General features: G+C 74.0%; 37 protein-coding genes and 3 tRNA genes (1 of these 40 only partly in view). 19 read left to right on the top strand and 21 right to left on the bottom strand.

All coding sequences use genetic code 11. From position 1 onward, the window contains the following. The coding region (locus tag ACWGSR_RS12820; protein ID WP_453566008.1) for a glycoside hydrolase family 3 protein at positions 1-1,122 on the bottom strand (1,122 nt) is incomplete at its 3' end. Between the two features lie 141 nt (positions 1,123-1,263). Between ACWGSR_RS12820 and ACWGSR_RS12815 the strand changes: the two genes are divergently transcribed. Beyond that, positions 1,264-1,839, top strand: a complete 576-nt coding sequence (locus ACWGSR_RS12815; protein WP_376232685.1) for a TetR/AcrR family transcriptional regulator — start codon at positions 1,264-1,266, stop codon at positions 1,837-1,839. A 53-nt stretch (positions 1,840-1,892) separates the two neighbouring features. Further along, on the top strand, positions 1,893-2,624 hold the full coding sequence (locus tag ACWGSR_RS12810) for a carbon-nitrogen hydrolase family protein (RefSeq protein ID WP_453566005.1): 732 nt from the start codon (positions 1,893-1,895) through the stop codon (positions 2,622-2,624). A 199-nt stretch (positions 2,625-2,823) separates the two neighbouring features. Here ACWGSR_RS12810 and ACWGSR_RS12805 read toward each other — a convergent pair whose 3' ends face one another. Further along, positions 2,824-5,034: a M4 family metallopeptidase gene (locus ACWGSR_RS12805; RefSeq protein WP_453566003.1), complete on the bottom strand. Its 2,211-nt coding sequence runs from the start codon at positions 5,032-5,034 to the stop codon at positions 2,824-2,826. 291 nt (positions 5,035-5,325) lie between these two features. Here ACWGSR_RS12805 and ACWGSR_RS12800 point away from each other — a divergent pair, with 291 nt between their 5' ends. Next, positions 5,326-6,309, top strand: coding sequence for a LysR family transcriptional regulator (locus tag ACWGSR_RS12800; RefSeq protein ID WP_453566000.1), 984 nt, complete (start codon positions 5,326-5,328; stop codon positions 6,307-6,309). Between the two features lie 103 nt (positions 6,310-6,412). Here ACWGSR_RS12800 and ACWGSR_RS12795 read toward each other — a convergent pair whose 3' ends face one another. The 4 genes from ACWGSR_RS12795 to ACWGSR_RS12780 all read right to left on the bottom strand — a co-directional run bounded on the left by ACWGSR_RS12795 (position 6,413) and on the right by ACWGSR_RS12780 (position 9,796). Further along, positions 6,413-7,225, bottom strand: coding sequence for a pectate lyase (locus ACWGSR_RS12795; RefSeq protein ID WP_453565998.1), 813 nt, complete (start codon positions 7,223-7,225; stop codon positions 6,413-6,415). A gap of 12 nt (positions 7,226-7,237) precedes the next feature. Next, positions 7,238-8,077, bottom strand: a complete 840-nt coding sequence (locus tag ACWGSR_RS12790; RefSeq protein ID WP_376232675.1) for an EI24 domain-containing protein — start codon at positions 8,075-8,077, stop codon at positions 7,238-7,240. A 210-nt stretch (positions 8,078-8,287) separates the two neighbouring features. Then, positions 8,288-8,710 carry an organic hydroperoxide resistance protein gene (locus ACWGSR_RS12785; protein WP_125665179.1) on the bottom strand — a complete coding sequence of 141 codons (423 nt, stop codon included), beginning with the start codon at positions 8,708-8,710 and terminating at the stop codon, positions 8,288-8,290. Between the two features lie 72 nt (positions 8,711-8,782). Continuing rightward, positions 8,783-9,796, bottom strand: a complete 1,014-nt coding sequence (locus ACWGSR_RS12780; protein WP_376232673.1) for an NADP-dependent oxidoreductase — start codon at positions 9,794-9,796, stop codon at positions 8,783-8,785. A gap of 105 nt (positions 9,797-9,901) precedes the next feature. On the opposite strand from ACWGSR_RS12780, the gene ACWGSR_RS12775 reads away from it, so the two are divergent. Next, the gene (locus tag ACWGSR_RS12775; RefSeq protein WP_366375760.1) at positions 9,902-10,336 is read left to right on the top strand and encodes a MarR family winged helix-turn-helix transcriptional regulator; all 435 of its coding nucleotides are present in this window, start codon (positions 9,902-9,904) and stop codon (positions 10,334-10,336) included. Between the two features lie 29 nt (positions 10,337-10,365). Here ACWGSR_RS12775 and ACWGSR_RS12770 read toward each other — a convergent pair whose 3' ends face one another. After that, positions 10,366-11,304, bottom strand: a complete 939-nt coding sequence (locus tag ACWGSR_RS12770) for an SCO2400 family protein (RefSeq protein WP_453565993.1) — start codon at positions 11,302-11,304, stop codon at positions 10,366-10,368. Positions 11,305-11,795: 491 nt separating this feature from the next. On the opposite strand from ACWGSR_RS12770, the gene mreB reads away from it, so the two are divergent. The 4 genes from mreB (at position 11,796) to ACWGSR_RS12750 (ending at position 17,631) form a co-directional block, all read left to right on the top strand. Beyond that, positions 11,796-12,872 (top strand): rod shape-determining protein, encoded by a 1,077-nt coding sequence (mreB, locus tag ACWGSR_RS12765; protein WP_366375764.1) that lies wholly within the window; start codon positions 11,796-11,798, stop codon positions 12,870-12,872. Between the two features lie 54 nt (positions 12,873-12,926). Then, positions 12,927-14,528, top strand: a complete 1,602-nt coding sequence (locus ACWGSR_RS12760) for a GAF domain-containing sensor histidine kinase (protein ID WP_453565990.1) — start codon at positions 12,927-12,929, stop codon at positions 14,526-14,528. Positions 14,529-14,703: 175 nt separating this feature from the next. Further along, complete coding sequence (locus ACWGSR_RS12755; RefSeq protein WP_376232727.1) at positions 14,704-15,888, top strand: MFS transporter; 1,185 nt, start codon at positions 14,704-14,706, stop codon at positions 15,886-15,888. 288 nt (positions 15,889-16,176) lie between these two features. Beyond that, the gene (locus ACWGSR_RS12750; RefSeq protein WP_376232666.1) at positions 16,177-17,631 is read left to right on the top strand and encodes an acyl-CoA synthetase; all 1,455 of its coding nucleotides are present in this window, start codon (positions 16,177-16,179) and stop codon (positions 17,629-17,631) included. Between the two features lie 112 nt (positions 17,632-17,743). On the opposite strand, the gene ACWGSR_RS12745 is transcribed toward ACWGSR_RS12750, so the two are convergent. From ACWGSR_RS12745 to ACWGSR_RS12735, 3 genes are all read right to left on the bottom strand, one after another. Further along, positions 17,744-21,418: a S8 family serine peptidase gene (locus ACWGSR_RS12745; RefSeq protein ID WP_453565987.1), complete on the bottom strand. Its 3,675-nt coding sequence runs from the start codon at positions 21,416-21,418 to the stop codon at positions 17,744-17,746. 254 nt (positions 21,419-21,672) lie between these two features. Continuing rightward, complete coding sequence (locus ACWGSR_RS12740; RefSeq protein WP_376232663.1) at positions 21,673-22,935, bottom strand: MFS transporter; 1,263 nt, start codon at positions 22,933-22,935, stop codon at positions 21,673-21,675. Next, positions 22,932-23,390 (bottom strand): GNAT family N-acetyltransferase, encoded by a 459-nt coding sequence (locus tag ACWGSR_RS12735; protein WP_453565984.1) that lies wholly within the window; start codon positions 23,388-23,390, stop codon positions 22,932-22,934. Before ACWGSR_RS12735 ends, ACWGSR_RS12740 begins: the two co-directional genes overlap by 4 nt. A 358-nt stretch (positions 23,391-23,748) precedes the next feature. On the opposite strand from ACWGSR_RS12735, the gene ACWGSR_RS12730 reads away from it, so the two are divergent. Beyond that, positions 23,749-24,309 (top strand): NUDIX domain-containing protein, encoded by a 561-nt coding sequence (locus tag ACWGSR_RS12730; protein ID WP_453565981.1) that lies wholly within the window; start codon positions 23,749-23,751, stop codon positions 24,307-24,309. A 135-nt stretch (positions 24,310-24,444) separates the two neighbouring features. Further along, positions 24,445-26,079, top strand: coding sequence for a prenyltransferase/squalene oxidase repeat-containing protein (locus ACWGSR_RS12725; protein ID WP_453565978.1), 1,635 nt, complete (start codon positions 24,445-24,447; stop codon positions 26,077-26,079). A gap of 5 nt (positions 26,080-26,084) precedes the next feature. Here the strand turns inward: ACWGSR_RS12725 and ACWGSR_RS12720 are convergent, their stop codons facing one another. Next, a complete protein-coding gene (locus tag ACWGSR_RS12720) occupies positions 26,085-26,672 on the bottom strand; it encodes a MarR family winged helix-turn-helix transcriptional regulator (protein WP_453565975.1) in 588 nt (195 codons plus the stop codon). A gap of 110 nt (positions 26,673-26,782) precedes the next feature. Between ACWGSR_RS12720 and ACWGSR_RS12715 the strand changes: the two genes are divergently transcribed. Both ACWGSR_RS12715 and ACWGSR_RS12710 read left to right on the top strand, forming a co-directional pair. Further along, positions 26,783-27,199 carry an organic hydroperoxide resistance protein gene (locus ACWGSR_RS12715; RefSeq protein ID WP_125668527.1) on the top strand — a complete coding sequence of 139 codons (417 nt, stop codon included), beginning with the start codon at positions 26,783-26,785 and terminating at the stop codon, positions 27,197-27,199. A gap of 233 nt (positions 27,200-27,432) precedes the next feature. Then, on the top strand, positions 27,433-29,487 hold the full coding sequence (locus ACWGSR_RS12710) for a phosphocholine-specific phospholipase C (protein WP_453565972.1): 2,055 nt from the start codon (positions 27,433-27,435) through the stop codon (positions 29,485-29,487). Positions 29,488-29,582: 95 nt separating this feature from the next. Here ACWGSR_RS12710 and ACWGSR_RS12705 read toward each other — a convergent pair whose 3' ends face one another. The 4 genes from ACWGSR_RS12705 to ACWGSR_RS12690 form a co-directional block, all read right to left on the bottom strand. Next, entirely contained in the window at positions 29,583-30,743 is a 1,161-nt protein-coding gene (locus ACWGSR_RS12705; RefSeq protein ID WP_453565969.1) for a hypothetical protein, read from the bottom strand. 191 nt (positions 30,744-30,934) lie between these two features. Beyond that, positions 30,935-31,011: transfer RNA gene (locus ACWGSR_RS12700), tRNA-Ile, on the bottom strand. A 166-nt stretch (positions 31,012-31,177) separates the two neighbouring features. Beyond that, positions 31,178-31,250: transfer RNA gene (locus ACWGSR_RS12695), tRNA-Asn, on the bottom strand. Between the two features lie 5 nt (positions 31,251-31,255). Continuing rightward, positions 31,256-31,328: transfer RNA gene (locus tag ACWGSR_RS12690), tRNA-Asn, on the bottom strand. Between the two features lie 170 nt (positions 31,329-31,498). On the opposite strand from ACWGSR_RS12690, the gene ACWGSR_RS12685 reads away from it, so the two are divergent. The 4 genes from ACWGSR_RS12685 (at position 31,499) to ACWGSR_RS12670 (ending at position 37,059) form a co-directional block, all read left to right on the top strand. After that, on the top strand, positions 31,499-31,810 hold the full coding sequence (locus tag ACWGSR_RS12685) for a YtxH domain-containing protein (RefSeq protein ID WP_376232651.1): 312 nt from the start codon (positions 31,499-31,501) through the stop codon (positions 31,808-31,810). 27 nt (positions 31,811-31,837) lie between these two features. After that, complete coding sequence (locus ACWGSR_RS12680; RefSeq protein ID WP_376232650.1) at positions 31,838-33,277, top strand: FGGY family carbohydrate kinase; 1,440 nt, start codon at positions 31,838-31,840, stop codon at positions 33,275-33,277. Between the two features lie 120 nt (positions 33,278-33,397). Next, positions 33,398-35,131 carry an ABC transporter ATP-binding protein gene (locus ACWGSR_RS12675; RefSeq protein ID WP_453565965.1) on the top strand — a complete coding sequence of 578 codons (1,734 nt, stop codon included), beginning with the start codon at positions 33,398-33,400 and terminating at the stop codon, positions 35,129-35,131. Next, the gene (locus tag ACWGSR_RS12670; protein ID WP_453565962.1) at positions 35,131-37,059 is read left to right on the top strand and encodes an ABC transporter ATP-binding protein; all 1,929 of its coding nucleotides are present in this window, start codon (positions 35,131-35,133) and stop codon (positions 37,057-37,059) included. Before ACWGSR_RS12675 ends, ACWGSR_RS12670 begins: the two co-directional genes overlap by 1 nt. Before the next feature lie 52 nt (positions 37,060-37,111). Here the strand turns inward: ACWGSR_RS12670 and ACWGSR_RS12665 are convergent, their stop codons facing one another. From ACWGSR_RS12665 to ACWGSR_RS12640, 6 genes are all read right to left on the bottom strand, one after another. Beyond that, complete coding sequence (locus ACWGSR_RS12665) at positions 37,112-38,278, bottom strand: RNA polymerase sigma factor (RefSeq protein ID WP_453565959.1); 1,167 nt, start codon at positions 38,276-38,278, stop codon at positions 37,112-37,114. A gap of 74 nt (positions 38,279-38,352) precedes the next feature. Continuing rightward, positions 38,353-40,242 carry a DNA primase gene (gene dnaG / locus ACWGSR_RS12660; RefSeq protein ID WP_376232644.1) on the bottom strand — a complete coding sequence of 630 codons (1,890 nt, stop codon included), beginning with the start codon at positions 40,240-40,242 and terminating at the stop codon, positions 38,353-38,355. A 29-nt stretch (positions 40,243-40,271) separates the two neighbouring features. Then, positions 40,272-41,531, bottom strand: coding sequence for an NAD(P)/FAD-dependent oxidoreductase (locus ACWGSR_RS12655; protein ID WP_376232642.1), 1,260 nt, complete (start codon positions 41,529-41,531; stop codon positions 40,272-40,274). A gap of 131 nt (positions 41,532-41,662) precedes the next feature. Further along, positions 41,663-42,973 (bottom strand): deoxyguanosinetriphosphate triphosphohydrolase, encoded by a 1,311-nt coding sequence (locus tag ACWGSR_RS12650; protein WP_453565955.1) that lies wholly within the window; start codon positions 42,971-42,973, stop codon positions 41,663-41,665. 34 nt (positions 42,974-43,007) lie between these two features. Then, entirely contained in the window at positions 43,008-43,796 is a 789-nt protein-coding gene (locus tag ACWGSR_RS12645) for a sirohydrochlorin chelatase (protein WP_453565952.1), read from the bottom strand. A gap of 334 nt (positions 43,797-44,130) precedes the next feature. Further along, positions 44,131-44,595, bottom strand: a complete 465-nt coding sequence (locus ACWGSR_RS12640) for a GNAT family N-acetyltransferase (protein ID WP_453566186.1) — start codon at positions 44,593-44,595, stop codon at positions 44,131-44,133. Positions 44,596-44,680: 85 nt separating this feature from the next. On the opposite strand from ACWGSR_RS12640, the gene ACWGSR_RS12635 reads away from it, so the two are divergent. The 3 genes from ACWGSR_RS12635 to ACWGSR_RS12625 all read left to right on the top strand — a co-directional run. Beyond that, positions 44,681-45,403 carry an aquaporin gene (locus ACWGSR_RS12635; RefSeq protein ID WP_376232638.1) on the top strand — a complete coding sequence of 241 codons (723 nt, stop codon included), beginning with the start codon at positions 44,681-44,683 and terminating at the stop codon, positions 45,401-45,403. Between the two features lie 46 nt (positions 45,404-45,449). Continuing rightward, positions 45,450-46,136 carry a SanA/YdcF family protein gene (locus ACWGSR_RS12630; protein ID WP_453565949.1) on the top strand — a complete coding sequence of 229 codons (687 nt, stop codon included), beginning with the start codon at positions 45,450-45,452 and terminating at the stop codon, positions 46,134-46,136. A 104-nt stretch (positions 46,137-46,240) separates the two neighbouring features. Next, positions 46,241-48,043, top strand: partial view of a molybdopterin oxidoreductase family protein gene (locus tag ACWGSR_RS12625; protein ID WP_376232636.1) — the 5' portion only. Its footprint extends 279 nt past the window's final position; 1,803 of the gene's 2,082 nt are visible here — the first part of the coding sequence; the start codon lies at positions 46,241-46,243; the stop codon falls past the right edge of the window.

The raw sequence follows: 48,043 nt of genomic DNA, 5'->3' as shown, positions 1-48,043 counted from the left end.
CGGTACGGCGGCCTCGTTGCGTACGGCGTCCCCGTCCCGTACGGCGGCCTCGTTGCGTACGGCGTCCCCGTCCCGTACGGCGGCCTCGTTGCGTACGGCGTCCCCGTCCCGTACGGCGGCCTCGTTGCGTACGAGGACGAAGCCGCGGTGGGCGATCTCGCGGGCCAGGGCGTCGCCGTCGATCGGGGCCGGGGGTTCGGTGACGGCCGGCGGGGCGCCTTCGAGGGCGCCGACGCGGGCGGCGAGCCGCAGGACGCGGCGGACGGCGGTGTCGACGGCGGACTCCTCCACCTCCCCGGCGCGTACGGCGGCGGCGAGGGGCTCGCCGTAGACGGTGGCCGGTCCGGGCATGGCGACGTCGAGGCCGCCCCGGAGGGCGCCGGCGGTGGAGCGGGCGGCCGTCCAGTCGGAGACGTTGAGGCCGTCGAAGCCCCATTCGCCGCGCAGGACCTCGTTCACCAGCTCGTGGTGTTCGGTCATGGTCACGCCGTTGACCTGGTTGTACGCGGTCATGATGCCCCAGGGGCGGGCGTTCTTGACGATGGCCTCGAAGGGGGCGAGGTAGAGCTCGCGGAGCGGGCGGGGCGCGACGCGGTTGTCGACGGTGAAGCGGTCGGTCTCGGCGTCGTTGGCGACGAAGTGCTTGACGGTGGTGCCGACCCCGCCGTCCTGGACGCCCAGGACGTAGCCGGTGCCGATCGCGCCGGTGAGGAGGGGGTCCTCGGAGCAGGCCTCGAAGTGGCGGCCGCCGAGGGGGCTGCGGTGCAGGTTGACGGTGGGGGCGAGCAGGACGTGGACGCCCTTGCGGCGGGCCTCCTGGGCGAGGAGCCGGCCGGCCCGGCGGGCGAGGGCGGGGTCCCAGGCGGCGGCGAGCGCGGTCGGGGAGGGCAGGGCGACGGAGGGGTCGTCGGCGGTCCAGCGGACGCCCCGGACGCCGACGGGGCCGTCGGACATGACCAGGGACGCGAGGCCGATCTCGGGCAGGGGGTGCAGGCTCCACATGTCCCGGCCGCCGAGCAGCCGGGCCTTGGCGTCCAGGTCGAGCCTGCCGAGGGCCGCCTCGACGACCGCCTCCCGGGCGGCCTCCCCCGCCGTGCCCGCGTCCGCGCCGCTCTCCGCCATGGCCGTACCTCCTCGTCGACGTGCCGATGGCCCCATCGTGCACCGGTTTCCCTGTAGGGAGGTAGGTGATGTGATGATTCTGTTACTTGTATGAAGAGGTACGGTCCTGTCCGGACGGACTTTCGGAAGGGAGCCCCGGGGATGGTGCGGGCCAGGAGCGAGGAGCGGCGCGCGGTCATCGTGCGCGCCGCCCTCGAAGTGATCGCCGAGCGCGGCTACCGGGGCGCCACGCTCGCCGCCGTCGCCGAGCGCGTCGGACTGACCCAGCAGGGACTGCTGCACTACTTCCCGACCAAGGAGGCCCTGCTCGTCGCGGTTCTGGAAGAGCGGGACCACTGGGACACGAGCGGCGGCGGGGGGCGCGAGGGATGGCGCCTCGACCTGGTCGACTCCCTCGTGGAGTACAACGCGATGCGCCCCGGGATCGTGCAGACCTTCTCCGCGCTGCTCGGCGAGAGCGTCACGGACGGACATCCGGCGCGGGAGTTCTTCACCGAGCGGTACGCCCAGGTGCGGGCGCACATGGCGGAGGTGCTGCGCCTGGAGTTCGGCGAGCGGCTGCCCGGCGGCCTCACCCCGGAGCGCGCGGCGCCGCTGCTCACGGCGGTGATGGACGGCCTCCAGTACCAGTGGCTCCTGGACCCGTCGGCGGTCGACATGCCCGGCGCCTTCCGGGACTTCGTACGGCTGCTGTACGGCGGCGGGAACCCCTCGTAGCCCGTCGCGGCCCTTCGTGACCCGTACCGGACCACGGGCGGGATGATGAGGTCATGATCGTCGCAGCCACCCAGTTCGCCCCGGTCGCCGGGGACATCGACGCCAACGTGCGCACCGTCGCCGGCCTGGTCCGGGAGGCCGGGGAGGCGGGGGCCCGCGTGGTCGTCTTCGCCGAGCTCTGTCTGAGCGGGTACGAGCCCGCGCTGATACGGGACTCCCCCGGTCTGGTCCTCGCCGAGGACGACCCCCGGCTCGCCCCCGTGCGGGAGGCGTGCCGCGCGGTGTCGGCGGCGGCCGTGGTCAACGGGCCGGTGCGGACGGCCGACGGGCGGCCCGGCATCACCTCGCTGGTGATCGGCCCGGACGGCGGGCTCCTCGCCCGCTACGACAAGCGGCACCTGTACGGCGTCGAGCGGGAGGTGTTCGCGCCGGGGACGGCGGACGGGCGGTTCGCGCTCGACGGGGTCCGGTTCGCGACGGCCACCTGCTACGACAACCGCTTCCCGGAGCTCGCCGAGCGGGCCGCGGCCGACGGCTGCGCGGTGTACCTGGCGAGTTCGGTGCTGACCGCCGGCAACGACTCGTTCACCGAGGTGTACCCGGTGCGGGCGCGGGACTTCGGCCTGTACGTGGTGCTCGGCAACGTCCTCGGGAGCAACGAGGACGGGGTGGGACAGGGCGGCGCCGGGGTCTGGGGGCCGGACGGGGAGCGGCTGGCGGACGCGGGCCCGGACCGGCCGGGCTTCGTCCTCGCCGGGGTCGGGGAGGTCCGGGAGGTCTTCTGAGGGGGCGGGGAGGTCGGGGAGGTCTTCTGAGAGGGCGGGGAGGTCCGAGAGGTCTTCTGAGAGGTCCGGGAGGTCTTCTGAGAGGTCCGGGAGGTCCGGGAGGTCGGGCAGGTCTTGTGGGTCCCGGGCGCGCGCGGACGCCGGGCGGCCGTCGGGTCGGCCGCCCGGCGCGGGACCCCGTGACGGGACCCCCGGCCCGCTACGGGGCGCTCAGACCCAGCGTGTAGGCACCGGAGCCGCTGTACGCGTGGACCACGTACCGGTAGTAGCCGGCGGTGCCGTTGTAGCTGGTGTTCTCGTCGGCGGTCGCCGTGCCGCCCACGGCCACGTCGGTCCAGCCGTACCCGTTCCACTTCTGGAGGTACAGGTCGTAGTCCTGGCCGGCCGGGCCGCGCAGGCAGCCCGTGTGGGTGCCGGACGTCGCCGCGTAGTAGTACGAGCCGTCGGGCTGGACCGCGGTCTGGCCGGACGTCAGGCTGCCCTGGTAGGTGCGCTGGGCGTTGGCGCAGCCGGTGGGCGGGGTCGTCGAGCCGACCGACAGCTGGTAGGTGACGGTGTGGGTGGCGGAGCCCGTACCGGTGACGGTGATCGGGTACGTGCCATTGGCGGTGCCCGCCGCGACCTGGACCGTCATCGTGGCGGAGTTGCCGGAGGTCACCGAGGAGGGGCTGAAGGAGACGGTGACGCCGTTCGGGGCGCCGCTCGCGGAGAGCTGGACGGTCTGCGCGTTGCCGCCGACGGTGCTGGTGTTGACCGTGGAGGTGACGGAGGCGCCGGCCTGGACCGAGCCCGAGGACGGGTTCAGAGCGAGCGAGAAGTCCGGGGTGGTGGAGCCGCCGCAGTCGGTCTCACCGGACTGGGCGGGGACGCCGACCGCGTTCCAGGCCGCCTTCACCGCGTTGCACTCGGCGCTGCCGTAGGTGTTCTTGGCGCTGGTCAGGGTCGCCCTGCGGGCGGCGAGGTGGTTCCAGGAGGAGGTCTTCATGAGCAGGGCGCCCATGAAGACCTTGCCGGCCTTCTGGATGCCGATGCCGGTCACGGAGGAGGGGCCGCCGGAACATATGGGGCTGCTGGGCTTGCCGCCGCCCGGGTTGGAGCCCTCGGCGAGCAGGTAGAACCAGTGGTTCTGCGGGCCGGCCGCCGCGTGCACCTCGGTGCCCGAGGTGAGCTGCGGGTAGCAGTTGGGGTCGTTGTTGATCAGCGACGGGTTGTACATGTTGCGGATCGGCTGGTTGTTGCCGGTGAAGTTCAGCTCCTCGCCGACCGTGTAGTCCGGGGTGTCGTTCGGGTTGTCGGCGTAGTGCTCGGTGAGCGCGCCGAAGATGTCGCCGGTGGACTCGTTGAGGCCGCCGTTCTCGTTGGAGGAGCCGGCGCTGCCCGGGGTCCGGTCGAATATCTCGTGGCCGTACTCGTGGGCCACGACGTCGATGCCGGTGAGCTGGTTGGTGCCGTTCCGGTTGCGGCCGTAGGTGGTCTTCGTGCCGTCGTAGTAGGCGTTGACCTCGCTCAGCCCGGCGCGGGCCGGGACCATGCCGCCCTGTCCGTTCTGGCCGTTGTAGCCGAACCACTCCTTGAGCATGGAGTGTTCCTTCTGCGCCGCGTACATGATGTCGACGCAGGCGGTCACCAGGTCGTTGGCGCCGTTGTTGCCCCAGGGCGGAGTGCCGGTGTAGGCGCTGCCGTTCTGGCCGCCGCACTTGAAGGAGCCGCGGGTGGTGTCGGTCATGGAGTTCGCGGCGGTGTCGATGGTGACGTTGCCGTTGTGGTAGCCGCGGCCGTCGGCGTGCAGGATCTTCTCGGTCGACCGCGCGACGGCCCCGGTGCGCGCGTCGACGTGGGTGTCGAGCGAGCTGGGGGCGCCCTTCGCGGTCCGGCCGACGACCAGGGTGTGCCAGGTCAGGACGGGCTTGCCGGCCTTGAGGAGCACGGTCAGTTCGGGGGTGCTCGCGGACTCGACGGAGGCGAGCTGCCCGCGGGCGGTGGCGAGCGCCGCGGCGGCGGGGACCTTGGCGGTGGTGGTGGCGAGCCGGATCGCGGGGGCCTTGGCGCCGGTGACCTCGCGGACCGTGCCCGTGGAGTCGGTGAGGACGACCGCGTCGCCGCCGCCGGCGACCGGGAGGCCCTTGTAGGTGCGCTCGTAGGCGGCGTAGTACAGGCCGTTCGCCCAGGGGGTGACGGAGGTGCGGACGAGCTCCTCGCCGGCGTCGTGCCGCAGTTCGTCGAGGCCGCTCTCGGCGGCGGTGTCGGCGGCGGCCAGGGCGAGGGACCGGCCGTGTCCGGGCGGTACGGGCTGGGCCTGCGGTCCGGACGGGGCCTGCGGAGCGGCGGTGGCGGGGCCGGCGAGGGCGGTCGCGAGGCTCGCCGAGAGCGCCAGGGCGGCCACGGCCGCCGTGAGTCTGAAGGGGTGCACGGGTGCTCCGTTCGGGGTGGGGGATCCGGGGTGGGGATTCCGGGCCGGTGGTCCGGTGTGTGGGGTCGGGCCGGTGGTCCGGGGTGCGGGATCCGGAGTGGGGGTCGGGGTGTGGGACCGGGGTGGGGATCCGGGGTGTGGATCCGGAGTGGGGGTCGGGGTGTGGATCCGGAGTGGGGAAGTCGGATCGTCGCGCCGAGTATGGGCGTGGACACGGCCGGTCCGGGACATCCCATGCGGCATAAGACGCGGGTTATGGTGCGGCCGCGCGGTGCTGCGTACGCTGCTGAAATGCAGCTGGAGTTGAGGCATCTGGAGGCCGTCTGCCGGATAGCGGAGGCGGGCAGTCTGGGGCGCGCGGCGGTGCGTCTCGGGGTCTCGCAGCCGGCCCTTTCGGCGCAGTTGCGGCGGATCGAGCGGGTCGCGGGCGGGGAGCTGTTCCTGCGCGGCCGCAGCGGTGTGGAGCCCACGCCGCTCGGTGAGTTCGTCCTCGCCAAGGCGCGGCTGGTCCTGGGCGAGATGGACGCGCTGGCGGCCGGTGCGCGGGCCGTCGCGCCGGACGCCCCGCTGCGGCTCGGCTGCATCCTGCTCGTCCTGGTGGACCGGCTGATGGAGCGGCTCGAAGAGGTCCTGGCGGGGCGGGAGATCGCGGTGACCGTGGAACACTCGGTGACCACGCTGACCCGGCAGCTCGGCGCGGGCCGGTACGACGCCGTGCTGTACGGCGAGGTCAACGACCACGAGGTGCCGCTGCCGGAGGGCGTGACGGCCCGGACGCTGGTCCCCAAGGAGCCGTTCTGCGTGCGCCTTTCGGCGGGGCACCCGCTGGCCGCGAAGGAGCGGATCGCGCTCGCGGAGCTGGCGGGCGAGTCCTGGATGACGCTGGTGGAGGACGACGACGGCGGTCCGGAGGCGCTGGCCGCGGCCTGTGCGCGGGCCGGGTTCGCTCCCCTGCTCCGGCACCGGGTGGCCGACCGCAAGATGCACTACGACCTGATCGCGGCGGGCCGGGCGATCTCGCTGAGCCAGCCGACGGCGCCGCCGGCCGCGGGGACGGTGCTGCGCCCGCTGGAGGGCGATCCGGTGGCCGGGCGGATCCGGCTGGCCTGGAACAGGTCGGCGGTGCCCGCCCGGCACGCGGAGCTGCTGTACCGGGCGGCGGCCGGGGCCTACGTGGCGAACGTGGGCACGAACGCCTTCCACCGGGAGTGGTGGGAGGCCCGGCCGGAGCTGCACCCGGCCCTGGAGGACCTTCCCGGGGAGGGCCGCGCGTAGGGGCGGCCCCCGGGGTCACGCGTGGCGGCTTTCGGAGTCACGCGTGGCGGGGGCCGGGGTCGTGCGCGGTGGGTCTCGGGGTCACTCGCGACGGCCCCCGGGATCACTCGTAGGAGAGGTCCCCGGGCGAGTAGCGGCAGGTGGTGCCGTACGGGCCGGTGCCGATCGCCTTGGGCTCCTTGCCGGCGTTGTTGCCGGTGAAGCGGGTGCACGGCTCGATCTTCTTCTTGGCGTCGCCGTGGATCCGTACGTTCCGCAGGGCGGCGGTGTCGCCGTAGTTGGCGTTGACTCCGACGATCGCCTTGCCGGGGGCGGTGACGTCGACGTCGTTGAGGATGATCGTGCGGGCGTACTGCTTCTCGCAGTTGCCGCAGGAGCGGACGAGCTTGCCGAAGTCGGAGACCTGGAACCTGGTCACGACCAGCTTGCCCGCGCCGTTGAACTGGAAGACCTTGTCGGAGGCACCCTTGGCGCCGCCGCCGTGGACGGTGTACACGGACGTGGCCGAGGTGCCCTTGAAGGTGGCGGCGTCCTCGCCGACGTTCTCCCACCAGACGTTCCGGAGGGTGCAACTGCCCAGGCAGTGGACGCCGTCGGCGGCGGGGGTCCCGATGATCACGTTCTTGAGGACCGCGCCGTCCTTCAGGACGAAGACCGGCTTCTGGCTCTCGTCCTGGCCGTCCGAGCCGAGGGCGCCGGTGCCGTGGAAGCGCTTGAGCCCGCCGTCGTACGTGCCCGAGACCTCGATGGTGCCGGCGACCGGCGTACTGCCCTCGGCCCGGGGCCAGGAGCCCGTCGCCGCGCCGGCAGGGGCGAGCAGGGTGCTCGTGACGACGGCGGCGCCGGTGATGCCGAGGGCGCTCAGTCCGCCGATGAGGGCGCGGCGGCGGCCGGTCTTCCGCTGGTGGGAGGTCATCGTGCTCCTTCGTCAGTGGGGGAGGTGGTGCACCCCCTGGTCGCCGCCGGACGGAGGAAGGTTGCCGTCGTGCCGCCCGTTCTCCGGGGAATCGTCGTCCCGGTCCGCGTCGCCGTCCTCGCCGCGCAGGTCGCGGGCCATCAGGGTGGCGCCGGCGACCGCGCCCGGCATCAGGAAGACGGCGACGACGGGCACGAGGAAGGCGAGGGTCAGCGGGACTCCGAAGCCCAGGACGGCGGACCGGCGTCCGCGCAGCAGCCGCAGCCGCTCCTTGAACTCGACGCCCCGGCGCTGGAGGGCGACGGAGGTCAGCTCCTCGGTGAGGAAGAAGCCGGAGACGCAGAAGCCGACGGCGGGGACGACGGTCTGGCCGACCACCGGGATGAAGCCGCAGGCGAAGAGCAGGACGCCGTAGAACGCGACCCGCAGCAGGATCCGCAGGCTGTCCCGGGCCGAGATCCACAGCTCGCGCCAGAGCGGGAGCCCGGACTCGGGCACCTCGCCGCCCTCGCTGCGGTCGACCGCCTCGGAGAGCGACTCGTAGAAGGGCTGGCCGACGAGGAGGGTGACGGCGGTGAAGGTGATGACGGCGAGGAAGAGGCCGAAGACGAAGACGAGGGCCGTGAGGGTGCCGCGCAGGACGTCGAGCCAGGGCGAGGTCCAGTCGTCGGCGAACGGGGTCGCCCAGGCGGCCAGGTCGTCGGCGCCGTAGCCGAGTCCGACGAGGGCGCCCGCGTAGAGGACGAGGGTCACGAGTCCGGGCAGCAGCCCGAATCCGAACCAGCGTCCGTGCTTGGCCACCCACTTCTGGCCCTTGACCAGGTAACCGAAACCCACCCCGAGATCACGCATGGGGGTCACCCTATCGGGGGCGTTCGGGGGCCCGTTTCCGGCCGGAGGCCGCCACCCGCCGGGATCCGGTCTCCGGCCGGGGCCTGTTGCCGGCCGGGATCCGGTCTCCGGCCGGGACCCGTTTCCGGCCGGGGTCCACCCCCCGACGCGGCGAGGACCGCACCCCGGGCCGGCCGGGGTGCGGTCCTCGTACGACGGTGCGCGTCCGGGTCAGACCGCGAGCTCCACCGTGATGTTGCCGCGGGTCGCCTTGGAGTACGGGCAGACCTGGTGGGCCTTCTCGATGAGGCTCTTGGCGGTCTCGGCGTCCACGTTCGGGATGGTCGCCGAGATCTTGACGATGATGCCGAAGCCGTCGTCGTTCTTGCCGATGCCGACCTCAGCGGTGACCGTCGAGCCGGAGACGTCGGCGTTCTCGTTGCGGGCGACGACCCCGAGGGCGCCCTGGAAGCAGGCGCTGTAGCCGGCCGCGAAGAGCTGCTCGGGGTTGGTGCCCTCGCCGGAGCCGCCCATGGCCTTGGGCGGGTTGACGACGACGTCGAGCTTGCCGTCGTCGGTGGCGACGCGTCCGTCACGCCCGTTCTCGGCGGTGGCGACCGCGGTGTAGAGGACGTCGGAGTGCTGGATGGACATGCTGGGTACTTCCTTCTGCGGTTCGCCGCGACTCGCGCCCACGATCGCGACGGCTGGGGGAAGCCTAGCGGGTCACACCGTGACGATCATCTTCCCGGTGTTGTCGCCGCGCAGCATCCCGAGGAAGGCGTCCACGCCGTTCTCGATGCCCTCGGCGAAGGTCTCGCGGTGCTTGAGCTCGCCGGCGGCGAGCCAGCCGCCGACCTCGCGGACGAACTGCCCCTGGAGGTCGTAGTGGTCGCCGACGAGGACGCCCTGGAGGCGGAGCCGCTTGCCGATGATCTGCGCCATGTTGCGCGGGCCGGGGGTCGGCTCGGTGTCGTTGTACTGGGCGATCATGCCGCAGATGGTGGCGCGGCCGTGCACCTTGAGCGAGGAGATCGCGGCTTCGAGGTGGTCCCCGCCGACGTTGTCGAAGTAGACGTCGATGCCGTCCGGGGCGGCCTCCCGGAGCTGGTCCCTCACCGGGCCGTTCTTGTAGTTGAACGCGGCGTCGAAGCCGAGCTCCTCGACCAGCCACTTGACCTTCTCGTCGGAGCCGGCCGAGCCGATGACCCGGGAGGCGCCCTTGAGCCGGGCCATCTGGCCGACCTGGCTGCCGACGGCGCCGGCCGCGCCGGAGACGAAGACGGCGTCGCCCTCCTTGAAGGAGGCGACCTCGAAGAGGCCGGCGTAGGCCGTGAGGCCGGTCATGCCGAGCACGCCGAGGTAGGCGGAGAGGGGCGCGAGGTCCGGGTCGACCTTGGTCGCGTGCTTGGCGGGCACGTCGGCGTACTCGCGCCAGCCGAGGCCGTGCAGCACGTGGTCGCCGACGGCGAAGCCCTCGGCGTTCGACGCGACGACCTCGCCGACCGCGCCGCCGTCCATGGGGTGGTCGAGCTTGAACGGCGGGACGTACGACTTCACGTCGTTCATCCGGCCGCGCATGTACGGGTCGACGGAGAAGTGCTTGTTGCGCACCAGGATCCGGCCTTCGGCGGGCTCGGCGACCGGGGTCTCGCGCAGGGCGAAGTCCGCGGGGACGGGCCAGCCGTGCGGGCGGGCGACGAGGTGCCACTCACGGCTGGACGCGGGAAGAGCGGACATGGGCACGGCCTCCAGAAAAGCTTCAGATCAACAAAGGTTCACTGCCTGAAACAACCATGCTCCTTGATATTTCATGTTGTCAAGTATCCGGGTAGGATGGGACCCATGGCCACCTCACGCACGGACCCCCTCACCCTCGAAGTCGTCGAGCTGATCGGCACGGTCGTGGCGCGTTACTACGAGGAGTACGAGCAGGCGGCCGCCCAGCACGCGCTGACCGGCGCCCAGGCCCGGGTCCTCGGCCTGCTCTCGCTCGAACCGCTGCCGATGCGCCGCATCGCCCAGAAACTGAAGTGCGAGCCGTCCAACATCACCGGGATAGTCGACCGCCTGGAGGCGCGCGGCCTCGTGGAGCGCCGCCCCGCCCCGGACGACCGGCGGGTCAAGCTGGCCGTCCCCACGGACGAGGGCCGGACCGTCGCCCGCCGGCTGCGCGAGTCGCTCGACTTCGCGCGCGAGCCGCTCGGCGAGCTGACCGAGGTCGAGCGGGCCCTGCTGCGGGACCTGCTGAAGCGGATGCTGGGCGAGGTCCCGGCGTAGGGCTCGCACCCGGGTAGGCCTCCGGGCCCCTACACGCACCACCAGAGGAAGCGGGTGCAGGTCGGCGTCGGTTCCGGCGTCGGAGCCGTGGTCGGCGCGGGCCCGGTGGCCGGGGGCGTGGGCCGGCCGGGCTTCCCCGGACTCCCGGGCCCTCCGGGGCCGGAGGACGTCGGGTCGCCCGCGGACGGGGTCGCGCCGGGCGGGCCGGAGGGGGAGGCGGAGGACGTGACGTCCGGCGACTGCCCCGGGGCGCCGCCGCCGCCCTGACCCGCGGCCGGGCCGGGACCGGAGCCGCCGGTGCCCGAGCCGCCGGGTCCTTCGCCGGGCGCCGTGCCGGAGCCGCCGCCCGGCTCCTCGCCGACACCCGGTCCCGTACCGGCGCCCGTACCGGCACCCGTGCCGGATCCCCTGCCCGCTCCGGCCGTGGAGTCCGCGGAGACCCGGTGGGGGCGGGTGGAGGCGGAGTCCGGCGCGCCCGTCACCGGGGCCGGGCCGGAGTCGTCCGGCGCCCCGGTGCTCTCGACGGGGTCGGGCGGCAGCGGGACCTCGGTGACCTCCAGCTCCTGGACGGCCGTGGCGGCACCGCCCCGCGGCGGCTCCTCCAGGGCCAGCCCCGCCATGCTCAGCGCGCCGGCCGCGAGCACCAGTCCGACCGTCCCCAGCAGGACGGTACGGCCCCGGCGCGTCCGCGACCGCTTCCCCCGGCGCGCGGAACGGCCCCGCGCGGCGGTGCGGGCGGCGCAGCGGCCGCCGCCGGCGGGCGGACGGGGCGGCTCGACGACGTCCAGTTCGTAGACGTGCTCGGGAGCCGCGCCCGGGGCGGGAGCCGGAGCCGGGGTCGTGGCCGGTCCCTGCCCGGGGGCGCTGGTGCGGGGGGTCTCGTACCGCAGCTCCTCCACGGGGGTCCCGCACCCTGCGCAGGCGAGGGCCCCGTTGAGATGCCGCCGGCACGCGTGGCAGTAGTCCATGGGGCCCGCAGGCTATGCGGCCCGGCGCTCCGCCAGATAGGCACGGACGTGAGGATCCTGTGAGGAAACCGCAGGTCGACGGCGGTGCGTCGCGATTCTCCCGCTTCGGGAAGGATCGGCTCCGGATCACTCCGAACCCTCCGGAGCCGACCGGCTCCGGAGGGTTCGACCGGCAGCGGAGGAACCGCTTCCGAGGCGGCCCCGGCCACTCGCGGGTCCGCCACGGGAATCGCTCCGGCCACGCGCGAGCCCGCCCCGACCGTTCACGAACCCGCTCCCGAAGCCGCCCCGGCCGCACACGGGTGCGCTCCCCGGAACCGCCCCGGCCACTGGCGCGCCCGCCACGGGAATCGCCCCGACCGCCCCCGAAGCCCCCTCCCGGCCCCCGGCCGGCGCAGCCCAGCGCGCGCACGGGGCCGGACGGCCGGACGATGCGAGGAGGACCGCGCACCACCTCGCACGTGCCGGCACCGCACCCCGGAGGATCCGCCATGACCGTCAGCCTTGAGCAGCTGCGCCGCTGCCATGTCGCCGTCGACCTGGGTGCCTCCCGCACCCGGGTCTTCGTCAAGGGCGCCGGACTCGTCGTCGACGAGCCGAGCGTCGCCGCCGTCAACACCCGTACCGGCGCGCTGATCGCCGTGGGCGAGCTGGCCGAGAAGATGACCGGCCGCACCCCCGACTACATCCGGGTCGTGCGCCCGGTCTCGGGCGGCACGGTCGTCGACATCGAGATGGCGCAGCGGATGCTCCGCCACCTCCTGGGCGAGAAGCTGCGCCGGCAGCTGCGCCGCAAGCCCCGGCTGCGCGCCGCCGCGTGCACCCCGCACGGCAGCGACCCGCTGGCACAGCGCGCCACCGTGGAGACCCTCGTGGGGCTCGGGGCGCGCCGGGTCGAGCTGGTCGACACCCTGATCGCGGCGGCCGTGGGCTGCGGACTGCCCGTCGAGCAGCCGACCGCGACCATGATCATGGTCTGCGGGGCGGCGACCACGCAGGTCGCGGTGCTCTCGCTCGGCGCGATCGTCACGGCGGAGCGGATGCCGATCGGCGGCGACGCCATCGACCACGCGATCATCCAGCACCTGCGCCACCACCACGAGCTGATGCTGCCGAGCCAGTCGGTGCGCCCGCTGCAACTGGCCCTCAGCGGCAACGGCCTGACGCTCCAGGGACCGGCCTGGACCGAGATCCACGGCCGGGACGTCGCCACGGGCCTGGCCCGTTCGGTGACCGTCGACACCGCCGCCGTGCGGGAGGCCATCCACACCCCGCTGACGGCGGTCCTCGACGGCATCGGCAAGGTGCTGCGGGACTGCCCGCCGGACCTGGTGGCCGACCTCGCGGACCGGGGGATCATGATGGTCGGCGGCTCCGCGCTGCTGCCGGGCCTCGACCAGATGCTGCGCGAGGCGACCGGGATGCCGGTGCACATCGCCGAACGGCCGGACGTGTGCGCCGTCCTGGGCCTCGGCGCGATGCTGGAGGGCAAGGTCGAGCCGATGGTCCTGGACCCGCTGTCGGTGCGGGACCCCTTCGCCGACGACGAGGAGAAGGAAGAGGTGTGAGCCCCGGCCGCACGCGGAGCGCCCCGAAAGTCCCCTTCGTCCGCCGATGAGACCATGACGCTCATGGACGAGGACAGGGACGAAGGAGCCTCCGGGGAACGGACCGGAGACCCCTCGGGGAAGCGCGCCGAGGCCCCCTCCGGGCAGCCGGACGGAACCCCTTCCCGCCTCCCCCTGCTGCTCGAAGCGGTCCTCTGCGTCGGTACGGACCTCGAACTGCGCGCCACGCTCCAGCACGTCGTGGACTCCGCCACCGAGCTGACCGGCGCCCGCTACGGCGCGCTCGGGGTCGTCGACCCCGAGCGCCACCGGCTCACCGAGCTCTTCACCGCCGGCATGACGGAGGAGGAGCGGCGGCGGTGCGGCCGCCTCCCCGACGGCCGCACCGGTCTCACCGGCGCCCTGGTCCGGGACCCCCGGCCGCTGCTGCTCGACGACCTGACGGCCGATCCGCGCTCCGCCGGCGTGCCCGGGGGGCACCCGGAGATGCGCACCTTCCTGGGCGTCCCCATCAGGGTCCACACCGAGGTCTTCGGCAACCTCTACCTCACCGAGAAGCGCGCGGGCCGCTTCACCGAGGAGGACCTCGCGCTCCTCCGGGTCCTCGCCTCGCAGGCCGGGATCGCCATCGGCAACGCCCGCCTGTACGAGACGGCCCGGCAGCGGGAGCGCTGGATCGAGGGCGCCGCCGCGGTGACCACGGCCCTGCTCACCGGCGCGTCCGCCGAGAACGCCCTGACGACCGTCGCCGAGCGGGCCCGCGTCCTGGCCGGCGCCTCGGCCGGGGTGGTCCTCCAGCCCACCCCGGAGGGCGGGATGGAGATCGTCGCCGCCTCGACCCCGGACGACCCGGGCGACCTGATCGGCACGACGATCGCGCCCGGCTCCCCGGTGCTCGTCCAGCTCCTCGGCGGGGAGCCCGTCTTCGTCGAGGACTCGGCGACCGACCCGCGGATGACCACCCACGTCCGGTCCCGCTTCGGCCCGTCGATGATGCTGCCGCTGCGGAGCGGCGGGAAGCTGATCGGCACCCTCGCCCTCCCCCGGCGGCGCGGCGACCCGCCGTACTCGGCGGTGGACCGGCTGCTCGCCTCGCAGTTCGCCTCGCAGGCGGCGCTCGCGCTCGTCCTCGCGGACGCGCGCCACGACCGGGAACGGCTCGCGGTGTACGAGGACCGGGACCGGATCGCCCGGGACCTGCACGACCTGGTCGTCCAGCGCCTGTTCGCCACGGAGATGATGCTGGAGTCGACCCGGCGGCGGGCGGCGGACCCCTCCGAGGAGAAGGCGCTGCTCGGCCGGGCGGTGGACGAGCTGGACTCCACGATCCAGGAGGTCCGCACGGCCATCTTCGCCCTCCAGCAGCCGCCGGCGGACGCGCCGACGACCTTCCGGGGCCGGGTGCTGCGCGAGACCGGCGGGGCGGCGGCCCTGCTCGGCTTCCAGCCGTCCGTGCACTTCTCCGGCGCGGTCGACGCCCTCGTCGACGAGGAGACGGAGCGCAGGCTCCTCGGCGCGCTGCGCGGGGCGCTCGCGGCGGCGCACCGGCGGTCCGGCGTCGGCGCGATCAGCGTCGGGGTGACGGCCGGGGACGGGGGCGTCCGGCTGCGGATCGAGGACGACGGGACCCCGCCGACCGTGGTGACCTGGCCCTGAGACGGACCCGAGACGGCCCGGGGACCTCCCCGTACGGGCTCGTACGGACCTCGTGCGAGTTCGTACGGCCCCGTACGGAGCAGCACCGCGCGCCGTGCCCCCGGGCCGGATCTTGACTGGAGGGGTGGACACCGACACCAAGCCCCCGACCTCGGCGGCCTACCGCAACCTGGTGATGGCCACCATCGGCTTCACGCTCACCTTCTGGGCGTGGAACCTGATCGCACCGCTCGCGAGCTGGTACGGCGACCGGCTCGGCCTCAGCTCCTTCCAGCAGTCGCTGCTCGTCGCGGTGCCCGTCCTGGTCGGCTCGATCGGCCGCGTCCCGGCCGGCGCGCTGACGGACCGGTACGGGGCGAAGACGATGTTCCCGCTGTTCTCGGCGCTGACGATCGTCCCCGTGCTGCTCCTGACCGTGGTCAAGGACAGCTACGGCCTGATGCTGGTCGTCGGCTTCCTGCTCGGCCTGGGCGGCACCACGTTCGCGATCGGCATCCCGCTGGTCAACTCCTGGTTCCCGCCCGCCAAGCGCGGTCTGGCGCTCGGCGTGTTCGGCATGGGCATGGGCGGTGTGGCGCTCTCCGGCTACTTCACGCCCCGGATCGCGAAGCACGGCGAGAACCTGCCGTTCCTCGTGGTGGCGATCGCGCTCGCCGTGTACGCGGTGCTCGCCTTCTTCCTCATCACCGACCGGCCCGACCGGCCCGTGCCCACCGCGTCGCTCGCGACCCGGCTGGGCTCGGCGGCGCGGCTGCGGGTGACGTGGGAGCTGTCGGCGCTGTACGCGATCGGCTTCGGCGGCATCGTCGCGTTCGGCGTCTACCTGCCGACGTACCTGAAGACCTGGTACGAGCTGGACCCGACGGACGCGGGCACCAAGGCCGCCGGCTTCGCCCTGGTCACCGTCGTCTTCCGGCCGATCGGCGGCTGGCTCTCGGACCGGTTCCACCCGGCGCTCGTGACGGCCGCCGCGCTCGGCACGGCCGCCCTGTTCGCGATCGTCCAGGCCTTCGACCCGCCGCTGTACCCGGGCGGCACGATCGCCCTCCTGGTGATGGCGGCCGGGCTCGGCACGTCGAGCGGTTCGGTCTTCGCCCTGGTCTCCCAGGTCACCCCGCAGGCCAAGGTCGGCAGCGTGACCGGCATCGTCGGCGCGATGGGCGGCCTGGGCGGCTTCCTGCCGCCGCTGGTGATGGGCGCGATCTACAGCGCCAAGGACTCGTACTCGATCGGCTTCATGCTCCTCTCCGACCTGGCGCTCGCGGGCTGCGTGTACGCGTACGGGCGGATGCGCGTGCTCCGTCCGGGCGGCGAGGAGCCGGAGCCCGAGCCGGCGAGGGCGACGGCGGGCCGCTCCTGAGAAGACACCGGGAGGACACCGGGAAGACGACGCCCGGGAAGGGCCGGGAAGGTTCCGGGGAGAGACCGGGAGGAACCTGGCAGGCCCCGGGAGGGACCGGGAAGGGACCAGGAAGACGCCGGGAAGGGACCGGGAAGACGCCGGGAAAGGGCCCGGGAGACCTCGGAAGGGCCTCGGGGAACCCTGGGGAAACCCTGGGGCGGCCCCGGCCGGCACCCCGGCGGGCGGCAGAATGCCTCCCGGTGACCCGGCGAGACCGCCTCGCCCCCGATCCGAGGAGGACGACCGGTGAGCGCTCTCTTTCCCGCCGTCGCTGCCCGTTCCGACCGGCCCGCGCTGCGCTGCGGCGCGGACTCGCTGACGTACGGGGAGCTGGCCCGGACCGCCGGCGCCCTGGCCGCCCGGCTCGACGGCGTGGAGCGGGTGGCCGTCTGGGCGACGCCGACCGCGCGCACGGCGGTCGCGGTGGTCGCCGCCCTCCTCGCGGGCGTCCCCGCCGTACCGCTCAATCCGCGCACGGGCGAACGGGAGCTGGCGCACATCCTCGGGGACAGCGCGCCCGGCGCGGTGCTCGCGGGCCCGGAGGACGTCCTGCCGGCGGGGCTCGCGGGGCTTCCCCGGATCGACGTGGAGCTCGACGCGACGGGCCCCGCCCCCGAGGAGGGGGACGGGGGGACCGACCCCGAGTCCCCCGCCCTGATCGTCTACACCTCCGGCACCACCGGCCCGCCGAAGGGCGTCCTGCTCTCCCGCCGGGCGGTCGCCGCGTCGCTCGACGCGCTCGCCGAGGCCTGGGCCTGGACCTCCGACGACGTCCTCGTGCACGCACTGCCGCTGTTCCACGTCCACGGGCTCGTCCTCGGGATCCTGGGCCCGCTGCGGCGCGGCGGCGAGGTCCGGCACCTGGGCGCGTTCTCGGTGGAGGGCGTGGCGCGGGAGCTGGGCGCCGGGGGCGGCACGGTGCTGTTCGGGGTGCCGACCATGTACCACCGGCTCGCGGACGCCCTCTCCCACGACGAGGAGCTGGTCCGGGCGCTGGCCGGGGCGCGGCTGCTCGTCTCGGGCTCCGCCGCGCTGCCGGTCCACGACCACGAGCGGATCGCGGCGGCGACGGGCCGGACGGTCGTGGAGCGGTACGGGATGAGCGAGACCCTGATGAACACCAGCGTGCGGCCGGGCGGGGAGCCCCGGCCGGGGACGGTCGGCACCCCGCTGCCGGGCGTGGACCTGCGGCTCGTGGACGAGGACGGCTCGGTGCTCGGCGCGTACGACGGGGAGACGGTCGGGGAGGTGCAGGTGCGCGGCCCGAACCTGTTCTCCGGCTATCTGAACCGTCCGGAGGCGACGGCGGCGGCCTTCGACGGGGACTGGTTCCGCACCGGCGACGTGGCGGTGCGGGAGGCGGACGGGACGGTGCGCCTGGTGGGCCGCCGGGCGACCGACCTGATCAAGAGCGGCGGCTACAAGATCGGGGCGGGCGAGATCGAGAACGCCCTCCTCGACCACCCGGGCGTGCGGGAGGCGGCCGTCACCGGCGAGCCCGACCCCGACCTGGGCGAGCGGATCGTGGCCTGGGTGGTGCCGGCGGACGCCTCGGTGCCGCCGGCGGAGACGGAGCTCGCGGACCACGTGGCCGGGCTCCTGGCCCCGCACAAGCGGCCCCGGGCGGTGCGCTACCTGGACGCGCTGCCCCGCAACGACATGGGGAAGGTCTTGAAGAAGGCGCTGCCGACGGCGGGTTGAGCGGGGAAGGGCCGGGCTCCTTCGACGGCGAAGGGGCCGGGTCCCTCCCCCGGCAAACGGGCCGGACCCCTCCCCCGCCGGAGGAGCCCGGCCTCGCTTCCCGTACGGACGGTTACCGCACGCCCACCGCCCGGATCAGCTCCTGCGTGACCGAGCCGCCCCGGTCGTCGCTCGCGCCGGCCCGCAGCGAGACGGAGCCGGCGCCGCGCGGGATCCGCAGCTCGCCGGTCCAGGAGGCGGCGCGCCGGTCCTTCTTCAGGGCGACCTTCCGCCAGGTCCTCCCCTCGTCGTAGGAGACCTCCAGGGTGCCGGTGCGGAGGGTTCCGGTGCCGGTGGCGCCCTTCACGTACTCCGCGAAGATCCCGACGGGCAGGCGGCTCCCGGCGCGGACGTCGCCGTTCAGGTCGGTGTCCAGGTCGAAGCCGAGGTTGAGCATCGGCAGGTAGGTGACCCGGTCGGACGGGGTCTCGGCGGAGCGGAAGGTCCACTCGCTGTGCCCCTCGGTGCCGAGCCGCCAGCGGTCGCGGTCGAGTGCGGTGTCGGTGACGACCTTGTAGGTCGCCTCCCGCGCCGGGGCGTCCCAGGCGTAGGCGCCGGAGCTCGTCTTGCGGTCGACGCGGACGCCGTCGACGTACACCTCGGTGTACTGGGTCATCGAGTCGTCGTTCCACACGTTGCCGAAGCCGGTGTGGTCGGTGCCGGAGTCGCCCCAGCCGGGGGTGTTGAACCGCAGGTCGTTGCCGGTGCGCTGCTGGCCCCAGCCGAGTCCGGTGCCCAGCCACGGGTGCCAGACGGGCCCGAACCAGTCGAGGTCGGCGCGGCTGCCGCCCTTGTAGACGGACCGGCCGCCGCGCTGCTCCAGGGAGTCGCCGAGGTCGACGGACTCGTGCCAGTACTGGCCGGCGCCGGTGGAGACGTACTCGGTGCGCTCGGCCGGGAAGGCGACGTACTCCTTGAAGCCGAAGCCGATCGGGAAGGTGTCGGTGATCGAGTACCGGAACTCGCCGCCCAGTTCCTTCCGCTTCGTGGGCGCGTGGAAGGTGGCGGAGATCGTGGCCAGGTCCCCGCGGCCGGGCCGGAAGACGAGGTCCCCGCCGATGGCGCCGGGGTGCCCCTCGGAGAGGTCGTAGGTGTACGGGGTGAAGCGGGTGCCGGTGAGGTCGACGCGCTTGCCGCGGGCGGCGGCGGTCGCGAGCCGCTCGGCGTCGGCCGCGTTCACGGTGGCGACGGCGAGCGGGCGGTCCTGGTAGTCGGCGGTGCCGAACCACTTCATCAGACGGCCGGCCTCGTCGTCGGTGACGAACAGGGCCTTGGCGCCCGCGTCCTGGGCGGTCTGGGCGATCCGGACGGGGTCGGCGCCGTCGGCGAGCCGGACGAGGACTGCCTTGCCGGTGACGTTCCTGCCCGTGTACGCGCCGGGGGAGCCGTCGCCCGCGTCGACGAGGCCGAGGCGGTGGCCGCCCTCCAGGAGGGCGGTGCCGGCCTGCGGGGTGGCGCCGGAGAGGCGGGTGCCGTCGGCGGAGGCCTCCAGGAGCGGCTTGCCGAGGCGCCAGACGGTCCGGTACTCGAAGGTGCCGGTGGCGGGTTCGGCGGTGGGCGCGGCGAAGATCGAGTCGTAGGTCGGGGGGACCTGGACGGCTCCGCCGTAGGAGGCGCCGTTCGCCTTGCGGTCGAACTCCATGAGGAGCTGGCGGGTCTCGGTCCGCCGGTCGACCTCGGCGCGGATCTCACGGAGCCGCCGCCCGTCGAGGGTGATCTCGCGGTCCCGGTCGAGGACGATCTCGGGCGCGGTGAGGAAGCCGAGGCCGAGGGAGTCGGGGCCGTGGGAGCCGCGCACGTCGAGGAAGGTGTCGACGGTGTACGTGCCGGGCTTCAGGCGCAGGGCGAGGGTGCCGGACCCGCCGACGGCGGCCGGGAACGGGTCCACGCCCGGGGCGAGCTGCTGCACGCCGAGGGAGGCGGGGACGGGGGCGCCGTCGCGGTCCTTGACGTGGACGGTGAGGGTGTACCGCTCCTCCTCCTTGACCAGGCCGAGGGCGGTGCGGGCGACGGGCGCGCCGCCGGCGGTGGCGGTGATCCGACCGGAGGACCGCCCGACGGGGGCCCCGGTGCCGTCGCCGGTGACGGTGGTGGAGGCGGTGCCGTGGGCGGGGACGGTGAGGGCGGTGTCGGCGAGGGCGGCGACCCCGGCGGGCATGCCCTCGACGGCGAGGCTCAACTCGACCGGCTCGTCGGAGGAGTTGGCGTAGGTGACGGTCTTCGTGACCGGCTCGTTCTCCTCGTACGGCCAGGAGGTGAAGCCGAGGTCGGCGGAGCCGGTGGCGGTGACGTGCGCGGAGATCGCGGCGGGCACGTCGACCCGGCCGGCGCCGAGCGCGTACGCGTCGGCGTCGAGCGGCTTCGCGGAGGACATCAGGGCGTCCTTGAGGCGGGCGCCGGTCCAGTCGGGGTGCCGCTCGGCGAGGAGGGCGGCGACGCCGGCGACGTGCGGAGTCGCCATGGACGTGCCGTCCATCGAGGTGTAGAGGCCGCTGCCGGGCGTGAGCTGGGAGCGGGCGGCGAGGATGCCGACGCCGGGGGCCGACAGGTCGGGCTTGAGGGCCTGGTCGCCGTACCGGGGGCCCTGGCTGGTGAAGGAGGCGGCGCGGTCGTCGGAGTCGACGGCGCCGACGGTGAGCGCGGAGTCGGCGGCGCCGGGCGAACCGATGGAGCCGGGGGCGCCGGAGTTGCCGGCGGCGACGACGAAGAGGGCGCCGGTCTCGGCGGAGAGGGCGTCGACGGCGCGGGCCATCGGGTCGGTGCCGTCGCTGGGTTCGCGGGAGCCGAGGCTCATCGAGACGATCTTCGCGTCGACGTCCTTGGCGGCCCACTCCATGCCGGCGATGATCTGCGACTCGGTGCCGGAGCCCCCGTCGCCGAGGACCTTGCCGACGGCGAGGGTCGCGCCGGGCGCGACGCCCTTCTCCTCGCCGCCGGAGCCGGCGCCGCTGCCGCCGACGGTGGAGGCGACGTGGGTGCCGTGGCCGTTGCGGTCGGCGACCTCCTCGCCCTCGATGAAGGACTTCGACTCCGCGACCCGGCCGGCGAGGTCGGGGTGGGTGAGGTCGGCGCCGGTGTCGAGGACGGCGACCTTGACGCCCTTGCCGGTGAGCCCGGCCTCCCAGGCCTTCGGGGTGCCGATCTGGGCGTTGGATTCGGCCATGGCGGCCCGGACCCGGCCGTCGAGCCAGACCTTGGCCGGTGCGGAGGCGGTGCTCCGGGCGGCCGGGGCGGTGAAGGCCCGCCAGAAGGCGGCGGGGTCGGTGGCCGTGACGGCGGCGCCGCCGATGCTGGGCAGGGCGCGGACGGTCTCGGCGCCGCGCGGGGCGGCGCTCCGGGAGTTCCCGCCGCCGTACGTGACGATCAGGGGGAGTGCGCCGGTGACGCCCTGCTCGACGAGGCCGGTGACGTCGAAGAGGCGCGGGTCGAGCGCGCCGGAGGCCAGGTGGGGGCGGGCCTCGTCGGGGATCACGGTGATCCGGCCGTTCGAGGTCCGGGTGCGTATCGCGCCGGTGGCGCCCTTCGCCCGGTCGACGGTGACGGTCCGCCGCCCGTCGCCGAGTTCGGTGAGGGTGACGCGGTCGCCGGTGACGAGGGTGACGGTGCTGCTCGTCGCGGACGCCCCGGGGGTGTCCGGCGGGGCGGGGGCGGTGGTCCCGGCGGCGGCGGTCTGCCCGGCCGAGAGCATCACGAGGGAGATGCCCGCGGCGAGCAGCCCGGCCCTCCCTCTGGCGATGGGTGTGGACATCGGCGGAGTACTCCTCGCGGCCCCGGGGTCGGGGGTGTTCCGGGTGCCGCGAGGAGTCTTGGCTCAGGGAAGGGGTGTTGACTCCTGCCCGCCCTGGCGGTTATGCGCCGTGGCGGCCAACCGCCAGGACAGGCCGGGTCGTTCGGGGAGATTGTGCACGGAGCTCGTGAAGCTCACGGAGCGCGTGGAGCTCACGGAGCGGGCGAAGGTCACGGAGCGCGTGAATGTCATGAAGGCCGTGGAACTCGTGAAGCTCACGGAGTCGGGTCGAGGGCGTCATAGCGGCGGAATCCGCGCCCGTACAGGGCGAGCAGTCCGACGGCGACGACGCAGGCGATCCCGCCGCCGGTGATCGCGACGGCCGGGGAGGTCAGGTCGGCGGCGGAGCCCGCGAGGAAGTCGCCGAGCCGGGGTCCGCCCGCGACCACCACGATGAAGACGCCCTGGAGCCGGCCGCGCATCTCGTCCGGGGCGGCGACCTGCATCATCGTGTTCCGGAAGATCATCGAGACGGTGTCGGAGTAGCCGGCGAGGGCGAGGAAGAAGAGCCCGAGCCAGAGGTTCCGGGTCAGTCCGAAGACGGCGATGGCGGTGCCCCAGCAGGCGACGGCGATCAGGATCGCCTGCCCGTGATGGCGGATCCGGCCCTGCCAGCCGGACAGGATCCCGCCGAGGAGCGCCCCGAACGCGGGCGCGGCGACGAGGAGTCCGGCGGTCTTCGCGTCCCCGCCGTACCAGAGCACGGCGACGGCCGGGAAGAGGGCGCGGGGGTGGGCCAGGATCATCGCGCAGAAGTCGGAGAAGAACGTCATGCGCAGGTTGGGCCGGGTGGCGAGGAAGCGCAGCCCGTCGAGGACCGAGGCCCGCTCGGTCCCCTTGCGGTCGGGGAGCATCGACGGCAGCCGCCACATCGCGTACAGGCTCGCGGTGAAGGCGACGGCGTCGACGAGGTAGGCGGCCTGGTAGCCGGCGAGCCCGACGATCAGACCGCCGAGGCTGGGGCCGACGAGGGTGCCGAAGGTCATGACCATCGAGTTGAGCGCGTTGGCGGCGCGCAGCTGCTCGGGCGGCAGGAGCCGGGGGATCATCGCGCTGCGGGCGGGCGAGTTGAGCGCGGCGCACACGGCCTGGAGGGCGACGATCGCGTACAGGAACCAGACGCGGTGGAAGCCGGCGAACGCGGCGCCGGCCAGTGCTACGGAGAGCACGGCGGAGCCGGCGGCACTGGCGAGGCCGAGCTTGCGGCGGTCGACGGTGTCGGCGATCGCGCCGCCGTACAGGCCGAAGACGACGAGCGGGACGAGGGAGAAGAGGCCGACGAGCCCGACGGAGAAGGGCGAGCCGGTGATGTCGTACACCTGGAGGGAGACGGCGAGGGCGGTCATGCCCTGCCCGACCCAGGAGACGGTGTTCCCGAACCAGAGGCGGCGGTAGTCCGCGGAGGTGCGCAGCGGGGTGAGGTCGGCGAGGACCCGCCGGCGCTCCCGCCCCTGCTCGCGCGCGTCGGTGGCGGTCACGCGACGTCGTACCGCAGCTCGGGGCGCTCCCAGTGGATGCGGCCGGAGGGCGGGACGGTCCCGGTGCGGACGGCGCCGGTGCGCAGGTAGAACTCCTCGGCGGGCGGGTGCGCGACCACCTTCACGGAGCCGAGTCCGGCGGCCCTGGCCTGCCCGGTCATGTGCTCCATGAGCAGCCGCCCGATGCCGAGCCCCTGGGCGGCGTCGGCGACGAACGCGAGGTCGAGTTCGGCCTCCTCGACGAGCAGCGCGTAGAACCCGAGGACCCTGCCGTCCCCGTCCCCGTCCCCATCGGCGGCGACGAAGACGGGGTGGTGCTCGATGTACGGACCACCGACCTGGTACCCCTCGACCATGGCGGCGTAGTCCCCCCGATAGGCCCGGGAGCTCCGTACGAGCCGGGTGAGCCGCCGGGAGTCGTCGGCGGTGGCACGCCGGATGGTGATGTCGGACATGGAGCGAGTATAGGGGCGGATGCCGAATTGGCTCCTTACAGTTTGATGAACGGGGAGACGGAGGGGGCGGGAGTTCGAACCCCCGGGGCTCGAACGGCCGGTTCGGCAGGGAGTTCGGGAGGTGGCCCGGGAGGGGTGCGGGAGGAGGGTGAAGATCGCCGCCGGGTTTACGATGCGTCATCATGCAGGTACGAAGCGTCACCCCTGGTGTGTCCCCGGTCCCCCTTCGCGGGGTCGCCGCGCGGGCTTCCGGAGCACCCCTTTCCGGCTCCTTCCTCCGTTTCCTCCGGGCGACACCCCTGCCCGGTGACGGAACGCGGGGCATCGGGCCGGGGGTTACGCGTCTCCACGGGCGGACATGAGCGCGCGGGTTCCGGATCCGCACGCCCCTGGCGCGCGCTCCCCTCTCGCGCGCCCCTTCTCCGCCCGCCCCTTCGAACGGGTCGACCACGTCGATCCCCGGGACCGGGTGGTGGCGCGGGGCGGGCGGACGGGCGGGGCGGCGGGCGGGCCGCTGAAGCGGTACGCGGCGACCGTCTGCTCCGATCACGCCGGACGGGTCCTCCTCCACCGGCGCGTCCCCTCGGCGAGGATCTGCCCGGACCACCACGACGTCCTGATCGGCGGCGCGGTCCGGACCGGTGAGGGGTACCGGGCGGCCGCGCTCCGGGAGCTCCGCGAGGAGCCGGGCCGGACGGAGGCGCCCGGTCCCACCGGGGCGTACCGGGTCCGCGCGGACGATTCGCACGGCGCGTCCTTCCTGACGGTCCGCCGCTGGACGGCGGACCGGCCGCCCCGGCCCGGTCCGCGCGAGATCGCCCGGCGCGGCTTCGTCGCACCGCTGACGGTCGCGACGGGCGGCCACACCCCGCCGGTCCCGGCCGGCGCGGAGGCCGTGCGGCACCTCTTCCCCCTCTGACGACTCCTCCGCCTTCCCGCCTTCCCGCCTTCCCGCCTTCCCGTCTCCCCTCGCCCACCCCACGGCCTCCACGGCCCCCACAACTCCCCACGGCCCTCACGGCCCTCACGGCCCTCACCAAGGACGTCCCTCACCATGACGCACTGCGCGCTGCCCTTATCCGGCGCCTCCCTCGCCACCCCCGTCGCCCCCGCCTCCCTCTCCACCCTCGCCGTCCCCGGCCCCCCGCTCCTCACCCGCCCGGCCTCCGGTGCGGGCCGGCTCGACCGGGCCCGGGCCCGGCTCACCGCCCGGCTCCTGGCCGCCGCCGGGCCGGACGGCCTGCTGCGGGCGCCCTGCGACAGCCGGATGCTGGAGTCCGCCCTGGCCCTGCGGCTGCTGACGGTGACGGACGTGGACCCGGACGCGCGGGAGCGGCTCGTACGGAGGCTGAAGACCGGTCTGGACGAGGGCGCCCCCGACCCCGTGCAGGAGGCGGCGGCCCGCGCGGCCCTGGGCGAGTACGCGGACGGGCGGGGCGCGCTGGCCCGGCTGCTCGGCGGCTTCGACCACTTCACCGCCGGGCGCAAGCGCCTGATGTTCCGGACGGTCCTGGCGGAGCTGGGCGCCGACGCGTTCCCCGGGCTCCCCGACCCCGGCTCCGCCTTCGAGGCGCGCGGCCAGCAGCGCTGGCTGATCACGGAGATGGCCGCCCTGAAGGTCCTGCACGCCTTCGGTACGCGTTCGCCCGGACGCGTCACCGAGGACGACTGGCGGACCCTGGAGCCCTGCGCGCTCCCCGGCCCTCCCCCGTACGGCAACCACCTCGCCCGGATCCTCGCCCTGCTCGCGCTGCGGCTGCGGCCCCGGTACGCGGCGGCCGTCCGGGCGCGGGCGGGCGAGCTGCGGAACGCGCTGCGCGGGGACGGCGGCCTGCCGTTCCTCACGGGCATGGACGTCTTCGCGACGGCGACCGGCGGCCTCGCCCTGGCCGGCGCGGGGGCGCCCGCCCCCGCCCTGCGGTCGCTCGCGGACGCCTTGACCGGGCGTCAGAACCCCGACGGGGGCTGGGGTTTCGAGCGGGGCGTCGGGCAGAGCGACGTGGACGACACGGCGTACTGCGTGGAGTTCCTGCGGACGGTGGCCCCGGAGCGGTGCGGGGCCGGGGTGGCGGCCGGCGAGCGGTACCTGCTCGCCCGGCAGGGCGCGGACGGCGGCTTCCCGACGTTCGAGCGCGGGACGGCCTCCGAGGTGGCGATAACGGCGGCGGCGGTGAACGCGCTGGCTCCCGAGCCCGCGCACCGCGCGGCGGTCGCGGCCGGCGTCCGGTTCGTCACGGCCCGGCAGGAGGCGGCCGGTCCGTTCGAGCGGAGCTGGAGCCTCAACGAGAGCAACGCCCTCTTCCGCACCGTCCTCGCCCACGACTCCTTCCTCGCGGTGGCGCCCGGCCACCCGGCGGCGGCCGGGGCCGCGCGGGCCCGGGCGCGGGCGGTGGCCCGGCTGCTCTCCACCCAGAACCCGGACGGCGGCTGGGGGCACGTGCCGGCGGACCCGAGCGACCCGATCAGCACGGCGTACGCGCTGATCGGCGTGGCGCGCGCGCCGGGCGCGCGGACCGCGACCGCGCGGGCGGTGCGCCACCTCCTGGAGCGGCAGCGTCCGGACGGCGGCTTCGTGTCGCGCCCTGACCAGGCGGGCCCCCGGCCGCTCGCCTACCACGTCCCGCTCCTGACGGACGTCTGCGTACTGCTCGGCCTGAACCACGCGCGCGCGGGGCTGGCGGCGCACTGAAGGGATCAGGCGCAGCCGGAGAGGTCCTCGGGGTCGACGGCGTCGAGCCGGACGGCCAGTGCGTGGAGCCGTTCGCGCAGCTCGCCGAGGTCCGCGAGGTCCAGGCCGGTGGCGGCGGCGATCCGGCGCGGCACGCCGAGGGCCTTCTCCCGCAGCGCCGTCCCGGCCTCCGTGAGGCGCACGGTGACGGACCGCTCGTCCTCGGGGCTGCGCCGCCGCTCGACGTACCCGGCCGCTTCGAGCCGCTTGAGCAGCGGCGACAGGGTCCCGGAGTCGAGCCGCACCCGCTCCCCGATCCCCTTCACGGACAGCTCGCGGTGCTCCCAGAGCACGAGCATCACGAGGTACTGGGGGTAGGTGAGCCCGAGTTCCCCGAGGACCTCGCGGTAGACGCCGTTGAAGGCGCGGGTCGCCGCGTGCAGCGAGAAGCAGATCTGCCGGTCGAGGCGGAGGAAGTCCCCCTCGGGAAGACCCTCGGGAACACCGTCGGAAGGGCCCGCGGGAAGGCCCTTGGGAAGGCCCGCGGGAAGACCGTCGGGAAGGCCCGCGGAAGGACCGGCGGGGTCGTCGGGGAGGGTGTCGGGCGTCTCCATGGCTCCAGGATACGCGAGGACGCATCACACCCGATTAAGTTGCGCACAACTAAATTGCGCGCTACAAATGAAGGGCCACCGCATCCCAGGACAGGACGGAAGAGGAACCCATGGACGCGATCTACACCGCCGTCGCCACCGCCAACGGCCGCGAGGGCCGCGCCGTCAGCTCCGACGGCCACATCGACCTCCCCCTCGCCCACCCGCAGGCCCTCGGCGGCAACGGACAGGGCACCAACCCCGAGCAGCTCTTCGCCGCCGGCTACGCGGCCTGCTTCGCCAGCGCCATGGGCGTGGTCGCCCGCCAGGAGAAGATCGACATCACGGACGCCTCCGTCACCGCCGAGGTCTCCATCGGCAAGGACCCCGCCGACGGCGGCTTCGGCCTCGCGGTCGTCATGCGCGCCGAGTTCCCGGAGCACCTCCAGGGCGAGGCGGGCCTGGCGCTCCTGAAGAAGACCCACGCCTTCTGCCCGTACTCCAAGGCCACCCGCGGCAACATCGAGGTCGAGCTCGTCGTCGAGTAGCCGCGCACCCGCCTCCGCGCGGGAGACGTGTGAAGGTCCCGGTGCCGCCCGCGCGCACCGGGACCTTCGCACGAACGGCACGGGGGGTTCGTCCGCCGTACGGCGGGCAGCCATGGGACGGCCGCCGGGCGGTGGCCCGCGGGCGCTGTCCTTGGGGCGCCCGCCGGGCAGGAGCCCGGCCGCCGCACGCACGCCCCGCCCGTGCCCGCCCCCACCCCGGAGGAGAACTCCCCATGGCCGACCTCGACCGCCGCCGGTTCCTTCAGCTGACCGGCGGCGCCGCCGCGTTCACGCTGCTCTCGGAGAGCATCGCCCGCGCCGCCGCGATACCGGCGCAGGGTTCCACCGGCACCCTCCAGGACGTCGAGCACATCGTGGTCCTGATGCAGGAGAACCGTTCCTTCGACCACTACTTCGGCGCGATGAAGGGCGTACGGGGCTTCGGCGACCCCCGGCCGGTGACCCTGCCCAGCGGCAAGTCCGTCTGGAACCAGTCCGACGGCTCCAAGGTGACGCTGCCGTTCCGGCCGGAGAGCGCCCGCCTCGGCATGGAGTTCCTCCAGGGCCTCAACCACGACTGGGCGGGCGGCCAGAAGGCCTTCGCGAAGGGCCGGTACGACCAGTGGATCCCGGCCAAGACCAAGGCCACGATGGCGCACCTCACCCGTGAGGACATCCCGTTCCACTACGCGCTCGCCGACGCGTTCACGGTCTGCGACGCGTACCACTGCTCGTTCATCGGCTCCACCGACCCGAACCGCTACTACCTGTGGAGCGGTCACACCGGGAACGACGGCACGGGCGGCGGCCCGGTCCTCAACAACGCCGAGGCGGGCTACGGCTGGAAGACGTACCCCGAACGCCTGGAGGCGGCCGGGGTCTCCTGGCGGGTCTACCAGGACGTCGGCGACGGCCTGGACGCGGCGGGCTCCTGGGGCTGGATCAGCGACGCGTACCGGGGCAACTACGGCGACAACTCCCTCCTCTACTTCAACAGCTACCGGAACGCCGCGCCCGGGAACCCGCTGTACGACAAGGCCCGCACGGGCACGAACGCCAAGGCCGGCGAGGGCCTCTTCGACCGGCTGCGCGCCGACGTGCAGGGCGGCCGGCTGCCGAAGGTCTCCTGGATCGCGGCCCCGGAGGCCTTCTCGGAGCACTCCAACTGGCCCGCCAACTACGGCGCCTGGTACATCGCGCAGGTCCTGGACGCGCTGACCTCGAACCCGGACGTGTGGGCCCGTACGGCCCTGTTCATCACGTACGACGAGAACGACGGCTTCTTCGACCACGTGGTCCCGCCGTACGTCCCGGCCTCGGCGGCGCAGGGCCTCTCCACCGTCGCGACCGCCCTGGACCACTTCCCCGGGAAGACGGGCTACGCCGCCGGCCCCTACGGCCTCGGCCCGCGCGTCCCGATGATCGTCGTCTCGCCCTGGTCGAAGGGCGGCTACACCTGCTCGGAGACCTTCGACCACACCTCGGTCATCCGCTTCATGGAGGCGCGCTTCGGCGTCCGGGAGCCGCAGATCTCCCCCTGGCGGCGGGCCGTCTGCGGCGATCTGACCTCGGCCTTCGACTTCACGCGCGCGGACGCCCGGCCGGCCGCGCTGCCGCCGACCGCCGGCTACTACCCGCCGGACCGCAACCGCCACCCCGACTTCCCGGCCACCGCGCCCGCGTCGGGCACGATGCCCCGCCAGGAGCGGGGCGCGAAGCCGACCCGCCCGCTGAGGTACGCGCCGTACGTGGACGGCGCCGCCGACACGGCGGCCGGCACCTACCGCCTGGCCTTCGGCGCGGGCCCCGGCGCGGGCGCCCAGTTCTACGTCACCTCGGCCAACCGCACGGACGCGCCCTGGACGTACACGGCGGAGGCGGGCAAGTCGATCGCGGACACCTGGAACACCAAGTACTCGGCCGGCGTCACCGACCTCACGGTCCACGGCCCCAACGGCTTCCTGCGCCGCTTCCGCTCCCCCGGGAAGACGCCCGTCCCCGAGGTCGCCGCCCGCCACAACGCCGGCACGGGCCACCTGGACCTGACCTTCACCAACCCGGGCACGACCACGACGGTGACGGTCGCCGACTCGTACGGGGGTTCCCCGAAGACCCTGACGGTCGCCAAGGGCGCCACGGTCACCCACACCGTCCCCCTGACCGCCGGCCACCACTGGTACGACGTGACGATCACGACGGCGTCGACCCCGGACTACCTCCGCCGCCTCGCGGGCCACGTGGAGACGGGCGCCCCGGACGTCTCGGATCCGGGGATCCTGACGTACTGAGCCCCGACCGGGCCGATGCCAGTTCCGGCGCCCGGGGGTGCCGGGACGGGCATCGGTGCGCAGCCCGTCGCCCCGGACTCCCGCGCCGTCGGCGGTCACCCCCGGTCCACCGGCCGCCCGGCCCGTTCGCCGCTCCGCGGCAGGCGCTTCAGCGCGAGGCACAGGAGCGCGGCCGTGTACGCGCACAGCACGGTGATCCCGGCCCACCACGGGAGCGGGAAGCAGCCGGCCGAGGGGGCGTAGTGGGCGACGACCCGGGGGTGTTCGACGAGGGTCTGCCGGACGGCGAAGCCGGCGGCCGGGGTGACGCGGAGCAGCCACTGCGCCGGGCCGTCGGGCAGCAGCGGGACGGAGGTCGCGGCGTACGGGACCGCGATCGTCAGGACGGCGACGAGGATCGCGGGCCGGGGGCGGCGGAGCAGGGAGCCGAGCGCGAGGGCCAGTACGGCGGCGAGCGCGGGGGCACCGGCCGTGCCGACGACGACCCGTGTCGCGGTGAGCGCGGACACCGCGACGACGGGTATCCCGTTGCCCTTCAGGATCGTCGCGCCCGCCGGGACCACGACGCCCAGGGCGAGGAGGCCGGTCGCGAACGTGACGGCCGCGACGACGACCGCCCTCGCCGCGAGCCGGGAGCGGGTGAGCGGCGTGCCGTCGCCGGGCCCGGTCCGGTGCCCGGCGACGGCGAACCGCGCCGAGACCACGAGCACGACGAGCAGTGCCGGGATCAGGCCGCCCAGGGTGCTCTCCACCGGGCGGGCGCCGTCCTCGGCGCCCTTCGGGCCGATGTCGCCGGCGCCGGTGACGGTGATCGCGCCGTTCCTCTCCACCGCCCCGGACGCCAGGTGGTCCTTCTCCCAGTCCGTACGGTTCCGCTCGCCGACCGCGTCGTCGCTCCAGCCCCCGGCGGCGGCGGCGCCCCGGAGGACGATCCCGTCGAAGGTGCCGCCGGCCTGCGTCCAGCGCACCTGTTCCGTGGCGCCGCCCAGGCCGGTCCGCCGCAGCGTCAGGTCCCCCGGGGAGGCTGCGAACAGCCCCACCCGCACGGTCCCGGGCAGCCCCGGCAGGCGTACGGCACCGACCTCCGTCCACGTCGTGCCGTCGGCGGACTCGTGGCCGGTGACGGTGTCGCCCGACCGGGTCAGCCGCAGCCAGCGCGGCGCCCCCTCCGCTGCCGGCGATGTCGTGGCGGTAGTCGTACTGCATCCGTACGCCGTGACGGGTGAGGTGTCGTCAAGAAAGCGGACGTTCGGCACGATGTGCGGCGTGTCACACGCGGGAGTCGCGGGATCGCCGTGGGACCCTCGTCCTGGATTCGACCCTGTGTTCCGCCGAGAACCCCGGGTCGAGGCGGTCCGTGCCCGGCGAGGCGGACCGCAGGCACCCGACCCGCCCCGTGCGAGAACACCCCCGTATGGGTGTTTTCGCAGCTCAGAACGTTTTTCTTTGGTGGGGCGGGTGGGACTCGAACCCACGGCCGACGGATTATGAGTCCGCTGCTCTAACCGGCTGAGCTACCGCCCCGTTCGGTGAGGCGCGTACATGTGTGCGCGCCGTCTGCCGCAGCATAGCCGCTCATACGATCTCCTGCTCCGGAAGATCGGCTCTGCTCGACCATGAGGACTCCGCCCCGCCCCGTGCGGTTCCCCCGGACGCGAAAAAGGACCCCGAAGGGTCCTCTTCCGTTCCGCTCCCCCGGCTGGACTCGAACCAGCAACCCTCCGGTTAACAGCCGAATGCTCTGCCAATTGAGCTACAGGGGATCGCGCTCCCCCGACTGGACTCGAACCAGTAACCTGCCGGTTAACAGCCGGCTGCTCTGCCAATTGAGCTACAGGGGATTGCTGCGTTGCACCGAACGGATCCACCTCGGGCCTTCCCGGGCGGCGCGCGTTCGCTGCGACACATACATTAGCGCAAGCAGGGGGGTGCTCCGCCAATCGGTATCGCCGTGGCACCGCCGTGGGCACCAGCGATGCATCAAGCAAGCTCTCCAGGGAAGGTGGTGGCCATGCGATACAAGCTGACGTTCGTCACGGGACTCGCCCTCGGCTACGTGATCGGCACGCGGGCCGGACGCGAGCAGTACGAGAAGTTGAAGAAGTCCGCCAAGGACATCGGACAGAACCCGGCCGTGCGCAACGCCGCCGAGTCCGCCGCCCAGACCGGGCGGCAGGTCGCCGGCAAGGCCGCGCACGTCGTGGGCGACAAGGTGGGCGACCACCTGCCGCCCGCCGTGGCCGACAAGGTCCACGCGCTGCGCGAGCGCGGCCAGAGCAACGGAAAGGTCGAGAGCGAGGAGTGGGGCACCAGCAACACCTGAGGCCCCGCGTGCGGCAGAATCTCTGTCATGGGGATAGTCGCCGGACTGGACAGCTCTGCTGAGTTCACACGCATCGTCGTCTGCGACACCGACACCGGTGCCGTACTGCGCCAGGGGTACGCCCCGCATCCCGGTGAGCCGAAGGCGGTGGACGTCGATCCGCAGACCTGGCTGCTCTCGCTCGGGGAGGCCGCCACCGGCGGCCTCCTGGAGGGCGTGGAGGCCATCGGGGTCTCCGCACAGCAGCACGGGCTCGTGCCGCTCGACGCGCAGGGCGGCCTCGTGCGGCCCGCGCTCGTGCGCAACGACAAACGGGCGCAGGTCGCCGCCGCCGACCTGATCGACTCCCTCGGCGGCCGGCAGGCCTGGGCCGAGGCCGTCGGCAGCGTGCCCGCCGCCGGGCAGCCGGTCGCCAAGCTGCGCTGGCTGGCCCGCACCGAGCCCGAGCACGCCCGGCGCACCGCGCTGGTCCTCCAGCCGCACGACTGGCTGGTCTGGCAGCTCCTCGGCCGCCCCGCGCGCCGCACCACCGACCGGGGCGCCGCCTCCGCCACCGGCTACTGGTCGGCCCGCACCGGCGCGTACCGCCCCGACCTGGTCGAGCTCGCGCTCGGGCACCGGGCCGCGCTGCCCGAGGTCCTCGGGCCCTCCGACCCCGCCGGCACCACCCCCGAGGGGCTGCTGATCTCCGCCGGCACCGGCGAGACGATGGCCGCCGCGCTCGGCCTCGGGCTCGGCCCCGGCGACGTGGTGGTCTCGCTCGGCGCCTCCGGCTCCGTGATGGCCGTGCACCACGAGGCCCTCTCCGACCCCGGCGGCATGATCACCTCCTTCGCCGACGCCACCGGCATGCACCTGCCGGTCGTCTCCACCTCCAACGCGGTGCGGGCGCTGCGCGGCACCGCCGAGATGCTGGGCCTCGACTCCCTCGACGAGCTCTCCACGCTGGCCCTGAAGTCGACGCCGGGCGCCTCCGGGCTCGTCCTGCTGCCCTATCTGGAGGGCGAGCGGACCCCGAACCTGCCGCACGCGGCGGGCACGCTCAGCGGGCTGCGGCGCGAGTCGATGAAGCCCGAGCACCTGGCGCGGGCGGCGTTCGAGGGGATGCTCTGCGCGCTCGCCGACGCCCTGGACGTGCTGCGCGGGCGGGGCGTGGAGGTGCGGCGGGTCTTCCTGCTCGGCGCCGCCGCCGCGCTGCACGCGGTGCAGGCGCTGTCGCCGGCGCTCTTCGGCGCGCAGGTCGTCGTCCCCCAGCCGGCCGACTACGCGGCGCTCGGCGCGGCCCGGCAGGCCGCCTGGGCCCTCGGGGTCGCGCGGGGCACCCTTTCGCCCTCCGCTCCCCCGGCCTGGCAGGGCGCCGCCACACAGGTCCTGGAGCCCGGGGACGAGCTGGCGGCGGGACAGGCCGTGCGGCAGCAGTACACGGCGACGCGGGAGCAGATCCACCCGGGCGCGTTCGCCGGGTGACCGCCGGTCCGGGGTGGTGCGCAGGGCTCTGCGGAGTCCCTTCGTAAAGACTTCCCCAGGCTTTCCACCGCCCCGGAAACCGGTCGTAACGGCCCGGGGCGGCGGGCGATAGTAAGTCCCGTGCTCATAAGACTTCTCCGGACCCATCTGCGCCCCCACCGAAAACCCATCGCGCTGCTCGTGCTGCTCCAGTTCCTGCAGACCTGCGCGAGCCTCTACCTGCCGACCCTGAACGCCGACATCATCGACAACGGTGTCGTGCACGGGGACACCGGCTACATCCTCCGGTTCGGCGCCCTGATGGTCGGCGTCTCCGTCGTCCAGATCGTCTGCAACGTCGGGGCCGTGTACTACGGCGCGCGGACCGCGTCCGCCCTCGGCCGGGACGTGCGCGGGGCCGTCTTCGACCGGGTGCAGTCCTTCTCCGCCCGGGAGCTCGGGCACTTCGGCGCGCCCTCGCTGATCACCCGGACGACCAACGACGTGCAGCAGGTCCAGACGCTGGTCCTGATGGCGTTCACGCTGATGGTCTCCGCGCCCATCATGTGCGTCGGCGGCATCGTGATGGCGCTCGGCCAGGACGTGCCGCTGTCGGGCGTGCTGCTCGCGGTGGTGCCGGTGCTCGGCATCGCCGTGTCGCTGATCGTGCGGCGGATGCGGCCGCTCTTCCGGACCATGCAGACGCGCCTCGACACGGTGAACCGGGTGCTGCGCGAGCAGATCACCGGCAACCGCGTCATCCGGGCCTTCGTGAAGGACGGGTACGAGGAGGAGCGCTTCCGGGGGGCCAACGCCGAGCTGACCGACGTGTCGATGGCGACGGGCCGGCTGATGGCGCTGATGTTCCCGACGGTGATGACGGTCGTGAACGTGTCCAGCGTGGCCGTGGTCTGGTTCGGCGCGCACCGCATCGACGGCGGCGGGATGGAGATCGGCGCGCTGACCGCCTTCCTCGCCTATCTGATGCAGATCGTGATGGCCGTCATGATGGCCACCTTCATGTTCATGATGGTGCCGCGCGCCGAGGTGTGCGCCGAGCGCATCGAGGAGGTCCTGGCGACCGGCTCCAGCGTGGTGCCGCCGGCCGAGCCGGTGACGGCGCTCGACCGGCGCGGGCACCTGGAGGTCAGGGGCGCGGAGTTCCGCTACCCGGGCGCGGAGGAGCCGGTCCTCAAGGACGTCGGGCTCGTCGCCCGGCCCGGCGAGACCACCGCGATCATCGGCTCGACGGGCAGCGGCAAGTCGACCCTGCTCGGGCTCGTGCCCCGGCTCTTCGACACGACCGGCGGCGAGGTCCTCGTGGACGGCGTGGACGTCCGCGTCCTGGACCCGGCCCTCATGGCGAGGACCGTCGGGCTCGTGCCCCAGAAGCCGTACCTCTTCTCGGGGACGGTGGCGACGAACCTGCGGTACGGGAAGCCCGACGCGAGCGACGAGGAGCTGTGGCACGCCCTGGAGGTCGCCCAGGCCGCCGACTTCGTGCGGAAGCTCGAGAACGGTCTGAACGCGCCGATCGCGCAGGGCGGCACCAACGTCTCCGGTGGGCAGCGGCAGCGGCTCGCCATCGCGCGGACGCTCGTGCAGCGGCCGGAGATCTACCTGTTCGACGACTCGTTCTCCGCGCTCGACTACGAGACGGACGCGCTGCTGCGGGCCGCGCTCGCCGAGGAGACGGCGGACTCGACCGTGGTGATCGTCGCCCAGCGGGTGTCGACCATCCGGGACGCCGACCGGATCGTGGTCCTCGACGAGGGCCGGGTGGTGGGCACCGGACGGCACCACGAGCTGATGGCGGACAACGAGACGTACCGGGAGATCGTGCTCTCCCAGCTGACCGAGGCGGAGGCAGCCTGATGGCCGGTCCTGGCGGACGCATGATGGCCGGTGGCGGCCCCGACCAGCGGTCGATGGACTTCAAGGGCTCGGGCAAGAGGCTGCTGAAGCAGCTCGCGCCGGAGCGCGGCGCGCTCTGGATGATGCTGGTCGCCGGTGTGCTCTCGGTGGCGGCCTCCGTGGTCGGGCCGAAGATCCTGGGCCGGGCGACCGACCTGATCTTCGCCGGTGTGATCGGACGGCAGACGGACGCGGGCGCCACCAAGGCGGAGACCCTGGAGCGGCTGCGCGCCGGCGGGCAGGACGGCATGGCGGACATGCTGTCCGGCGTCGACTTCACGCCCGGGCGGGGGATCGACTTCTCCGCCGTGGGCGAGGTGCTGCTCCTGGTCCTCGCGGTGTACGTGGCGGCGGGCCTGCTGATGCTGGTCTCCACCCGCCTGTCGATCAAGGTGATCAACCGGACGGTCTACCGGATGCGGGAGGACGCCCAGACGAAGCTGGCGCGGCTGCCGCTGTCGTACTTCGACAAGGCCAAGCGCGGCGAGGTGCTGTCCCGGGCGACCAACGACATCGACAACATCTCGCAGACGCTCCAGCAGTCGATGGGCCAGCTGATCAACTCGCTGCTCACGATCGTCGGCGTGCTCGCGATGATGTTCTGGATCTCGCCGCTGCTCGCCCTGGTGGCCCTGGTGACGGTGCCGGTGTCGGTGTTCGTGGCGGCGCGGATCGGCAAGCGCTCGCAGCCGCACTTCGTGCAGCAGTGGAAGTCCACGGGCACGCTCAACGCGCACATCGAGGAGATGTACACCGGGCACGCCCTGGTGAAGGTCTTCGGGCGGCAGGAGGAGTCCGCGCGGGACTTCCGCGAGCAGAACGAGGCGCTGTACGAGGCCGGGTTCAAGGCGCAGTTCAACTCCGGCGTGATGCAGCCGGTGATGTTCTTCCTCTCGAACATCAACTACGTCCTGGTGGCCGTGGTCGGCGGTCTGCGGGTGGCGAGCGGCACGCTCTCCATCGGTGACGTGCAGGCCTTCATCCAGTACTCGCGCCAGTTCTCGATGCCGCTGACGCAGGTCGCGTCGATGGCGAACCTGGTGCAGTCGGGCGTGGCCTCGGCGGAGCGGATCTTCGAGCTGCTCGACGCGGAGGAGCAGGAGCCGGACGCCCCGACGAGTGAGAAGCCGCTGGAGTCGCGCGGCCGGGTCGCCCTGGAGCACGTCTCCTTCCGCTACGAGGAGGACAAGCCGCTCATCGAGGACCTGTCGCTGACGGTGGAGCCCGGGCAGACGGTCGCGATCGTCGGTCCGACGGGCGCGGGCAAGACGACCCTGGTGAACCTGCTGATGCGGTTCTACGAGGTGACGGGCGGCCGGATCGCCCTGGACGGGGTGGACGTCGCGAAGATGTCGCGCGAGCGGCTGCGGAGCGGGATCGGGATGGTCCTCCAGGACACCTGGCTCTTCGGCGGGACGATCGCGGACAACATCGCGTACGGCGCGACGCGCCCGGTGACCCGGGAGGAGGTCGAGGAGGCGGCGCGGGCCGCGCACGCCGACCGCTTCGTCCGGACCCTGCCCGACGGGTACGACACGGTCCTCGACGACGAGGGCTCGGGGGTGAGCGCGGGCGAGAAGCAGCTGATCACCATCGCGCGCGCGTTCCTCTCCGACCCGGTGATCCTCGTCCTGGACGAGGCCACCAGCTCGGTCGACACCCGCACCGAGGTCCTGATCCAGAAGGCGATGGCCCGCCTCGCCCACGGCCGCACCTCGTTCGTGATCGCCCACCGCCTCTCCACGATCCGGGACGCGGACGTGATCCTGGTGATGGAGAACGGCTCGATCGTGGAACAGGGCACGCACGAGGAGCTGCTGTCCTCGGGCGGCGCCTACTCCCGCCTGTACGCGGCGCAGTTCGCGCAGGCGGTGGCGGAGGTGGACTGACGGCGGGCCGGCCCGTACCGCTCACCGGGTGGTACGGGCCGCCCGGCCGGTCTCAGTCGAGGTAGCCGCGCAGCTGGTCCGCGTAGGCGTGGTCGCGGAGTTTGTTGAGGGTCTTGGACTCGATCTGGCGGATGCGTTCGCGGGTGACGCCGAAGAGCCGGCCGATCTCCTCCAGGGTGCGGGGGCGGCCGTCGTCGAGGCCGTAGCGGAGCTGGACGACCTTGCGTTCGCGTTCGTTGAGGGTGGAGAGGACGTCCTCCAGGTGGCGGCGCAGGAGCAGGAAGGCGGCGGACTCGACCGGGGAGGCGGCGTCGCCGTCCTCGATGAGGTCGCCGAGGGCGACGTCGTCCTCCTCGCCGACGGGGGTGTGCAGGGAGACCGGTTCCTGGGCGAGGCGGAGCACCTCCCCGATGCGCTCGGGGGGCAGGTCCAGCTGGGCGGCGACCTCTTCGGCGCTGGGTTCGTAGCCGCGTTCCTGGAGCATGCGGCGCTGGACGCGGACGACCCGGTTGATGAGTTCGACGACGTGGACGGGGACGCGGATGGTGCGGGCCTGGTCGGCGAGGGCCCGGGACATGGCCTGGCGGATCCACCAGGTGGCGTACGTGGAGAACTTGAAGCCGCGCGCGTAGTCGAACTTCTCGACGGCCCGGATGAGGCCGAGGTTGCCCTCCTGGACGAGGTCGAGCATGGTCAGGCCCCGGCCCACGTACCGCTTGGCGACGGAGACGACGAGGCGGAGGTTGGCCTCGATGAGCCTGCGCTTCGCGATCCGGCCGAGGACGACGAGGTGGTCCAGTTCGCCCGCCAGGCGGGTGTCCAGGTCCGGGGTGCCGGCGAGCTTCTCCTCGGCGAAGAGGCCGGCCTCGACGCGGCGGGCCAGTTCGACCTCCTCCTCGGCGCTGAGGAGCGGGATGCGGCCGATCTCGCGCAGGTACTGCCGGAAGAGGTCGGAGGAGGGGCCGTTGCCGCCGGGGTCCGGGCGGCCGCGCGGGGCCGGGACGGCGGGCTCCTCCACGGGCTCCTCCGGCACCTCCTCCATCGCCTCGCCGGACTCTGCCCGGTCCTGCTGGTCCTGCTGGTCCTGCTGGTCCTGCTGGTCCTGCTGGTCCTGCTGGTCCTGCTGGTCCTGCTGGTCCTGCTGGTCCTGCTGGTCCTGCGGCACGGTCTGGGTCTGCACGGCGGGCGACCTCCAGGAGGAGCGGAACGGCACCGTCATCCAGTGTGGGGTACGACACATCGCCGCCACGAGGGGCGTGCGGTGACTTTTTGAGTCCGCCGGGTGACCGTGCGTCAGAGCGCGGCGGCGCCGTTGTTCCGCAGGGACTGCCCGTACTGGGTGAGCACCCACAGCTCGTTCTGCACGGCCGCGACCTTCTCCGGGTCGCCGTTCTGGCCGAGGCGGGCCAGGGCGCCCTGGACGTCGCGGATGCGGCGGTCGACGGCGCGCAGGCGGACGGTGACGAGCTGGTCGCCCGCGTAGGCCTCGTCGACGTTCTTGGCGAAGATCGTCTCGACCGCGAGTTCGGTGACGAGGGCGCGGACGGTGTCGTCGGGGGCGGCCGCGCGGACCGCGTCGAGGTAGTCGGGGGGCGCGCCGGTGGCGCCGCCCGCGTCCTGGACGCACTGGCGGACCGCCGCGTAGGGCGGGGCGGTGAACTCGTCGATGCCGTAGGCGTCGAAGGCCGGGGAGACCAGTTCGGGCCGCTGGAGGGCGAGTTTGAGGAGTTCGCGCTCGGTGCGGTGGGCGGGGCTGCGCAGGTTGAGCGCGGGGCCGGGCGGTGCCGCGGGGGCCTGGATCTGCGGCATCTCGCGGCGCGGCCGGTCGTCCGTACGGCCCCGGCCGCCGCGGTCCCGCTGCCACTGGGCGACCCGGCTGACCCGCTGCACGACGAACCGCTCGTCCATGATCCCGAGCATGCCGGCGAGCTGGACGGCGACGCCGTGCCGTACGGCCAGGTTCTTGAGCTTGGCGACGATCGGGGCGGCCTCGTCCAGGGCGGCGGCCCGGCCCGCCGGGGTCTCCAGGTCGTAGCGCCGCACGATCTGGCGGAGGGCGAACTCGAAGAGCGGGGTGCGGGGTTCGACCAGGTCGGCGACGGCCTCGTCGCCCTTGGCGAGCCGCAGGTCGCAGGGGTCCATGCCCTCGGGGGCGACGGCGATGTACGTCTCGGCGGCGAACTTCTGGTCGTCCTCGAAGGCGCGCAGGGCGGCCTTCTGGCCGGCGGCGTCGCCGTCGAAGGTGAAGATGACGCGGGCCGAGCCGTTGTCCATGAGGAGGCGGCGGAGGATCTTGACGTGGTCGCCGCCGAAGGCGGTGCCGCAGGTGGCGATGGCGGTGGTGACCCCGGCGAGGTGGCAGGCCATGACGTCGGTGTAGCCCTCGACGACGACGGCCCGGCTGGCCTTGGCGATGTCCTTCTTGGCGAGGTCGATGCCGTAGAGGACCTGCGACTTCTTGTAGACCGGGGTCTCGGGGGTGTTGAGGTACTTGGGGCCGTTGTCGTCGTCGCGGAGCTTGCGCGCGCCGAAGCCGACGATCTCGCCGCCGACGTCCTTGATCGGCCACATGAGCCGGCCGCGGAAGCGGTCGATGGGGCCCCGGCGGCCGTCCTGGGAGAGCCCGGAGAGGATCAGCTCCTTGTCGGAGAAGCCCTTGCCGCGCAGGAAGCGGGTGAGGTGGTCCCAGCCGGCCGGGGAGTAGCCGACGCCGAAGTGCTCGGCGGCGGCCTGGTCGAAGCCGCGCTCGGCGAGGAACTTCCGGCCGATCTCGGCCTCGGCGGAGCCGAGCTGGTCGGCGTAGAAGCGGGCGGCGGCCTGGTGGGCCTCGATCAGCCGGATGCGCTCCCCGCGCTGGTGGCCGGGGTTGTAGCCGCCCTCCTCGTACCGCAGCGTGATGCCCGCCTTGGCGGCGAGGCGCTCGACCGTCTCCGAGAAGGAGAGGTGGTCGATCTTCATCACGAAGGCGATGGTGTCGCCGCCCTCCTGGCAGCCGAAGCAGTGGAAGAGTCCCTTGCTCGGGCTGACCTGGAAGGAGGGCGACTTCTCGTCGTGGAAGGGGCAGAGCCCCTTGAGGTTCCCGCCGCCCGCGTTGCGCAGCTGGAGGTATTCGGACACGACGGCGTCGATCGGGACGGCGTCCCGCACCGCCTTCACGTCGTCGTCGTTGATCCTGCCTGCCACGCGTGAAGTCTACGTGGGAGCGGCGGTGATCAGATCAGGCCGTCCAGGGGTACGGAGGGGTCCGCGAGGGCCTCCGGGTCCACCGGCGTCCGGGCGCGGATGAGGTTCTGAATCGGCTCTGTGACGTCCCACACGTTCACGTTCATCCCGGCGAGGACGCGCCCGTCCTTGAGCCAGAAGGCGATGAACTCGCGCTTGCCGGTGTCGCCGCGGACCACGACCTGGTCGTACGAGCCGGGGGGCGCCCAGCCCGAGTACTCCATGCCCAGGTCGTACTGGTCGGTGAAGAAGTACGGCACCCGGTCGTACGAGACGTGCTTGCCGAGCATGGCGCGGGCGGCGGCGGGGCCGCCGTTGAGGGCGTTGGCCCAGTGCTCGACGCGGAGCCGGGTGTGGAGGAGCGGGTGGTGGGCGGCGGCCACGTCGCCGGCGGCGAAGACGTCCGGGTCGGAGGTGCGCAGGGACTCGTCGACGGCGATGCCGCCGCCGTCGGCCCGGTCGACGAGGGCGAGCCCGGAGTTCTCGGCGAGGGCGGTGCGCGGGGCGGCGCCGATCGCGGCGAGGACGGCGTGCGCCGGGTGCTCCTCGCCGTCGTCGGTGCGGACGGCGAGGACGAGGCCGTCCTGTCCGACGATCTCGGTGAGCCGGGCGCCGAAGTGGAAGCGGACGCCGTGGTCGCTGTGGAGGTCGGCGAAGAGCTGGCCGAGCTCGGGGCCGAGGACCCGGTACAGCGGGGTGGGGTCGGCCTCGACGACGGTGACCTCGGCGCCGTAGCCGCGGGCGGCGGCGGCGACCTCCAGGCCGATCCAGCCGCCGCCGGCGATGACCAGGTGCCCGTTGTCCCGGCCGAGGCCGGCGAGGACCTGGCGGAGCCGGTCGGCGTGGGCGAGCCGGCGCAGGTGGTGGACGCCGGTGAGGTCGGTGCCGGGGACGTCGAGGCGGCGCGGCTCGGAGCCGGTGGCCAGGAGCAGCTTGTCGTAGCGGATGACGGTGCCGTCGCCGAGGCGGACCGTGCGGGCCTCGCGGTCGATCGCGGTGACGGCCTGCCCGAGGTGCAGCTCGACGTCGTTCGCCGCGTACCAGGCGGGCTCGTGGACGAGGGTGCTGTCGCGCTCCTTGTCCCCGGTGAGGTAGCCCTTGGAGAGGGGTGGGCGCTCGTAGGGGTGGTCGCGTTCGTCTCCGATGAGGATCACCCGGCCGTTGAACCCCTCGGCGCGCAGGGTCTCCGCCGCCTTGGCCCCTGCCAGGCCCCCGCCGACGATGACAAAGGTCTGATCTGCGTCGACCACGTCGTTTCCTCCTCGTTGCGACCGGTTCCAACCTACGCCCCCGGACGTTCGTCCGGCCGTACCGCCCCGGGGCCGCATGCGAGCGTCCCGCACGGAGGGGAGCGGCGGAAGAGGGCCCGGGGGCGGGGGTCCTAAACGCGCGGGTGGTGGAAGCGGGCGTGGAGGGCGCGGGCGGAGGCGTCGGTGAGGGAGGCGATCTGGTCGACGACCACGCGCTTGCGGGCCCGGTCGTCGGGCGCCGCGTCGTAGGCGGCGCGGAACTGCGGTTCGAGTCCGTCGGGGGCGCGGGCGACGAGTGCCTCGGCGAGTTCGGCGACGACGATCCGCTGGTCGGCGCGGAGGGCCTCCTGCTCGGCGCGCTGCATCACGTAGCGGACGGCGACGGCCTTGAGGACGGCGCACTCGTTGCGGGTCTCGCGGGGGACGACGAGCTCGGCGCCGTAGCGGGTGAGGCGGCCGGAACCGTACGCCTGCCGGGTGGCGCCCTCGGCGGCGAGGCAGAAGCGGCCGATGAGCTGGCTGGTGGCGTCCTTGAGGCGGGCCTGCGCGACGGCCGAGCCGTCGTAGCCGTGCGGCCACCACTCCTGGTCGATGAGCCGGTCCAGGGCCTCGGCCAGCTCCTGCGGGTCGGTGTCCTCGGGTACGTAGCGGCCGATGGCGACCTGCCAGATGTCGGCGCGCTCGGGCTCGGCGAGGAGGAGGTTGGGGTCGATGTGCCCGGCGTGCAGGCCGTCCTCGAAGTCGTGGACCGAGTAGGCCACGTCGTCGGACCAGTCCATGACATGGGCCTCGAAGCACTTGCGGTGGGCGGGGGCGCCCCGCCGGATCCACTCGAAGACGGGCAGGTCGTCCTCGTACACGCCGAACTTGGGCGAGCCGGGGTCCTGGGGGTGGCCGCCGCGTTCCCAGGGGTACTTGGTGGCGGCGTCGAGGGCGGCGCGGGTGAGGTTGAGGCCGACGCTGACGAGTTCGCCGCCGGCGTCCTTGACGAAGCGCTTGGGCTCGATGCGGGTGAGGAGGCGGAGGGACTGGGCGTTGCCCTCGAAGCCTCCGCAGTCCTTGGCGACGTCGTTGAGGGCCTGTTCGCCGTTGTGCCCGAAGGGCGGGTGGCCCATGTCGTGGGAGAGGCAGGCGGCTTCGACGAGGTCGGGGTCGCAGCCGAGGGCGGCGCCGAGCTCGCGGCCGACCTGGGCGCACTCCAGGGAGTGGGTGAGCCGGGTGCGGGGGCTGGCGTCCCAGGCGTGGCTCCTGGTGCCGGGGGTGACGACCTGGGTCTTGCCGGCGAGGCGGCGGAGCGCGGCGGAGTGCAGCACGCGGGCCCGGTCGCGCTGGAAGGCGGTGCGGCCCGGCTGCTTGTCGGGCTCGGGGTCCCAGCGCTCGGTCGCGGCGGGGTCGTATCCGGGGGTGCCGGTGCTGTCCTTGGTGTCCTTGATGCCTTCCATGCCCCGAAGGTAACCGGAAGGACCTGAGAAGCGCTCAGACGGCGGTGAGTTCCCGCGCGTGGACGGCGGCGGTACGGGCGGCGAGCGCGCGGTCGTGGCGGTGGAGGACCAGGCGGGCGAGGGCCGGGTGGTCGCCGAGCGGCGCGGCGGCGATCCAGGGGGCGTGGGCGGCGGTGCGGGCGGCGAAGAGGCCGGGGGCGGTGAAGCAGGAGGCGACCGCGATCCGGTGGCGGCCCCGGGCGGCGAGGGCGGCGACGGCCTCGGGGACGGTGGGCGCGGCGGCGGAGGCGTAGGCGGGGACGACGGGGACGCCGAGGCGCTCGCCGAGGAGGGCGGCGATGCGGCGGGTCTCGGCGCCGGACCGGGGGTCGCGGGAGCCGGCGGCGGCGAGGACGACGCCGGTGGTGCGCCGGTCGCGCTCCCCCGGGGTCCAGCCCGCTTCGGCGAGGCGGCCGGCGAGGGCCTCGGCGAGGAGGGGGTGGGCGCCCAGCGGCGCGGCGACGCGGGCCCGGAGGCCGGGTGCGGCGGCGACGGCGGCGGGCAGGTCGTGGGTGACGTGGTGGCCGGGGGCGAAGAGGAGGGGGACGAGGACCGCCTCCCGGCCCTCGGCGGCGAGGCCGGCGAGGGTCTCGTCGAGGAGGGGGGCGTTCAGCTCGATGTGGGCGAGGCGGACGTCGAGTCCGGGGCGGAGTTCGCGGACGCGGTCGAGGAGCCGGAGCAGGGTGGCGCGGGCGCGCGGGTCGCGGCTGCCGTGGCCGACGGCGACGAGGGTCGCCGGACGGCGGGCGGCGCGGTGGGGCGCGGGGGCGGTGCGGTGGTGCATGGCGGGTGTACCTCCTCGTGGGGCTTCCCCTGCGGGCGGCCGTACGGACGCACCCGGCCGGATTCCTCCGGCGGGCGGCCGCGGGGCGGGGTCGCCGTGCCCGGCGTGACCGGCGGGCCGGTGCCCGGCGTCGTCGGCGGGCGGGCGCCGTACGGACGCACCTCGCCGAGCCGGTTCCCGAGTTGCTCGGTGATCCTGATGAGCAGTTCGGCGGCGTTGTCGAACGTGCTGTCCGGCTCCGTCATGGACCGATCCTGCGGGTCCCGCGTTGCCTGCCCGTTGCGCGGGGGTCACGGCTGTTTTCCACGACCTCACGGCCGCCGCGCGCGTCCTGTCAGGACGGTTCCGGATGCCACGCGTACCGGACGTCCGGCTCGCGCTCCTCGTTGCGCGAGCCGTCGGTGTGCTCGGCGGCGACGAAGCCGTGCCGCTCGTAGAAGCGCCGCGCCGGGGCGTTGACCTGGAACGTCCAGAGCTCCAGGCCGGCCGGGCGGCGCCGCTTGGCCAGGTCCACGAGCCGGTCGCCGACGCCCCGGCCGCGCCACGGCGGGTCGACGTAGAGCTGGTCCAGGTCTCCGCCGTCGAGGACCATCACGGCGACGGGCGCGTCCCCGGCCGTCGCCACCCAGGTCTCCCGGTGGGGGACGAGCACCTCCCGGAACCAGTGTCTGACCTCGTCGTCGGTGTGCGCCCGGCGCACGTCCGGGAGCGCCGCCGCGTAGGAGCGCAGCCAGACCTCGGCCGCCTCGGCGGCGTCGGGGCCGACCGCGCGGCGGACGACGAGGTCGTCGGTCTTCATCGTGTTCACGGTCCGGATCGTACGGACCCCGGGCGCCTCTCCTCCCCTCTTTTTTCCTTCCGAATCACGGAATATCTTTTCCACCATGAGAATGTCCCCCGCGTCGCTCCCCCGGCGCGCCGCCGCCGAGTTCATCGGCACCGCCGCCCTCGTCGCCGTCGTCGTCGGCTCCGGCATCCGCGCCGACTCCCTCAGCCAGGACACCGGCGTCCGGCTGCTCGCCAACGCCTCCGCCTCCGCACTCGGCCTCGGGCTGCTCATCGCCCTCATCGGCCCGCTCTCCGGGGCCCACTTCAACCCCGTCGTGACGCTCTCCGAGTGGTGGTCCCGGCGCCCCGAGCGCGGAGGGCGCGAGGCCCTCGCCTACATCGGCGCCCAGCTCGCGGGGGCGGTCTCGGGCGCCCTGCTCGCCGAGGCGATGTTCGGCCGGACGCCCGGCGCCTGGGCCACCGAGCCGCGCTCGGCCCTCCACCTGCTGCTCGGCGAGGCCGTCGCCACCGCCGGTCTCGTCGTGGTCGTGCAGGGCCTGCGCCACATCGGCCGGCCCGCCCTCGCGCCGGTCGCCGTGGCCGGCTACATCGGCGCGGCGATCTGGTTCACCTCCTCCGGATCCTTCGCCAATCCGGCGGCCACCGTGGGCCGTTCCCTCTCCGACTCCTTCACCGGGATCGCCCCCGCCTCGGTGCCCGCCTTCGCCGCCGCGCAGCTCCTCGGGATGCTGTGCGGCCTGGTCCTGGCGGGTGTGCTCTACGGAACAGACCGGGCGTCCGGCGAACCGAACCCGGCCGAGACGCGTCGGACGGGGTGACAGCACACGTGTTCCCGTCCACGTCCACTTCCACGGAGGTTCCCGCATGCCGGCTCGGTTCACCCGGTGGCTCCCCCGCAGCGTCCGGGCCCGCCGCCGCGCCGTCCAGGCCGTGATGGCGGGCGCCGTCCTCGCGCTCCTGCCCGCCACCTGGATGCACACGGCCGCCGCCGGGAAGCTCCGCACCACCGCCGACGTGCCCGCCCGGGACGTCGCCGTCGTCTTCGGCGCCGGACTGTGGAAGGGCCGCCCCACCCCGTACCTCGCGCACCGGCTCGACACCGCCGCCGAGCTGTACCGCACGGGCAAGGTGCGGGTCCTCCTCGTCACCGGCGACAACAGCCGGATCGCGTACGACGAGCCCAGCGCCATGCGCGCGTACCTCACCGGGCGCGGGGTGCCGGACGGGCGGATCGTCAGCGACTACGCGGGCTTCGACACCTGGGACTCCTGCGTCCGGGCCAGGAAGGTGTTCGGCGTCGACCGGGCCGTCCTCGTCACCCAGGACTTCCACGTCAAGCGGGCCGTCGCGCTGTGCGGCCGTGCGGGCGTCGACGCGTACGGGGTCGGGGTCGCCGAACCCCACGACCTCACCTGGTACTACGGCACCAGCCGGGAGGTCCTGGCGGCGGGCAAGGCCGCCCTCGACGCCGGCCTGCGGCCCGATCCCCGTTTCCTCGGCCCGGAGGAGAAGGGCGTCACCGAGGCGCTGGCCTCGCCCCACGGGCGGTGAACCGGGCGGACTCACCCTCCGCCGCCCGCCCGGCGGAGGGCATGGCACCGCGCCCGTAATACGCCGCGCCGTCCCGCGTAACACTCCCGTCCCACGCTTGCGGCATGTCCGACGCCACCGCCGTCCCCACCCACTGCCCCTACTGCGCCCTCCAGTGCGGGATGTCGCTGCGTCCCACCGGCGCTCCGGAGCTGCCCGCCGAGGTGGTCGAGCGGACCGACTTCCCCGTCAACCGGGGCGCCCTGTGCGGCAAGGGCCGCACCGCCCCCTCCGTACTCTCCTCCCGGGTCCGGCTCACCGAGCCCCTGGTCCGAAGCCCTGACACGGGGGCCCTGGTGCCCGCGTCCTGGGAGGAGGCACTCGCCGCCGTCGCCGACGGGCTGCGCCGGACCCGCGCCGACCACGGTCCCGATGCCGTGGGGGTCTTCGGCGGCGGCGGCCTCACCAACGAGAAGGCGTACTCCCTGGGCAAGTTCGCCCGGGTCGTCCTCGGCACCTCGCAGATCGACTACAACGGGCGCTTCTGCATGTCGTCGGCGGCCGCCGCGCACCAGCGGGCCTTCGGCCTCGACCGGGGCCTCCCCTTCCCCCTGGAGGACGTCCCCGGGACCGGCTGCGTGATCCTCGTCGGCTCCAACCTCGCCGAGACCATGCCGCCCGCCCTGCGCTACCTCACCGAGCTGAGGGAGAACGGCGGGAGGCTGATCGTCGTCGACCCGCGCCGCACCCGCACCGCCGAGCAGGCCGACCTGCACCTGGCGCCGCGCCCCGGCACCGACCTCGCGCTGGCCCTCGGCATGCTGCACCTGGTGGTGGCCGAGGGCCGGGTGGACGAGGAGTTCGTGCGGGAGCGGACCGGCGGCTGGGAGGAGGCCCGCGCCGGGGCCATGTCCCACTGGCCCGAGCAGGTCGAGCGGATCACCGGCGTGTCCGTGCCGCTGCTGCGCGAGGCCGTCGCGATGTTCTGCGACGCGCCCACCGGCATGGTCCTCACCGCGCGCGGCCCCGAGCAGCAGTCCAAGGGCACCGACACCGTCGGGGCCTGGATCAACCTGTGCCTGGCCACCGGCCGGGCCGGACGGCCGCTGAGCGGCTACGGCTGCCTCACCGGCCAGGGCAACGGCCAGGGCGGCCGCGAGCACGGCCAGAAGGCCGACCAGCTCCCCGGCTACCGCAAGCTCGACGACCCGGCCGCACGCGCGCACGTGGCCGGGGTGTGGGGCGTCGACCCGGAGTCGCTGCCGGGGCCGGGGCGGAGCGCGTACGAACTCCTGGACGCGCTCGGCGGGGACGTGCGGGCCCTGCTGCTCATGGGCTCCAACCCGGTGGTCTCCGCGCCGCGCGCCGCGCACGTCGAGGGGCGGCTGCGGTCGCTCGACTTCCTCGCCGTCGCGGACGTGGTGCTCTCCGAGACCGCCGCGCTCGCCGACGTCGTCCTGCCCGTCACCCAGTGGGCGGAGGAGACCGGCACCATGACCAACCTGGAGGGGCGCGTACTGCTCCGCCGCCGGGCCCTCGACCCGCCCGCCGGGGTGCGGAGCGATCTGGAGGTGCTGCACGGGCTCGCGGGGCTCCTCGGACACGAGAAGGGCTTCCCCGTCGACCCCGAGGAGGTCTTCGACGAGCTGCGCCGCGCCTCGGCCGGCGGGCCCGCCGACTACTCGGGCATCGACTACCGGCGCGTCGAGGAGGAGCGGGGCGTGTTCTGGCCGTGCCCCGGACCGGATCACCCGGGGACGCCCCGGCTGTTCCTGGACCGGTTCGCGACGGCCGACGGGCGGGCCCGGTTCGTGCCGGTGACGCACCGGGCGGCGGCCGAGGAGACCGACGCCGAGTACCCGGTCGTGCTGACCACGGGCCGGGTGGTGTCCCAGTACCAGTCGGGGGCGCAGACCCGGCGGGTCGAC

It is taken from the genome of Streptomyces sp. NPDC055632 (assembly GCF_053618675.1).
Note: the sequence above shows the minus strand (reverse complement) of the source record. Positions and strands in the feature narration are given on the sequence as shown.

Coding starts and splice junctions, on each gene's coding strand:
- ACWGSR_RS12815 (WP_376232685.1), top strand. CDS start 1,264: ATGGTGCGGGCCAGGAGCGAGGAGCGGCGCGCGGTCATCGTGCGCGCC.
- ACWGSR_RS12810 (WP_453566005.1), top strand. CDS start 1,893: ATGATCGTCGCAGCCACCCAGTTCGCCCCGGTCGCCGGGGACATCGAC.
- ACWGSR_RS12800 (WP_453566000.1), top strand. CDS start 5,326: ATGCAGCTGGAGTTGAGGCATCTGGAGGCCGTCTGCCGGATAGCGGAG.
- ACWGSR_RS12795 (WP_453565998.1), bottom strand. CDS start 7,225: ATGACCTCCCACCAGCGGAAGACCGGCCGCCGCCGCGCCCTCATCGGC.
- ACWGSR_RS12790 (WP_376232675.1), bottom strand. CDS start 8,077: ATGCGTGATCTCGGGGTGGGTTTCGGTTACCTGGTCAAGGGCCAGAAG.
- ACWGSR_RS12785 (WP_125665179.1), bottom strand. CDS start 8,710: ATGTCCATCCAGCACTCCGACGTCCTCTACACCGCGGTCGCCACCGCC.
- ACWGSR_RS12780 (WP_376232673.1), bottom strand. CDS start 9,796: ATGTCCGCTCTTCCCGCGTCCAGCCGTGAGTGGCACCTCGTCGCCCGC.
- ACWGSR_RS12775 (WP_366375760.1), top strand. CDS start 9,902: ATGGCCACCTCACGCACGGACCCCCTCACCCTCGAAGTCGTCGAGCTG.
- ACWGSR_RS12770 (WP_453565993.1), bottom strand. CDS start 11,304: ATGGACTACTGCCACGCGTGCCGGCGGCATCTCAACGGGGCCCTCGCC.
- mreB (WP_366375764.1), top strand. CDS start 11,796: ATGACCGTCAGCCTTGAGCAGCTGCGCCGCTGCCATGTCGCCGTCGAC.
- ACWGSR_RS12760 (WP_453565990.1), top strand. CDS start 12,927: ATGACGCTCATGGACGAGGACAGGGACGAAGGAGCCTCCGGGGAACGG.
- ACWGSR_RS12755 (WP_376232727.1), top strand. CDS start 14,704: ATGGCCACCATCGGCTTCACGCTCACCTTCTGGGCGTGGAACCTGATC.
- ACWGSR_RS12745 (WP_453565987.1), bottom strand. CDS start 21,418: ATGTCCACACCCATCGCCAGAGGGAGGGCCGGGCTGCTCGCCGCGGGC.
- ACWGSR_RS12735 (WP_453565984.1), bottom strand. CDS start 23,390: ATGTCCGACATCACCATCCGGCGTGCCACCGCCGACGACTCCCGGCGG.
- ACWGSR_RS12730 (WP_453565981.1), top strand. CDS start 23,749: ATGAGCGCGCGGGTTCCGGATCCGCACGCCCCTGGCGCGCGCTCCCCT.
- ACWGSR_RS12725 (WP_453565978.1), top strand. CDS start 24,445: ATGACGCACTGCGCGCTGCCCTTATCCGGCGCCTCCCTCGCCACCCCC.
- ACWGSR_RS12720 (WP_453565975.1), bottom strand. CDS start 26,672: ATGGAGACGCCCGACACCCTCCCCGACGACCCCGCCGGTCCTTCCGCG.
- ACWGSR_RS12715 (WP_125668527.1), top strand. CDS start 26,783: ATGGACGCGATCTACACCGCCGTCGCCACCGCCAACGGCCGCGAGGGC.
- ACWGSR_RS12710 (WP_453565972.1), top strand. CDS start 27,433: ATGGCCGACCTCGACCGCCGCCGGTTCCTTCAGCTGACCGGCGGCGCC.
- ACWGSR_RS12685 (WP_376232651.1), top strand. CDS start 31,499: ATGCGATACAAGCTGACGTTCGTCACGGGACTCGCCCTCGGCTACGTG.
- ACWGSR_RS12680 (WP_376232650.1), top strand. CDS start 31,838: ATGGGGATAGTCGCCGGACTGGACAGCTCTGCTGAGTTCACACGCATC.
- ACWGSR_RS12670 (WP_453565962.1), top strand. CDS start 35,131: ATGGCCGGTCCTGGCGGACGCATGATGGCCGGTGGCGGCCCCGACCAG.
- ACWGSR_RS12665 (WP_453565959.1), bottom strand. CDS start 38,278: ATGACGGTGCCGTTCCGCTCCTCCTGGAGGTCGCCCGCCGTGCAGACC.
- ACWGSR_RS12650 (WP_453565955.1), bottom strand. CDS start 42,973: ATGGAAGGCATCAAGGACACCAAGGACAGCACCGGCACCCCCGGATAC.
- ACWGSR_RS12645 (WP_453565952.1), bottom strand. CDS start 43,796: ATGCACCACCGCACCGCCCCCGCGCCCCACCGCGCCGCCCGCCGTCCG.
- ACWGSR_RS12640 (WP_453566186.1), bottom strand. CDS start 44,595: ATGAAGACCGACGACCTCGTCGTCCGCCGCGCGGTCGGCCCCGACGCC.
- ACWGSR_RS12635 (WP_376232638.1), top strand. CDS start 44,681: ATGAGAATGTCCCCCGCGTCGCTCCCCCGGCGCGCCGCCGCCGAGTTC.
- ACWGSR_RS12630 (WP_453565949.1), top strand. CDS start 45,450: ATGCCGGCTCGGTTCACCCGGTGGCTCCCCCGCAGCGTCCGGGCCCGC.